Source organism: Curtobacterium sp. MMLR14_010 (assembly GCF_001865015.1).
Classification (GTDB): domain Bacteria; phylum Actinomycetota; class Actinomycetes; order Actinomycetales; family Microbacteriaceae; genus Curtobacterium.
In genome coordinates, this window is the sequence record NZ_MJGV01000101.1 from 25,971 (window position 1) to 79,928 (window position 53,958).

Consider the following 53,958-nt stretch of genomic DNA (forward strand, 5'->3'; position numbering starts at 1 on the left):
CGATTCCTGCTCCCTCGATGAGCCGGACGAACGGGACGAGGCCGGCACCGCCAGCCGCGGCGTCCTCGACGCCCACAGCACCCCGCCGACGACGACCACGCCCGCCACGACCTCGACCAGGTCGGGCACCTCGCCGAACGCCAGCCACGACGCCAGCACCCCGACCACGGGGACGAGCATCGAGAACGGCGCGACGGTGCTCGACGGGTAGCGCGACATGAGCCGCGTCCAGAGCCCGTACCCGACGAGCGACGCCACGAGCACGATGTAGAGCAGTCCGAGGTCGGCCGGCAGCGCCTCGAGCGTGAAGGCCGTCCCGAGCGCCTGCCCCATCCGCGCCGGCCCCTCGACGACGAACGACAGCACGGCCATCGGGATCGGCGGCACCACCGACCACCACAGCGTCAGGTGCAGCCCGTTCGGGGCGCCGGCCTTCCGCGTCGCCACGTTCCCGATCGCCCATCCGAGCGCCCCGCAGAGCGCCAGCACGACGGGCAGCAGCGCGGCCGTCTGCGACCGGTGCACGGCGATCGCCGCGAGGGCCAGGACCGCGATCGTGACGCCGACGACCTGCCGCCGGGTCAGCCGTTCGCGCAGGAAGACCCCCGCGAGCACGACGGTGAACGGCGCCGAGGCCTGCAACACGAGCGACGCCAGCCCGGACGGCATCCCCGACGCCATGCTGAGGTAGAGGAACGCGAACTGCAGCACCCCGAGCGTCGCCCCGACGAGCACGAGCATCCGGAACGGGATCGGCGGCCGCGGCACGAACAGCAGCGTCGGGACCGCCAGCAGCGTGAAGCGCACGGCGGCGAGCAGGAACGGCGGCCAGTGCTCGAGCGCGATGGCCGTCGCCGGGAAGTTCAGGCCCCAGACCACGGCGACGGTCAGGGCGAGGAGGCGGTCACGGAGCAGCACCCTCCGATGCTCCCGCAGCCCGGACAGTAGCACCAGCGAACACTTCGACACCGACGTTGTAGGGTCCCTGCATGGTCGGCTTCGACGTCACGCTGCTCCCCGTCCTCCGCGAGCTCGACGAGCGCGGGTCCGTCACGGCCGTCGCCGCGGCCACCCACCGGACCCCGAGCGCGGTGTCGCAGCAGCTGCAGACCCTCCAGCGCCAGGTCGGCGTCCCGCTCGTCGAACGCGTCGGCCGCGGGGTCCGGCTCACCGAGCACGGGCAGGTGCTCGCGGGGCTGGCCGGCGTGGTGGCCACCGCCGTCGCCACGGTCGACGCCGCGTGGCAGGAGCACCTCGGGGGCGCGTCCGGCGTCGTCGACCTGGCGATCTTCCCGTCCGCCGCCGAGCTGCTGCTGCCGGGTCTGCTCGACCGGATGCGGGAGCACCCCGCGATCGACCTGGTGCTCTCCGACGTCGACGTCAGCGAGGACGGCTTCGCCCCGCTCACCGCTGACCACGACGTGGTGGTGGGGCACCGCCCGGACGGCTCGTCCCCGCCGCACCGGCAGACCCTCGAGACCGTCGCCCTGCTCCGGGAACCGCTCGACGTCGCCCTGCCCGAGGGACACCGGCTCGCGGACCGGGCCCGTGTCGGCATCGACGACGTGGTCGACGAGACGTGGATCGGCGTGCCGCGCGACTACCCGATCGACCGCGTGCTGACCGCGATGGCCGCTGCCAGGGACACCCCGCCGTCGGTCGCGTTCCGCACGATCCACCTGCCCGTCATCGAGAACCTGGTGGCCGCGGGCCACGGGATCGCGCTCGTCCCCCGGTACACGTCGCGCACGCGGGCGCCGGGGCGCTTCCACCTCGCAGAGCTCGCGGACGTCCGCGCCGGCCGCCGCATCGAGGCGCTCGTCCGACCGGACCGTGCGGTCCGTCCCGTGGTCCGCACCGTCCTGGAGGCCCTGGTCGCCACCGCCCTGGACGTCACCACCTGAGCTGGTGACGTCCGCGCCGGGGCCGCCCCGAGCCTCCAGGCTGTGCGTTCCCGCGCCTGCCAGGTCGGATCGCGCGCGGCAAGTCGCCTCCCGCGTGGCAGGTCTGAACGCGCGTAGCGGGTCGAGGAAACCGACTCGCAACGCGCGTTCCCGCCTCCCATGCCGAGCGATGTGGGAAGGAACGCGCTGCCCACGGACCTCGGGGTGCGCGGGTCAGCGCACCTGGAACGGCGTGCCGAGCGGCAGGGTCTTCGCGAGGGTCGTGATGTCGTCGTTGTGCATCCGGATGCAGCCGTGGGACGCTGCCCGGCCGACGCTCGAGGCGTCCTCGGTGCCGTGCAGCCCGATCTGACCGGGGCCGCCGCCGAAGGAGTTCAGCACGTCGGAGAACGCCGTCGTGCCGTACGCGTACGGGCCGTAACCGCTGTTCGTGGGCGCCAGCAACTCGGTGAGCGCGAACCGGCCGGTCGGCGTGGGCGTGCCGCCAGTCCCGGTCGCGACGGGGTAGCTGTCGACGACCTCGCCGCCGCGGTACAGGTCGAGCGTGTTGTCGGACTCGGTGACGACGATCGCGTACGGCGTCGTCGACAGGCTCACGGCGGAGTCGGGCACCCAGCCGGTGCTGCCGTTCGGGCGCTGTGCGAGCTGCACCTGCACCCAGCCGTCGCGCTGGTCGACCACGCGGAACACCAGCGGCGCACCGGAGGCCTGCGGGTTCTCGAGCGTGGTGGTCGCGGCACCGCGGGGTTCGGCGCTCACGGCGACGTCGGCCCCGCGGACGGCGGCGATCGTCGTGTTCGCGGGGGCGTCGACCGCGTCCGGTGCTGTCGAAGGCGCAGTGGACGGTGTGCGGGTCGGCGTCGGGCTTGGGGCCGCGATCGCCGTCGTGCTGGGGGTGGGTGTCGGGGCCATCGTGCTCGTCACCACGACGGCGACGGCACCGGCGCACACGACCGCCACGGCGGCGGCGACCAGGGTCGCACGCCGCCGTGGGTCGGTCGGGATGAGCCGCAAGGTCAGCCCGTGAAGGTGGCCCGACCGGAGACCGGCGTCGCGACCGGCGCGACGGCCGGGTCGGCGGTGAGGGTCAGGGCGAAGTCGCCGGTCTGCGCGGAGGACTCACCGACCAGGCTCAGCAGGTAGTCGCTGGGCGTGAGGGGGAAGGCGGCGGGGACGATGACCGTGATGACCACGTTGCCGTCCTGGTCCGCGACGGAGGTGCTGCCGGGGATGAAGATGCCACGATCGCCCTGTGCGATGGAGGTCTTGACGGTCTCGAACGGTGCGAAGCCGTGGCCCAGGACGCGGATGCCGACCGTGGTGGCGGCGGTGATCGTGGCGGACGTACCCGACTCGAGCTCAGCGGAGGCGGTCGGACGCGGCGTGAAGTACGTCGTGGTGTCGTCCACCGCGAGGCTCGCGATGCCGGCCTCGGACGGGGTCACGGTTGCTGCGGAGCCGGCGACCTCCAGGGACGAGGCAGCGGTGCCGACGCGCTCGGACGGGAGCACGCGCTGCAGGAACGACGGCGCGCTCGGGGTGGCCGTGGGCGCGGGCGTCACGGTCGGGGCGGGCTCGGTGGTCGGCGTCGTGGGCGCGGCCGTCGGAGTCGCGGTGGGCGTCGCAGTGGGCGTCGCAGTGGGTGCGGCGGTCGGCGTCGCGGTGGGCTCAGCGGTGGGCTCGGCCGTCGGGGCCGGGGTCGGCTCCTCGGTCGGCGGGGTCGTGGGCTCGTCGGTGGACGGGTCCTCGATGCCGGTGGCGAAGTCGGACCCGACGAGGCTCACGAGGTAGCCGAACACGACCTCGTCGTTGTCCGCGAGGTCGGCGGCGAACGCGTCGGTCGACTCCTCGCCGGAGTCCTCGTAGGCCCACGTGGTGTCGGCGCCGTCGAGCCCGGACACGGCGAAGGCGGTGTTGGTGACGGTCGTCGGCTCGTCCTCGGATGCCAGCAGCAGCCCGACGACGGTGCTCTCACCCGCGTTGGCGGAGGCGTCGGCGATGACGGCGGGGAGCGCGTCCGGGGTGACGGTCTTCGTCAGTCCACGGACCAGGTACACGGCCGAGTCGTCCTTCGCGCTGATCCCGTCGGTGCCGAAGGAGGCGACCTGGTCGAGCGAGGTGGCGGTGTCGAGCTGGTCCCCCTCGATGCCGAACCAGGACCAGCCGGCCGGGATCACCGGGTTCTCGGCCTCGGCGTCGAGGGCGGTGAAGTCGTCTGCCCCGTCAGCCCAGCCGACGATCGGCGTCGCGGTGGTGGGAGCGGAGTCCGACGCTGCGGTCGAGACGGTGGGGACGAGCGCGGCACTGAGGCCGAGCACGGTGGCGCCGACGGCGGCCGCGGCGATGCGGGAACGAAGCACGTGTGGGGATCCATCCGGTGGGAGAGCACGGACGCATCTCCTGCGACGCCCCCGTCCTGAGCGGTGCTCAGCAGGACTGAACCTAGCAGTCCGCTCAGCCGACGCGCCAGGACCGTCCCGGAACGCGGGAAGCCCGGCGGGGGATCCCGCCGGGCTTCCTGCTGCTGGTGGTCTGCTCAGACCTCGAGGTGGTCGACCAGCTCGTCCGCCAGACCCGTGTAGGTCCCGGGCGTCAGGTTCGTCAGCCGGGCCTTCGCGCCGTCCGAGATGTCCAGGCCGTTGACGAACGCGACGAGGTCCTGCTGACTGACGCGCTTGCCCCGGGTGAGCTCCTTGAGCATCGCGTACGGGTCCTCGATGTCGGACTGCCCGGCGGTGACCTCGGCGCGGATGACCGTCTGGATCGCCTCGCCGAGCACCTCCCAGTTGCCGTCGAGGTCGGCGGCCAGGCGCTCGTGGTTCGCCGCGATCTCGCTGAGCCCGCGCCGCAGGTTGTCGAGCGCGAGCAGCGAGTGCCCGAACGCGACGCCGACGTTGCGCTGCGTGGTCGAGTCGGTCAGGTCGCGCTGCAGGCGGCTCGTGACGAGCGTCTCGGAGAGCGTGGAGAACAGGGCGGACGAGATCTCGAGGTTCGCCTCGGCGTTCTCGAAGCGGATCGGGTTGATCTTGTGCGGCATCGTCGACGACCCGGTGGCACCGGCGACCGGGATCTGCGTGAAGTACCCCATCGAGATGTAGGTCCACACGTCGGTCGCCAGGTTGTGCAGGATGCGGTTGGCGTGCCGGACGCGGTCGTAGAGCTCCGCCTGCCAGTCGTGCGACTCGATCTGCGTCGTGAGCGGGTTCCACGTCAGGCCGAGGCCCTCGACGAACTCCCGCGACAGCGTGGGCCAGTCGGCCTCGGGGTCGGCGGCGAGGTGCGCCGAGAAGGTGCCCGTCGCGCCGGAGAACTTGCCGAGGTACTCGCCGCCCTCGACCTGCGCCAACACGCGCTCGAGGCGGTACACGACCACCGCGAGCTCCTTGCCGAGCGTGGTCGGGGTCGCCGGCTGCCCGTGCGTGTGGGACAGCATGGGGACGGACCGCAGCTCGAGCGCCAGGTCCCGCAGGCGCGCGATCACGGCGCGGAAGCCCGGCAGCCAGACCTGGGCGACGGCGTCCTTGATCGTGAGTGCGTAGGAGAGGTTGTTGACGTCCTCGCTCGTGCACGCGAAGTGCGTCAGCTCGGCGATGGCGTCCAGGCCGAGCTCCGACAGGCGACGGCGCACGAAGTACTCGACCGCCTTGACGTCGTGCCGGGTCGTGGCCTCGATCTCGGCGAGTTCGGCGATCTCCGCCTGCCCGAAGTCGGTGACGACGGCGCGGAGGGCGGCCTTGTCGTCGACGCTGAGCGGCGACGTGGTGAACATCGCGTGGTCGGTGAGGAAGATCAACCACTCGACCTCGACGGAGACGCGCGCGCGGTTGAGGCCCGCCTCGGAGAGGTGCTCACCCACCGTGTGCACGACCGGGTAGTACCGCCCGTCGAGGGGGCTGATCGGCTGCGGGGGAAGGGGGGTCATGGTGCTCCCTGGCGGACGGCCGGTTCGATCTGGTGGAAGAGTGCGCGGCAGGCCCGTTCGACCGTGGACAGGACCCGGTCGAACTCGTGCCGGTCCGCGTAGTACGGGTCCGGCACGTCGGCCTGTTCCGGCCAGGAGTCGTCGTACCGCAGCAGGAGTGTCACCTTGGCGGCGTCGTCCATGGTCGGTGCCCACGACCGCAGGATGCGCTCGTGGGATCGGTCGAGTGCGACCACCAGGTCGAGGTCCGGGAACCGGTCCGGGTCGAACTGACGGGCGCGATGCCTGCTGCCATCGTATCCGCGCGCCGCGAGTGCTGCGATCGTCCGCTCGTCCGCCGGTTCGCCGACGTGCCAGTCGCCGGTGCCGGCGGACTGCACCTGGACGCGGTCGCTCAGACCGGCGTCCTCGACGATCCGGGCGAACACGATCTCCGCCATCGGGGACCGGCAGATGTTGCCGCTGCAGACGAACGAGACGCGGAAGGGCGACGGGGCGCCGGCGTCCGTGGTCATGTGCTCATCATGGCGCACGGCGTCCCGCCCCGCGCCCGTCAAGCGCGGGGGCGGCTCAGCACCGGGCGGGCGACCAGGCCGATGAGCCAGGCGAAGACGGCGAGCACGAAGGCGCCGACGATGCCCCAGCCGAACGACTCGACCTCGAGCCCGAAGCCGATGCTCGTCGAGATCCCGGCGACGATGAGCAGCAGGATCGCGTTCACCACGAAGGAGATGAGCCCGAGGGTCAGGATGTAGATCGGGAAGGCCACGATCCGGATGAGCGTGCCGATGACGGCGTTGACCAGACCGAAGACGAAGGCGACGAGCAGGAAGGTCAGCACGGTCTCGACGGTGCCGCCCTCGCCGAAGGGCGTGACGGTGACGCCGCTGACGATGAGCGTGGTGAGCCAGAGCGCGACGGCGTTGATGACGAGGCGGACGAGGAATCGCATGCGTCCATGATGCCTGGTGGCCGCTCGGTAGGCTGAGGTCGTGACCGATCAGCCCGTGCACATCCGTCCCGAGATCGCGGTGCTCCCCGCCTACAAGCAGGGACGCCAGGCGGCCGTCGACGCCTTCAAGCTGTCCAGCAACGAGAACCCGTTCCCGCCGCTGCCCGGCGTCGTCGAGGCCGTGCAGGCCCAGACCGCGTTCAACCGCTACCCGGACGCCTCGGCGCTCGCGCTCCGTGCCGTCCTCGCGAACCGGTTCGGCGTCACCGTGGACGAGGTCCACGTCGCACCCGGCAGCGTCGCAATCCTGCACGAGCTCGCGAAGGCGACCTCGGGCCCGGGCGACGAGATCGTGTACGCCTGGCGGTCCTTCGAGGCCTACCCCGGCGTCGTCACCGTCGCGGGTGCCACGAGCGTGCAGGTGCCGAACCGGGCCGACGGCGGGCACGACCTCGACGCCATGGCCGCAGCCGTCTCCGAGCGCACCCGCATGGTCATCGTGTGCACCCCGAACAACCCCACGGGCCCGATCGTCACCGCGGCCGAGTTCGACGCCTTCATGGCGCGGGTGCCGGCGACCGTCCTGGTGGTGCTCGACGAGGCCTACGCCGAGTTCGTCACCGACCCCGACGCCGTGCGCGGTGTCCCGCTGCTGGAGCGGTACCAGAACCTCGTCGTCCTCCGGACCTTCTCGAAGGCGTACGGCCTGGCCGGTCTGCGCGTCGGGTACGCGCTCGGACCGGCATACGTCCTCGACGCCGTGCGCGCGTGCGCGATCCCCTTGTCCGTCACCGCGCAGGGGCAGGCGGCCGCGCTGGCCAGTCTCGAGCGCGAGTCCGAGCTGCTGGAACGCGTCGTGCACCTGACCGAACGGCGCGACCGCATCGTCTCCGAGCTCCGCACGCAGGGCTGGGACGTGCCGGACGCCCAGGGCAACTTCGTGTGGCTGCCGACCGGGGACCACACCGCCCACGCCACGGAGCAGTTCGAGCACGCGGGCATCATCGTCCGCGCCTTCGGGAACGAGGGGCTCCGCATCTCGATCGGCGAGCACGAGGCTGTCGGGAAGCTCCTCGAAACGGCCCGTTCACTTGTCGGGGGACTCACAACGCCCGGCCTCGCACGGCCGCTACGCTGACCCGCATGTCCTTCCACGCCGCGGCCCCCGCGACGACCATCGTCCGGCTCCTCGACACCGAGGGCCGGTTCGTGGAGACCGACGAGAACGCCGAGTTCGCGGCGATCGCAACGGCCCTCCCCGACGAGACGCTGCTCGCCATGCACCGCCAGATGGTGCTCACCCGACGCTTCGACCACGCTGCCGGCAACCTGCAGCGCACCGGTCAGCTCGGCCTGTGGGCGCCGAGCCACGGACAAGAGGCCGCCCAGGTCGGTTCGGCCTTCGCGCTCCGCCCCCAGGACCACCTCTTCCCCTCCTACCGCGAGCACGCCGTGGTGCTGCAGCGCGGGGTCGAGCCGATGGAGATCATCTCGCTCTTCCGCGGCCAGGCCCACGGCAACTGGGACCCGGACGCCCGCGGCAACACGCACGTCTACACGCTCGTCATCGGTGCGCAGACCCTGCACGCCACGGGCTACGCCATCGGGCAGGCGCTCGACGGCGTCGTCGGCACCGGTGACCCGGACGTCGACGAGTGCTCGATCGTGTACTTCGGCGACGGTGCCACGAGCCAGGGCGACGTGAACGAGGCCTACGTCTTCGCCGCGTCCCACAAGGCGCCCGTCGTCTTCTTCCTGCAGAACAACCACTGGGCGATCTCGGTGCCGGTGTCGGTCCAGTCGCCGACCCCGCTCGTCGACCGCCCGCGCGGCTTCGGCATCCCGAGCGTCAAGGTCGACGGCAACGACGTCCTCGCCTCGTACGCGGTGAGCGCGGTCGCGACCGAGCACGCCCGCAGCGGCCAGGGCCCGGCGTTCATCGAGGCCGAGACCTACCGCATCGGCGCCCACACGAGCTCCGACGACCCCACCCGGTACCGCGGCGACGACGAGCTCGCCGGCTGGGTGGCCCGTGACCCGATCACCCGGTCCGAGGCCTACCTCCGCAGCCGCGGCGCCACCGACGCCCAGTTCGCCGAGTTCGAGGCCGAGGGCGAGCAGATCGCCGCCGACATCCGCACGAAGACGTCGGCACTGCAGGCACCCCCGATGGACGCCATGTTCGACAACGTCTACCGCGAGCAGCACCCGCGCATCGACGAGCAGCGCGCCTGGCTGCACGACTACGAGTCCGCCCAGGACGCAGGAGCCACCGCATGAGCACCACCGAACAGCTCGTCGACTACACGCTCCGGTCGCACCCCGGCGCCGGTGAGGCCCCGACGGACCCCACCCCCACCATCCCGATGGCCAAGGCACTGAACGCCGGGCTCGCCGCGGCGATGGCCGCCGACGACAAGGTCCTGCTCATGGGCGAGGACATCGGCCGGCTGGGCGGTGTCTTCCGCATCACCGAGGGCCTGCAGGAGCGCTTCGGCGCCGAGCGCGTGCGGGACACCCCGCTCGCCGAGTCGGGCATCGTGGGCACCGCGATCGGCATGGCCCTGCGCGGCTACCGCCCCGTGATCGAGATCCAGTTCGACGGCTTCGTCTGGCCCGCGTTCAACCAGATCACCTCGCAGCTCGCGAAGATGGCGAACCGGCTGCCGGCGCACATGTCGCTGCCGATCGTGATCCGCATCCCCTACGGCGGGCACATCGGTGCGATCGAGCACCACCAGGAGAGCCCGGAGGCCTACTTCGCGCACACCCCCGGTCTCCGCGTGGTCAGCCCGAGCACGCCGAACGACGCCTACTGGATGATCCAAGAGGCGATCTCGTCGAACGACCCGGTCATCTTCATGGAGCCGAAGTCGCGCTACTGGCCGAAGGGCCAGGTCGACATGGTCGACGGCCACGTGCCGATGCACACCACCCGCGTCGCCCGCACCGGCACCGAGGTCACCCTCGTCGGCCACGGCGCCATGGTCGCGACCCTGATGCAAGCCGCCGACATCGCCGAGGCCGAAGGCACCAGCTGCGAGGTCGTCGACCTCCGCTCGATCTCGCCGATCGACTGGGAGCCGCTGCTCGCCTCGGTGCGCAAGACCGGCCGCCTGGTCGTCGCACAAGAAGCGAGCGAGTTCGTCAGCGTCGGCAGCGAGATCGCCGCGACGGTCGCCGAGCGCGCCTTCTACACGCTGCAGGCACCGCCGCTGCGGGTGTCCGGGTTCGACATCCCGTTCCCGCAGTCGAAGCTCGAGCACCACCACCTCCCGGACGCCGACCGCGTCCTCGAGGCCGTGGACCGCGCGCTCGCCTACTGACCCGGTCCGTCCGGACCACCTCTCCACCGCACGACCGACCGCCGAAGGAGCCGACGTGGCCGTCGCCGAATTCCCCCTCCCCGACGTGGGTGAAGGCCTCAACGAGGCCGAGATCGTCCAGTGGCGCGTCGCGATCGGTGACGACGTCGCCGTCGACCAGGTCCTCGTGGAGATCGAGACCGCCAAGTCCCTCGTCGAGCTGCCGTCCCCGTTCGCGGGCACGGTGACCGGTCTGCTGGTGGCCGAGGGCGACACCGTCGAGGTCGGCCGCCCGATCATCCGGGTGGAGTCCGGCGCGTCCGTCGCCGCCACCACCGAGCAGCCGGGAGGCCCGGCCCCCGTCGCCGACGCCGCCCCCGTCTCGCCCGTGGTCGCGCCCAGTGCCCCGGTCGCCTCCGCCCCGCCCGTCGCGGTCCCCGCCCGCGTGACCGTTCCCGCTCCGGCAGCGGCGACGCCCGCCCGCGCCGCCGCACCGACGCCCGCGCCCGCCGCCACCCCCGCGCCGACCGCGTCCCGCATGCCCGCCTCGCTCCCCGCTGCCGAGGGCGCGTCCGTCGTCGGCACCGACGAGTCCTCCGGCGCCGTGCTGGTCGGCTACGGCTCCGCGACCAGCGCCCCCTCGCGTCGCAAGCCCGGCGCCCGCCGGGCCGCAGCCGCTGCTGCCCAGGCGAACCGAGCCTCCAGTCGGGAGACGGACCTGGTCGTGACCGACGAGGGCGAGGCGACCACCGCCGACGCCGTCGCCGCGCAGGGACAGCGTCCCGCGCGTCCGTCGATGCCCGCCGTCATGGCCAAGCCGCCGATCCGGAAGCTCGCGAAGGACCTCGACGTGGACCTCGCGATCGTGGTGCCGACCGGCCTGTCCGGTGAGGTCACCCGCGACGACGTCATCCGGCACGCCCAGCAGGCCAGCGTCTTCCGCAACATCGAGACGCCCGAGTGGGGCGACGTCCGCCAGGAGACCATCCCGGTCAAGGGCGTGCGCAAGGCCATCGCGACGGCGATGACCACGTCGGCCTTCACGGCGCCGCACGTGTCGCTGTTCGTCGACGTCGACGCCACCCGCACGATGGAGTTCGTCAAGCGGCTCAAGGCGTCGCCGACGTTCGCCGGCATCAAGGTCTCGCCGCTGCTCATCATGGCGAAGGCCGTGATCTGGGCCGTGCGCCGCAACCGCTCGGTGAACTCGTCGTGGACCGACCGCGAGATCATCGTGCACCACTTCGTCAACCTCGGCATCGCGGCGGCGACCCCGCGCGGGCTGATCGTGCCGAACATCAAGGACGCGCAGGACATGTCGCTGCTCGAGCTGGCCAAGGCCCTCGAGGAGATGACCATCACCGCCCGTGACGGCAAGACCAGCCCGGCGCAGATGGCTGACGGCACGATCACCGTCACGAACATCGGCGTCTTCGGGATGGACACCGGCACGCCGATCCTCAACCCGGGGCAGGTCGCGATCGTCGCCATGGGCACGATCAAGCCGAAGCCGTGGGTCGTCGACGGCGAGGTCCGGTCGCGCATGGTGACCACGATCGGTGCCTCGTTCGACCACCGCGTGGTGGACGGCGACGTGGCGTCGCGGTTCGTGCACGACGTGGCCTCGGTCATCGAGGAGCCCGCGCTCCTGCTCGACTAGCGTTCGTCGGTCGAGGCGGGCCGTCACGCGGGTCCTTTCGTGCGCAGCAAGTCGTTTCGCGCGTAGGGGGTCGTTCCTTCCGACCCGCAACGCGCGGAAGCGCTCCCCATCGCGCGCGGTGTGGGAAACACCGCGTGGTGTCCGCGCGCGCGTCGGCGGCGTCCTACGGGGTCGGGGGCACGTCACCGGTGAGGACCACCCGTTGCGCGGCGGTGTCCCACGTGTACGTCGCCCGCGTCGTGCCGCTCGGGGCCGCGTTCGGGTCCGTCGCGGTCGCGTACCGGTAGGTGACGTTTATCGCGGCGTCCGAGGAGCGCGCGACCTGCGGCTCGAACGGGTACTGGACCTTCGTGGCGGTCCCGAGGTACGTGCCCTGGTGGAAGAGCAGCACGGCGTACGGCGAGCTGGCCGTGCCCTCGGCGAGGGGGACGACGGCCCAGGACAGCGCGGCGCACGCGTCGAAGCCGCTGACGTCTGCGGCCGAGGCGTCCCACCGCGCATCGGGCAGCTCGGTCGGGGCCGCGAGGCGTGCGACGGCCGCTCCGACCACCGTGGCGCCGTCGGTGGGCCCGCAGGTCGGGGTGGGTGCCGTGTCCGTCGGCGCCGTGCTCGTGGGTCCCGCGGACGGCGCCGGCGTCGGGGCCGTCGTGTCGGTGGGGGCTGCGCTCGACGACGGCCGGTCGGGTGACGGCGAGGCGGTGGACCCGGTCGGACCCGCGGTGCAGCCGGTCACCGCCAGGGCCAGTGTCGCGGCGAGGAGGAGCCCGGGCGTCGTCGTGGAGCGCATGCCGACCACCATGCCCGGTGCGAGCGGGCCGGTGTTGACGGGATTGCCAGGTCGGAGGTCGTCGGCGATCGTCCGCGTGGTGTTCACGCGGATGTCGGCGGTCGGGGCGATGATCATGACATGGTCCACCAGCTCCTGATGCCCCCGCAGGAGATCCGAACGGGTCGCCTGGTGCTCACGCCGGTCGCGCCGTCCGATGTCGACGCCGTGCACGCGGTGTTCTCGGACGCACGCACGTGGACCCACCTTCCCGCCGGACGGCACACCAGCCGAGCGATGACGCAGGACCTCGTCCAGCGCAAGATCGGCGGTCGGGCGCGGCACGGGCTCGGGTCCTGGACCGCGCGGTCGATCGACACGGGCGACGTCGTCGGTGTCGGCGGGGTGGACATGACCGCCGGCGGTGTCTGGAACCTCGGCTACCGGCTCGCCCCCGAGTCCTGGGGTCGGGGCTACGCGACCGAGATCGCCCGGGCAGCCGTCACGGCCGCCGGCGACACGGCCCCTGGCGTCCCCGTCACGGGCCGGGTCCTGACGAACAACCCCGCGTCGGCCCGGGTGCTCGCGCGCGCCGGGCTCTCACTCGTGTGGCAGGGCACCACCGCTGCCCCGACCCCCGCGGGCGTCGAGCGCCAGGTGTGGTCCGACCGTGCGCTGTCAGCAGAACAGGACGCCTGGCTCGTCGCGAACGCCTGATCGGTCAGTCCGTCCGGCCGCCGGTCCGTGCGTGGCCGACGAGCACGGCGGCGACCACGCTGCTGAACACGAGCAGGAGCGCGGCGACCCAGCAGGCGTCCCCGTGCGCGACCGTCAGCAGGAGCGTCGTCACGAGGACCACTGCCCCCACGGTGCCGAGTCGGATCGCGGTCATGCGTCCATCGAAGCGGAGCGTCCGCCGTCGGGCATCGGCCGGACGGATGAACTCCGGGGTGCGGCATCGACGCACGGAGGGTGACTCGGTAGTCTGAGGGCAACTGGTCATGTCCGCCCATGACCAGTCACCGAACCACCGCGATGGAGCACGAGGAGCCGATGACGACCCGCATCACCGAGGGTGCCGAGCCGAAGCACCAGCAGCTCCGGCGCATCCTGCTCGAGCTCGCGACCGTCCGCCTGGCACCCGGTGCGGCCATCCCCTCGGAACGGCAGCTCATCGCCGAGTACGGCGTCTCGCGGATCACCGTGCGCGAGGCCCTCGGGCAGCTCGTCAACGAGGGCTACCTCGAACGGGTCCGCGGCAAGGGCACCTTCGTCGCGCACCGTCCGGTCCAGTCGACGCTGCACCTGGCCTCGTTCACCGAGGAGATGCGGGCGATGGGGCACGTCCCGACCACCGTGGTGCTCATCCGCGAGGAACGGGTCCCACCGAGCGACACCGCCGCGGCCCTGCGGCTGGGGGAGCACGACACGGCGTACCACCTGAAGCGCCTGCGCATGGCCGACGGCGCCCCGGTGTCCATCGACGACGCCTGGCTCGCGGCGGACGCGTTCCCCGGGCTGCTCGAGCACGACCTGTCCGGGTCGGTGTACTCGATCGTCGCGAACGAGTACGGGCTGCCCATCGACCGGGCGCAGCAGACCGTGGCCGCCAAGCCCGCGGCGGACGACGTCGCGACCCTGCTCGGGACGAAGACGGGCGCCCCCGTGCTGGAGTTCGACCGGGTGTCCTACGCGGGGGACCGCCCCGTCGAACATGCCCGCTCGTGGTACCGGTCCGACCGCTACCGCGTGCAGATGGAGGTCACGGCGACCCAGGTCGCCTGACGCCGGGGTGGCGGGGCCGCGCTGTCCGCGCTGCCGACCGCGCTTGTCCGTGCGCCCGTATGGAGCGACACCGCCGGTGCAGACGCGCGTCGCTTCCGTACCGAGCCTGTCGCCCGGCGCGCATGCGCCCGCATCGAGCCACACCGGCGGGGCAGAAGCGCCGCGCAGACGGACGTACGATGTCGCTTTCGCCGGACGGCCGGACGGCCGGACCGGCCGGACGCACGGACGACCGCCCGACGCCCGGCCGGCCGCCCGCGGCCGCTAGACCGTGAAGAGCGTGGCGCCCTCGGTGACGGTGCTGCCGACGGCGTCCTGCGCGACGGAGTCCGGCGCGGAGCCGAGCACGACGACCGGGCACACCGGCGAGTAGCCGGCAGCGGTGATCGTGGCGGGTGTGAAGCGGACGACGGGGTCCCCGGCGGCGACGGTGGCGCCCTCGGCGACCAGCAGCTCGAAGCCCTCACCGGCCATCTTCACGGTGTCGATGCCCACGTGCACGAGCAGGTCCGTGCCCGCCGAGCCCTGCATCGCGAACGCGTGCGGGTGCAGCTTCACGATGGTGCCGTCGACCGGTGCCACCGCGGTGACCGTGCCCTCGACGCCCGTCGGGTCGACTGCGACCCCGGCACCGACGAGCTGTCCGGCGAACACCGGGTCCGGCACGTCAGCGAGTGCGACGACCGGGCCGGCGAACGGGGTGCGGACAGCCGTCACAGCTCGTCCTGGATGTCCTGCGCGAGGTTGTCGGCGATCGGGCCGACGATGACCTGCCAGCCGGTGCCGCCGCCGACGACGGCCTGCGCGCCGGCGGTCTTGAGGGCGTCCTTGTCGACGAGGTCGCCGTCCTCCACCTCGACGCGGAGGCGCGTGATGCAGCCCTCGACCTCTTCGATGTTGTCGGCTCCGCCGAGTGCGGCGATGATGTCGGCTGCCTTGATGTCGGCCATCTGTTTCCTCCTGGTTACGGCTTCGCGATCAGGTTGACAGGCAGTACACAGGTCGTCGACACTACGTACTGGTCATGACCGGACAGGACCGGACCTCGCGACACTGCTGAGAGTACCGGCGCCGGCTGCACGACTCAACTCACCCCGACCAGTTCCACCCGATGACGAGAGGACCTCCGATGAGCACTGCTGCAACCACGGATGCGCCGGAGAAGAAGACGCCGAAGAAGCAGAGCAGGGTCTTCGCGAATGCGCAGCGACTCGGTCGGAGCCTGCTGCTCCCGATCGCGGTCATGCCCGCCGCTGGCATCCTGCTCCGCCTCGGCCAGTCGGACATGCTCGGCGCGATCCCGGGCTTCGCCCAGGGCGCGACGATCATCGCCGCGGCCGGCAACGGTGTCTTCACCTGGCTGCCCCTGCTCTTCGCCGTCGGCATCGCGATCGGGTGGGCGAAGAAGTCGGACGGCACCACGGCCCTCGCAGCGGTCGTCGGCTACATGGTCATGTACCAGGTGTTCGCGGCCATGTCGCCGATCGTCCTCGCCGGCGTGAAGGACTCGAACGGCGGCCAGGCCACGATCAACTTCGGTGTCCTCGGCGGCATCGTGATGGGCCTCGTCTCGGCGGTGCTGTGGCAGAAGTTCCACCGCACGAAGATGCCCGACTTCCTCGGGTTCTTCTCGGGTCGTCGTCTCGTCCCGATCCTCACGGCCGCCGCGGCGCTGGTCATCGCCGTGCTCATGTCCTTCGTGTACCGCTACTTCGACATCGCGCTGACCGCGGCCGGCCAGGCCGTCGCGGACAACGCCGTCATCGGTGGTGGCATCTTCGGGTTCGTCAACCGCATGCTCATCCCGATCGGGCTGCACCAGCTGCTCAACTTCTTCCCGTGGTTCCAGCTCGGCAGCTTCAGCACGGGTGGCGTGACCTACCACGGTGACATCCAGCGCTTCCTCGCCGGCGACCCGACCGCGGGCATCTTCCAGACCGGCTTCTTCCCGATCATGATGTTCGCGCTCCCCGCTGGCGCCCTGGCGATCTGGCGCAACGCCAAGCCGCACAACCGCAAGCTCGTCGGCGGCATCATGCTCTCGGCCGCGCTGACCTCGTTCGTCACCGGGATCACCGAGCCGCTCGAGTACTCGTTCATGTTCGTGGCGTTCCCGCTCTACGTCATCCACGCGCTCCTGACGGGCACGTCCCTGGCGCTGGTGAACGCGCTCGGCATCCGCGACGGGTTCTCGTTCTCTGCCGGTGCGATCGACTACGTCCTGAACTTCGGCAAGGCGGACGGTGCGATCTGGCTCATCCCGATCGGCCTCGGCTACGCGGTCGTCTACTACTTCCTGTTCAGTTTCGTGATCAAGAAGTGGAACCTCCGCACCCCCGGGCGCGAGGAGGACACCATCGCCGAGAACACCATCGAGGCGGCCACCAAGGCGTAGTCGCGACGCGACCCCTCGACGGACGGGAGGCTCGGTGCCAGCTGGCACCGAGCCTCCCGTCCGTCGTCCGGCACCATCCGCCGATCGGTCAGTTCTCGGGAACGCTGCCCACCCGGGTGGTCACCACCGACGCGGAGTCGACCACGGTCCCGGCAGGGATCCTGCCGGTGCGTCGGGTCTGCAGGGTCCGCTCACCGAGGTACTCGCCACCCGATCGGTCGATGATGACCTCCTGCCGCAGGTCGTCACCCTCCTCCGACAGGCCGATGGCGGTGCCGCGTCGACCGTCGAGCGAGGTCTGCTCCTCGGTGACGACGATGCCGGGCAGGTCAGCGAGCACCTCGAACATCGTGGCGCGCAGGTCCGCGGGGACGATGCCGGTCCGCAGGAACGTGCTCACCGTGTCGAAGACGTGCTCCTCGTCACTGGCACCCGTCGGCCTGGGGGCGTCCTCGATCCGTCGGACGAGTGCAGCCGGGTCCCGGGGGAGTCCTGGGATGTCGACCGCGGTCAGGGTGCCCGGTGCTGTTCCCCCGAGCTCCCCGTTCGTGAACGCTCCCGCGAGGGCGCGTTGGCGTGCGGGGTCGTCCCGGTGGGCGCTGGTCGCGAAGTCCGACCGGGCCGCCTCCCGGGCCGCAGCCCCGCCGTAGAACTCGGTGGCGGCGTCCGACCAGGACTCGCGGACCCACTGCCCGGCGACGGATCGCGGCACCCAGGTGACGGTCGTGGTCGGCGCGAGGTACCCCTCGTCGTAGTGCTCGCCGTCGCTCGTGGCGTACCCGAGCGCCAGTTCCGTCACCGTCACACGGGTGTACGCCGTGGGGGACGCGCTGTCGACGGCGGCTGCCGCACGTGCGGCGTCGTGCAGGGTCGCGGCTGCCGCGGACTCCGGGACGGCCAGGTGCGCGACTCCGACGACTGCGCCCGCCAGCGCGCCGACGGCGACGACCGCGGCGGACGCGAGCAGGACCGGTCGTCGTCGACGGCGCACGGGTGCGACGGGGGCAGCGGACATCCGGGCCCTGGCGCGGTGCAGGGCTGCGTCGACGACGGCGGGTGGCAGGTCGTCCACCTCGGAGCGGACGGCGCGGAGGGCGGTGAAGTCAGGCACGGAGTTCTCCGTTCAGGGTGGTCGGCAGGTCCGGCGTGGCGCGGAGGGCGACGCGGGCCCGATTGAGTCGGGAGCGGACGGTACCGACGGGCACGCCCGTGGCGGCGGCGATCTGCTCGTAGGTGAGCTCGGCCCAGGCGTGCAGGAGGACGGTGTCGCGGACGGCCGGGCGCATCCGGTCGAGCTCCCGCACGACGGCGCGGACGGCACGCTCGCGGTCGACACGGTCGCTCGGGTCGTCGTCGACCAGGTCGGGTTCGGCTGCTCGCGCCAGGGCACGGCGGGCGCGGGCCTCCGAGCGCCAGTGACGGCGGAGCAGGTTCGTGGCGATCCCGAACAGCCACGGCAGCGGGTCACCGCGGTCCGGGTCGCGGGCGTCCCACCGGGTGAGGGCGATGACGAAGGTCTCGCCGAGGACGTCCTCGGCGGTCTGCAGGTCGGTGCGACGGGCGAGGTAGAGCAGGATCCGTCGGCCGTGCTGGTCGAACAGCGCGCCGAGTTCGGCCGGGCCGTCGGGCGGTGGGTGTGTGGTGGTCACGATGGGTACTGCCCGGTCCTGCCGTCGGAGTTCCATCACCGTAGTCGTGGATGCGTCAGCCCAGCGGTATCGGTTTTGACAATCGTTCTCACCAAGCGCTAGCGTCGTCACCATGCACTCCCGCCTCCTCGCCCTGCCGCTCGTCGCCGGCGCCGCTGCGCTCGCCCTGACCGGGTGCGCGACGTCCTCCGCCTCCTCGGACGCGTCCGACGACGGCACCGTCCGGGTCGTCGCCTCCACCAACGTGTACGGCTCGATCGTCGAGTCGATCGGCGGTGACCACGTGCAGGTCACGAGCATCCTGAACGACCCGTCGCAGGACCCGCACTCGTTCGAGTCGAGCGCCAAGACCCAGCTCGCCGTGTCCAAGGCCGACCTGCTCATCGAGAACGGCGGCGGGTACGACGACTTCATGACCACGCTGGCGAAGTCGTCGAACACGACGGCCGACACCATCAACGTGGTGGAGCTCTCCGGGCTCGACTCGGGTGGCTCCGCGGAGTTCAACGAGCACGTGTTCTACAGCTACCCGACGATGGTGAAGCTCGTGGCGGACGTCGCGAAGCGCCTCGGCGAGCTCGACAGCGCGGACGAGGCCACCTTCACGGAGAACGCTGACGCGCTCACCACGAAGCTGCAGGACCTCGAGTCGCAGACGGCCGCCGTGGAGAAGACGGTCGACGGGGAGAAGGTGGCCTACACGGAGCCGGTGCCCGGGTACCTGTTCGACGCGATGGGGCTGGACAACGTCACCCCGCCGGACTTCTCCGAGGCGATCGAGGAGGGCGACGACGTCCCGCCGGCCGCGCTCAACGACACCATCAAGCTGTTCTCGGGCGGGGAGGCGAAGCTGCTCGCCTACAACGAGCAGACCTCCAGCCCGGAGACCGAACAGGTCGAGAAGGCAGCCAAGGACGCCGACGTCCCGGTGGTCGGTGTCACGGAGACGCTCCCGAAGGGGGAGGATTACGTCTCGTGGCAGCAGGCGAACATCGACGCGGTGCAGGCGGCACTGACGAAGTGACGACGGTCCAGGAACCGACGCGAGCCGCCACTGCCGAGCGCAGTGGCGGCTCCGCCGTGCTCGCGCTCCGGGACGCAGGGCTCTCGTACGGCACGCGGAAGCTGTGGAGCGGACTCGACCTCGACGTCGCGCCGGGGGAGTTCCTCGCCGTGCTCGGGCCGAACGGTGCCGGCAAGACCTCGCTGCTGCGCACGGTCCTCGGGCAGCAGCGGCTGACCAGCGGTTCGATGGCGTTCCTCGGGCAGCCCGTCCGGCGCGGGCACCGGCGCATCGGGTACATCCCGCAGCAGCGCCTGATGGAGTCCGGCACGCCGCTCCGCGCGCGGGACATGATCGCCCAGGGCGTGACCGGACACCGCTGGGGCGTGCGGCCCGAGCGGAAGGCCGAGCGCGAGCGCATCGACCGCATCGTGGACGAGGTGGGTGCGACGGCGTTCGCGGACGCCCCCGTGTCCGAGCTCTCCGGCGGCGAACAGCAGCGCACCCGCGTCGGGCAGGCCATCGCCGCTGACCCGGCACTGCTGCTGTGCGACGAGCCGCTCATCTCCCTCGACCTCCGGCACCAGCGCGGCGTCACCGAGCTCATCGACCGGCAGCGTCGACAGCAGGGCGCGGCCGTGCTCTTCGTCACGCACGACGTGAACCCGATCCTCGACGTGGTCGACCGGGTCCTCTACATCGCGGGCGGTCGGTTCCGCATCGGGTCGCCCGACGAGGTCCTGCGCGCCGACGTGCTCTCGGACCTGTACGGCACGCCCGTCGACGTCGTCCGGACCATGGGGCGCATCGTGATCGTCGGCGCGAACGACACCCACGACCACACCGGCGAACACCACCACCACGACGTCGACCCGAACGCCGCGGTACCGGACGAGGGGCGGATCTGATGGACGTCTGGTCGACGGTCTTCTCGTTCCAGGACTACGGCGAGCTCCTCGTGCTCGTGCAGAACTCGATCCTCGCGGGCGCGGTGCTCGGCATCGTCGGCGGGCTGATCGGTCCGTTCGTCGTCGCGCGGAACATGCCGTTCGCGGTGCACGGCATCAGCGAGCTGTCCTTCGCGGGCGCGAGCGCGTCCCTGCTGCTCGGAGTCAACGTCGTGACGGGGTCACTCGTCGGGTCGGTGGTCGCGGCGCTGCTGATCGGCCTGCTCGGCTCGCGGGCCCGGGACCGCAACTCGATCATCGCCGTGCTGATGCCGTTCGGCCTCGGTCTCGGCATCCTCTGCCTGGCGCTCTACAAGGGGCGCGCGGCGAACAAGTTCGGGCTGCTCACCGGGCAGATCGTCTCGGTCGACAACCCGCAGCTGACGTTCCTGATCGTCGTCAGCGCGATCGTCGTCGTCACGCTCATCGTCATCTGGCGCCCGCTGATGTTCGCGTCCGTCGACCCCGACGTGGCCGCGGCCGCCGGGGTCCCGGTCCGGACGCTGGCCCTCGTGTTCATGCTGACCCTCGGCCTGGCCACGGCCGTCTCCGTGCAGATCGTCGGCGCGCTCCTCGTGCTCTCGTTGCTCGTGACGCCCGCCGCCGCGGCCCTGCGCCTGACCGTGCACCCGCTGCTGGTCCCGCTGCTGTCGATGCTGTTCGCGGTCGTGTCGGTCGTCGGTGGCATCCTGCTGGCACTCGGGGGCGGGCTGCCGATCAGTCCGTACGTGACGTCGATCTCGTTCGCCATCTGGGTCGTGTGCCGCATCGTCGGCGCACGCAAGGAACGCCGCGGACGTGACCGGGTCGCGGTCCGCGACGAGCACGACCAGGGGGCCCCGAGCCTCCAGACCGGTACTGATGCACCACAGGAGGTCCGCGCATGAACGCCGTCCAGAACCCCGGCGTGACGCCGAAGCCGAAGCGCAACACGTGGCAGCGCGAAGCGGTGCGCGGCGCGCTCGACGGGTCAGAGGGCTTCGTCAGTGCCCAGGCGCTGCACGCCCACCTGCGTGAGGGCGGCTCCACCATCGGGCTCGCCACCGTCTACCGGGCGCTGGCCGACCTGGCGACCGACGGCGACGCCGACTCGTTGCAGCAGGACGGTGAGTCGCTGTACCGCGCGTGCACCACGGACAAGCACCACCACCACCTGATCTGCCGGAACTGCGGCAGGACCGTCGAGATCCAGGCGGACCCGGTCGAGCAGTGGGCGCAGCGCGTGGCGGCCGAGCACGGCTTCACGAACGCCAGCCACGTCGTCGACATCTTCGGCGAGTGCGCCTCCTGCACCGCCGCTCGCACGGGCGCGTAGGGTCCGGCGCATGCACGTCATCATGGTGCCGGGGTTCTGGCTCGAAGCGGACGCCTGGGACGAGGTCGTGCCGGTCCTGCGCGAGGCCGGCCACTCGGTCGAGGCCGTCACCCGCGACGGCGACACCCTCGACGAGCAGGTCGCGGCGTTGGTCGAGCGTCTCGACGACGTGGCGACGCCGGAGGAGCCCGTCGTGCTCGTCGGGCACTCCGGGGCCGGTCCCGTCGCGTACATGGCCGTCGACCGTCGGCCCTCACTCGTGCAGCACCTGGTGTACGTCGACACCTTCCCCGGCTCCGAGGGCGGCTGCGTGAACGACGAACTGCCGGTCGTGGACGGCGTCGTGCCGCTGCCGTCGTGGGACTTCTGGGAGCCGGCGACCGTCCGTGGCATGACGACGGAGCTGCGGACCGCGTTCGAGCACCGGGCGGTCCCCGAACCGGCCTCGGTGCCGAGCGACCCGTTCCACTACGAGGACGCCGCCCGCCACACCGTCCCCGCGACCGTCATCACGTGCGAGATCTCGCCGACCGACCTGGCGGCCATGGTCGCGGACCACCAGACCTGGGCGGCTGAGCTGGTGGCGACCGAGGAGCTCTCCATCGTCGGGCTCGACACCGGCCACTGGCCGATGTTCTCCGCACCGGTGGCCCTCGGCGAGCTGATCGTGCGCGCGCTCGCCCCGAAGCCGACCGAGGGGCCGTAGCGCCGCTCGTGGCAGAGGTTGCGACACGCCCGGTGCTCGCGTAGTGTTGGCGGCTGGTCCGCGTTCGCGCGGTCCCGTTGTTCAGCCCTCCGACCGTCGCGAACGCCGCGGTCGCGTGGTTCCGGCCCTCGCGGTCGGACTGGGCGGCACACACAACCCCCTCGTGACGTCACCTCCAGGTGGCCTGCGCGTGTGTGTGTCAGGCAAGTGACCTTGGGTGCGTCCGATCGGACGCACGGTATGCATCAGGAGGAAACCATGGCAGCAGTGTGCCAGGTGACCGGCGCCGTTCCCGGCTTCGGACACAACATCTCGCACTCGCACCGTCGGACGAAGCGTCGCTTCGACCCGAACGTGCAGAAGAAGACGTACTACGTTCCGTCGCTCCGACGGAAGGTCACCCTCACGCTCAGCGCGAAGGGCATCAAGGTCATTGACGCACGCGGCATCGAGTCCGTCGTCAAGGACGTCCTCGCACGCGGGGAGAAGATCTGATGGCCAAGAAGGGTCAGGACGTTCGTCCGATCATCAAGCTCCGCTCGACGGCGGGCACCGGTTTCACCTACGTGACCAAGAAGAACCGTCGCAACAACCCGGACCGTCTCGTGCTGAAGAAGTACGACCCGGTGGTCCGCAAGCACGTCGACTTCCGTGAGGAGCGCTAAGCATGGCGAAGAAGAGCATGATCGCGAAGAACAACCAGCGTGCAGTCATCATCGCGCGCTACGCCGAGCGTCGTCTCGAGCTGAAGAAGGCCCTCGTGGACCCGAACGGCACCGACGAGTCGCGTGAGGCCGCTCGCGTGGGGCTGCAGAAGCTCCCCCGCGACGCCTCGCCGGTCCGCTACCGCAACCGCGACGCCATCGATGGCCGCCCCCGCGGTCACCTGACGCAGTTCGGCATCAGCCGTGTCCGCTTCCGCGACATGGCACACCGTGGCGAGCTGCCGGGCATCACGAAGAGCTCCTGGTAAGCACGCACTCCCCGAACGCCTCGTCACCCGCACCGGTGGCGGGGCGTTCGCTGCGTTCGTGTTCGTTGCATTCGGGGGACAAGGTCGTCACATTGGCCACATCTGTCGCTCCAGACGCCTGACAAGCCCGGAAATCCGGGCGAGTCGGCAGGATTCGTTGCACCCGGCTGGTAGGTTCAACTCCGGTTCCGCCGGGCCCTCGGCCCGCTGGTCCGAAGCCCCGGGGCAACCGCCAAGGGCACCGGGCGCCACGTGCGTCCGACCGATACGCAAGAAGTCCGAGGAGGACACCCAATGGCTGACAAGTCACTGAACCGCACCGAGCTCGTCGCTGCTGTCGCCGCCGAGTCCGGCCAGAGCCAGGCCACCGTCAACGGCGTCGTCGACGCGCTCTTCAGCGTCGTCTCGGGCTCCGTCGCGGACGGCACGAAGGTCACGATCCCGGGCTGGATCGCCTTCGAGAAGACGCACCGTGCCGCCCGCACCGGCCGCAACCCGCAGACGGGTGACGCCATCGAGATCGCCGCGAGCGACTCGGTCAAGGTCAGCGCCGGCTCGAAGCTCAAGGCCGCGGTCAAGTAGGACTGCTCTGACGCACGACGGGGACGGCTTCGGCCGTCCCCGTCGTCGTTGGTGGGGACGGCTTCGGTCGTCCCCGTCGTCGCTGGTGGGGGCCGTGTCCACAGGTCCGCGTTCGCCGGTGCTGCCCGGGGCGGGCACCGCCTAGGCTTGACGGGTGAACCGGATCGCGCGCATCAGCGGCCCAGCCGTGCTGGTGCTCGTCGCGTTCGTGTCCGTCCTGGTCGCCCTCGTCATCGGCGGGGGAGCGAACCCCGCACTCATCGCGGACCCGGGCCCCGTCGTCCGGTTCGGACTCCCCATCGCGCGGGTCGTCGTCGACCTGGCGGCAGCGGCGGCCATCGGCGGTCTCGCACTCGCGACGGTCGGGCTGTCGCGCACCGCGCCCGAGTGGAACCGGGCGATCGACGTCGCAGCCGCGTCCGCCGGCGTGTGGACGGTCGCCTCGGCCGTCACGACCTTCCTCACGTTCCTCAGCGTCGCCGGGTCCCGGGTCAGCCTCGACGACCAGTTCGGCCAGTCGATGGGGGTGTTCCTCACCGGAACGGACCTCGGCCTCGCGTGGCTCGTCACCGTGCTCGTCGCGGCCGCCGTCACGGTCCTCTGCTTCGCCGTGCGCTCCCGCGGCATGGTCGCGTTGACGGCGGGGATCGCGATGATCGGGCTGGTGCCGCTCGCGCAGCAGGGCCACGCAGCGGGGACCGCCAGCCACGACGCCGCCGTCACGGCGCTCGGTCTGCACCTCGTCGGCGCGGCGCTCTGGGTGGGCGGGATCGTCATGCTGGTGTTGGTCCGCGGCGTCGTGTCCGAGGGCCGACTGGCCGCCGTCGTCGGGCGGTACTCGAGCATCGCGCTCGGGTGCTTCGTGCTCGTCGCCGTCTCCGGTGTGGCCTCGGCGCAGATCCGCGTCGGTGCCCTGTCGAACCTGTTCAGCCCGTACGGCGCCCTGGTCCTGGTGAAGATCGGGGCGATCGTGGCACTCGGGGTGCTCGGCGCCGTGCAACGTCGTCGTACCGTGGTCGCCCTCGCCGCCACACCCGCACGGCACCGTCCGTTCTGGACGCTGATCGTGCTCGAGCTCGCGGTGATGGGTGTCGCCTCCGGGTTCGCCGCCGCGCTCGGCCGGACGGCGCCGCCGGTCTCGCAGATCGCCCCGAGCAAGACGACGGACCCCTCGCCCGCCGAGCTCCTCACCGACGACCCGCTGCCGCACGCACCCGGTGCCTGGGGGTGGCTCACCCACTGGAACGTGGACCTGTTCTGGCTCATGACCGCCGTGCTCATCGCAGCCACGTACGCCGCCGGGGTCGTCCGCCTCCGACGCCGTGGGGTGTCCTGGCCGGTGCGTCGCACCGTCGCCGCGGTGATCGCCGTCGTCAGCCTGGTCGTCGCGACCTCCGGGTCCCTCCACGAGTACGACCGCTTCCTCGTCTCGGCGAACGTCGGCGCGCACCTGCTGCTCGGCTTGGTCGTGCCGGCGCTCGTGTGGGCGGCTGCGCCCGTGCAGCTCATCCGCGCCGCGGTCCTGCCCCGTGATGACGACAGCACCGGTGTCCGCGAGTGGACCGGCGTGCTCGTCGACAACGCCGCCGTGCGCTACCTCGTGCAGCCCTTCCCGGCGTTCGTGCTCCTGGCCGCCGTCTGGTGGGCGTTCTACGGCACCCAGGCGGTGCGGTGGTCCACCGGCGACCCGATCGGCCGGACGGTCATCGACGTCGTCTTCCTGCTCGTCGGGCTGTTCGCCTTGCCGACGCTGTTCACCCCGGTGGCCGCCGGGGCTCGTCGGGCGTCGATGCCGGCGTTCCTGGTGCGGGTCGTCGGCGCCGTGGTGGTCGCCGCGGGCACGGTGTCGCTCGGTGTCGCGATGCAGGGGCCGCTCGGGCTGCTGCAGGCGTCGTGGTTCGGCGCGATGGGGCGCACGTGGGGGCCGGACCCGCTGGTCGACCAGGCCCGCGCGGGCGTGGTGCTAGTCGTGGCCGGCGTGCTGCTGGTCGTCGCCGTGGTCGTCGTCGGACTCGTGCAGCTCCGGCGCGACACGACGCGCGCGGCCGATGCCGGAGCAGGGCCCGCGGCTGACGTGCCCGCTGCCCACCCCGACCCGGTCACCGACCCGGTCGCCGTCCCCGCCGTCTCCGCTGATGACCTCGACGACGGGACGGCCCCCCGGTGAGCGTGGAACTCAGCGCCGAACAGCGCGCCGTTTTCGAGTACATCGAGTCCACCCGCGACCACGTCTTCATCACCGGGCGCGCGGGGACGGGCAAGTCGACGCTGCTCAACCACCTGGCGTGGAACACCGACAAGCAGGTCGTCATCTGCGCCCCGACGGGCGTGGCCGCGCTCAACGTCGGCGGCCAGACGATCCACTCGCTCTTCCGGCTGCCGATCGGCCTCATCGCGGACGCCGACCTCCGCCAGGGCCCGGAGACCCGCAAGCTCCTGAACACCATGGACACCCTGGTGATCGACGAGGTCTCGATGGTCAACGCGGACCTGCTCGACGCCATCGACCGTTCGCTGCGCAAGGCCCGCGGCCGCCAGTTCGAGGCCTTCGGCGGCGTCCAGGTCGTCATGTTCGGCGATCCGTACCAGCTGCCCCCGGTGCCGGGCGATGCCGATGAGCGCGCCTACTTCACCGACCACTACCGGTCGCTGTGGTTCTTCGACGCCCGCGTCTGGCTCGAGGCCGAGCTCCACATCATCGAGCTCGCCACCGTGCACCGCCAGCGCGACGACGCCTTCGCCGCGATGCTCACCGCGGTCCGCCACGGTCGGGTCACCGCTGACATCGCGAACCGCCTGAACGAGGCCGGCGCACGGCCAGCCCCCGACGACGCCATCACCCTGGCGACGCGGAACGACACCGTCGCGAAGATCAACAAGGCGGCGCTCGAGCGGCTCCCCGGCAAGACGAAGACCGCCAAGGCCGACGTCAACGGCGACTTCGGCGGCCGGAACTTCCCCGCGGACGAGGCTCTCGAGCTCAAGCCCGGTGCCCACGTGATGTTCCTCCGCAACGACCCGGACCAGCGCTGGGTGAACGGCACGCTCGGCGTCGTCCAGACCATCCGCGACACCGTGTGGGTCGACGTCGACGGGGAGTCCTTCGAGGTCCAGCCCTCGGTCTGGGAGAAGTTCAAGTACTCCTACGACGCCGACAAGAAGGAACTCAAGAAGGACACCGTCGGGGAGTTCCAGCAGTTCCCCCTGCGCCTGGCCTGGGCCGTGACGATCCACAAGTCGCAGGGCAGCACCTACGACCGGGCGATGATCGACCTCGGCAACCGGGTGTTCAGCGCCGGCCAGACCTACGTCGCGCTGTCCCGGCTGACCTCGCTCGACGGGCTCTTCCTGTCGCGGCCGTTGCGGCCGTCGGACATCATCGTGGACCTCGACGTCCGGCGCTTCATGTCCGAGGCACCCCGCATCGTCGCCACCGAGCTCGAGGCCCCGAAGCCCGACGCCTGACCCCGCACGCTGCGGTGGTCAGGACCACCCACCGGCCTGGAGGCTCGTGGCGGCCTAGCACCGAGCCTCCCGTCCGGTGGGTGGCTGGGTCCAGGGCCCGCAGCCTGCGTCCGCATCGCGCGACGTGGCACGTGTCGTTCGACGTCCGTCGTGTCGGATCATGTCGACGGATGCAGTGCGTGCGCATGGGTCGACGCGGCACGAGTCGTTCGACGCGTGCGGTGTCGACGCGTGCGTGCGCATGGCGCGACAACGTCGAGGTCGTACGACAGCGGTGTTGTCGTTCGGAGTCGGCCGGGGCGGGGGCTGGCGGGGTGCCGCGGCCCGTGCGACAAACCCGAGGTCGTACGACAGCGGTGTTGTCGTTCTGGGTCGGGACGAGTCGGTCAGTCGGGACGGACCCGCGCCGCCCGCCCCCACCCCACACACGACGACGCCCGCCTGCCGGACGGCAGACGGGCGTCGGACGCAGTGCGACTCAGGCCTGAGCGGCCCGCAGCGCGCTGATGTTCTGCTTGTCGGCGCCGAGTGCGGTGAGCACCAGGACCACGCCGACGATCGCGTTGAAGACGTTGTCCGGGGTGTTCAGCGCGAAGACGTTGGCCGAGGTGCCGGAGAGCACGAAGCCGTAGACCGCCAGGACCACGAGGACGATGCCCACGACCAGGTTCACGTTGCGCGAACCGATCGTGTTGCCGAGCCCGACGATGAAGAGCGCGAACGCCAGCAGGGTCCACACCGCGCCGAGCGCCGGGTTCACCTGGAAGGCGTTCCAGAGCAGGCCGCCGACGTCGCCGAAGAAGGCGTGACCGCGCTCGTGGGCGAAGAAGAAGCCGAGGATGCCCCAGACGGCCAGGACGGTGCCGGCCGTCAGCGCGAGCGCACGGTTCGGCGAAGCGATGATGCTCGGTTCCTTGATGGCCACGTCGGTCTCCTCGTCTGGTGCCACGATGGTCGTCGTGGCGGCTGCCGCCCGTGCAGGAGCGTCACCCTGCCGGGGCGTCCGCGCAGGAGCGTCAGCCTGGCGGATCATGCCGAGCGGACCCTGGTTCCCAGGGTTCGACCGGCCCTCCAACGGTATCGTGTCGGACCCCGGGCGACCGAATCGGATCACGCCGAGCAGGCGTGCGACGACACCCGCGACGACCACCCCGAGGAGGATGATCCCCGTGATCCGGACACCCGCGCGCGACGTGCCGGGTTCGCGCGACGCTCGGGGGCCGAGTGTGTCGCGACGGCTCCGGTGGGGTGTGCTCGCGGCTCTGGGGTTCGTGATCGTGCCTCTCGTCTACGCGGTCGCCGTGCTGACGCCGCTCGGGCAGCGGGTGGAGGACTCGGCGCTCGGCGGTGTTCGCGAGACCGACCTGTTCGGGTCGGACACCGCGCTCAACGTGATCTCGGTCCCGGTGATCCTGCTGCTCGTGGTCGTGATCGCCGCCGTCGCGTTCGCACGGAGGCGGCTCGCCGTCGGTCTGGCGGCGGGGGTCGTCGTGCTCGCCTCGGCGGGGACGTCGACCGTGTTCAAGAGTATCGCCGTGCGCCCGGAGATCGCCCAGTCGACGACGCCGAACTCGTTCCCGTCCGGGCACGCGACCATCGCGATGGCGGCGCTGTTCGCGGTGCTGATGGTCACACCCCGGCGCTTCCGCCCGCTCGTGCTCGTCGTGGGCACCGTCTACGCCGTGTTCGTCGCCAACCAGACCGTCGTCTACGGGTGGCACCGGGTGAGCGACATCATCGGTGCGTGCGCGGTGGCGCTGTTCTGGCTCGGGCTGGTCCGCTGGCTCGGGCCGCGGGTCGACCTGGGGGTCCGTGGCGACCGTGACGGACGCCGAGGGCCCCGCAAGGTCGTCACGGCGCTGCTGCTCATCGCGACGGGCGTGACGCTCGCGGTCGGTGCGACGGCGCTCGTGGTGGCGCTGACGGACCCATCGGGCGACCGCGACGCGATGCTCGTCGCCGGGCGGATGGCCTCCTCGGCGAGCGTGCTGCTCACCGTCACCGTGGTGTGGCTGACGGACGGGCTGCACCACGCGGCACCGACGACCGACCCGACGGCCGCCCCCGCGACCCGCTGAGCAGGCCCGGGAAAAGACGCACACACCCGGCCCGCCGGCCGCGCCCCCGACCCGACGGCCGCGCCCGCGCCCCGCTGCGCGAGCCCCAGCCGACACGACCCCAGCGGGAATGTCTCCGCATGCGCTACGTTGTACCCAGCAGTTCGATGCAAACGCATCGACCTCGTGGAAGGCAGGCACAGCATGCAGTTCGGCATCTTCACGGTCAGTGACGTCACCCCCGACCCCACCACCGGCACCACACCCGACGACACGCAGCGCGTCCGGGACATCATGACGATCGCCGAGCACGCCGACCAGGCCGGCCTCGACGTCTTCGCCACCGGGGAGCACCACAACCCGCCGTTCGTGGCCTCGAGCCCGACGACGATGCTCGGCTACCTCGCCGGACGCACGAAGCAGATCACGCTCTCCACGAGCACGACCCTCATCACGACGAACGACCCGGTGCGCATCGCCGAGGAGTACGCGATGCTCCAGGTCATCTCCGACGGCCGCATGGACCTGATGATGGGTCGCGGCAACACCGGCCCGGTCTACCCGTGGTTCGGGCAGGACATCCGCCAGGGCCTCAACCTGGCGGTCGAGAACTACGCGCTCGTCCGCCAGCTGTGGGAGAACGACGTCGTGAACTGGCAGGGCCGGTTCCGCACGCCGCTGCAGGGCTTCACCTCGACCCCGCGTCCGCTCGACGGTGTCGCGCCGTTCGTCTGGCACGGCTCCATCCGCACGCCCGAGATCGCCGAGCAGGCCGCCTACTACGGCGACGGCTTCTTCCACAACAACATCTTCTGGCCGATCCAGCACACCGAGCAGATGGTCGGGCTGTACCGCCAGCGCTTCGAGCACCACGGCCACGGCAGCGCCGACCAGGCGATCGTCGGGCTCGGCGGCCAGTTCTTCGCACGGAAGAACTCGCAGGACGCGAAGAACGAGTTCCGCCCGTACTTCGACAACGCCCCGGTCTACGGCCACGGCCCCTCGATGGAGGACTTCACCGAGCAGACCCCGCTCACGGTGGGCTCGCCGCAGGAGGTCATCGACCGGTACGCCGCCATGAAGGACCACGTCGGGCACTACCAGCGCCAGCTCTTCCTCATCGACCACGCCGGCCTGCCGCTCAAGACCGTGCTCGAGCAGATCGACGTCCTGGCCGAGGACATCGTCCCCGCGCTCCGGAAGATCAACGACGAGGGCCGCCCCGCCCACGTCCCGAGCAACCCACCGAGCCACGCCGAGCGCGTCGCGGCCGCCCGCCTCGCGGGCGTCGTCGGGAGCGACCACGTCGCCGCGGTCGACGAGTTCACCGGAGCGTCGGTCTGATCGTCACCCCGTGACGGCCTGGAGGCTCGGTGCCAGCTGGCACCGGGCCTCCCGTCCGTCAAGTGGGTCGTTCCGCGCGTAGCGGGTCGGAAGATTCGACCGCCTACGCGCAATTCGACCTCCTACGCGCGGAACGCCCTCCCACGCGCGCACCATCCGCGCCACGTCCGTCGCCTATCCTGTCCCGGTGACGACGCCCACCACGCCGCCGCGGCAGCGGGCCCGGACGCTCACCGGCCCCGGCCTGGTGCTGCTGGCGGTCGTGGTCCTCGTGGGCATCCGCCTGGTCACGCCGAGCATCGGCTCCGCGGGCCTGCCCGACGTGGTGCAGGACTTCCTCACCCTGGCGATCAGCGTCGTCGTGGAGTCCCTGCCGTTCGTGGTGCTCGGCATCGTGCTCTCGATCGTCGTCGAGGTCTGGGTGCCGCAGGGTGCCCTCGAGCGCATCCTGCCGAGCCGCCCGATGCCGCGCCGCGCCGTGATCTCCCTCATCGGCATGCTGTTCCCCGTGTGTGAGTGCGGCAACGTCCCGCTCGCCCGCGGCCTGATGCTCCGCGGCTTCACCCCCGCCGAGGCGGTCACGTTCCTGGTCGCGGCCCCGATCCTCAACCCCCTCGTGATCATCAGCACCGCGCAGGCGTTCGGCTGGTCCGGGTGGATCCTGCCCGTGCGCATCGTCGGCGGGTTCGTCGTGGCGAACCTGGTCGGGTGGATCGTCGCCGCGCACCGTCGTCCCGCGGACCTGCTGCTCCCGGCGTTCGAGGCCCGCTGCCGCGCCGCCGTCGGCAGCGCCGCCCCGACGAACCGCTGGCGGGAGAGCGCCGCCCAGTTCGGCGGCGAGACCGCGACGATGATGCCGGCGCTGTTCGTCGGCGCCGGGCTCGCCGCGGCGATCCAGGTCGCGGTGCCCCGGTCCATGCTCGTGGCGATCGGGTCGAACCCGGTGCTGTCCGTCCTGGCGATGATGCTGCTCGCGATGACGGTGTCGCTGTGCTCGAACGTGGACGCCTTCTTCGCGCTGTCCTTCGCCTCGACGTTCCTGCCCGGGTCGATCACGGCATTCCTCATCATCGGGCCGATCATCGACGTGAAGATGCTCGCCCTGCTCCGGACGACGTTCCGCGTGCGCTTCCTCGTGCTGCTCGCCGTCGTCTGTGTCCTGTTCGCCGCTGCCGTGGGGTTGGTGATGAATGTCCTCGTCTGAGCACACCACGCACGAGACCGCGCACGAGCCAGCCCACGAGACCGCGCACGGCGGTGGTCGTCGGCGCGCGCTGGTCGGCCTCGGCTCGGTGCTCGCCGTCGCCCTGTGCACGCTGTGGCTCGCCGTGGTCGGCCACCTCGACCTGTACATCAACCCGCGCTACTCGGTCTTCACGGTCGTGCTCGCGGCCGTCGCCGTGCCGGCGTCGATCGCGGGCCTGGTCGTCGTCGCGCGGGGAGCGGGACACACGCACGACCACGCGGGGCCTGACGACGACGTGGTCGCCTCCGGCCGGTCTGGAGGCCCGACTCGCCTCCTCGGGACCGTCCTCGGTGGCGTCGCGGCGGCGGTCACGATCGGGCTCACGCTGGCGATGCTGGTCCTGCCCCCGACGACGCTGTCGGCCAGGACCGCGCAGCAGCGGAGCGTCGACAGTGCGACGCTCTCGGACGCCACGGGGTCGAGCGGGAACGTGACGCTCCTCGGCAGCGGTTCCGTCGACACCGCGGGCTACGGCGTGAAGGACTGGGCAGCGCTCATCCGGCAGACGACCGACACGAGCTCGCTCGTCGGCAAGCGCGTGCGGCTCACGGGCTTCGTCGTGCCCGGCGCGGACGGCACCTTCACCCTGACGCGGTTCGTGATCAGCTGCTGCGCCGTCGACGCCCAGCCCGTCGGCCTCGTCGTGACCACCGACGGTGCCGTCCCGGACGGGGACCAGTGGGTCACCGTCACCGGGGCGCTCGCCGCGAACCCGGACCAGGCCTCCGACGCCCGCACGGTCGTCAAGGCGCAGACGGTCAAGCGCGTGCAGCAGCCCGAGGACCCCTATGAGTACTGAGACGCGGCGGCCGGTGGCGGAGCGCTTCCGACGGCGCTTCGTGGCCGTCGTGCTGGTGCTCGTCGTCGTGGCGGGGCTCGCGGCCGTCGTCGGCTCCCAACAGGGCCCGCGGCTGCGGTCGGTGGCGTACGACGCGAGCGGCATCGTTTCCCGCCCGGCACAGCGGGTCATCATCACGGCGAACCAGGCGCTGCAGCGCGTGACGGCGTCGGACGTGCGGGTCAGCCCGGCGGCGGCACACACCGTGACGTCGAGCGGCAACACGGTGGCGGTCGAGTTCGCCGGGCCGCTCGAGTACGACCGCAGCTACACGGTCACCGTGGCGGGTGCGCGGGCGCCGGGGCAGCGGGCGACCTCGGACCTCCGGGCGACGATCCGCACGGGCAGCACCGACGTGCTCGCCCTGGTGCGAGGGGCCGGCGCGGCGGAGGACCGCATCGTGCGGCGGTCGCTCGACGCCTCGGGCGCGACGACCGTGTACGAGGGCCCGGACATCGCCGAGTACGTCCGGCTCGGCCGGTTCCTCGTGGTGCTCAGCGACACCGCGGTGGGGGAGTCCAGCATCGACGTCGTCTCGCTGGCCGACGGGGTGGAGGACCAGGACGCGCCCGTCGAGCACCTGACGCTGCCGACCCCCGCCGGGCACGCGTCCGCGCTGCACGCGGCGGACGACGGGGCCTCGTTCGGGTTCCAGTACGCCGACACGTCGTCGGGGGAGTCGAAGGACGTCGGGCTGTACGTCGTCGACATGACCGGCACCCACATGCCCGAGGCGATCGCGGCCGACGGCAGACCCACGATCGGCGCCGTGCCGATGACGGTCAGCCAGTGGGCCTACGTCCCGCGGACCGAGAGCGCCCTGGTCCGCACGGGCACCGACGAGCTGTTCCTCGTCGACATGAGCGGACGGGCCGAGGTCGTGCGGCTCGGCTCGGCCACCTACCTGCACGGCTTCGTCGGGTCCGGCACCACCGCGGTCGTCGAGTCCGGCACGGGCATCCAGCGCGTCGACCTGACGAGCGGGAAGCGGGCGCCGATCACCGCTCCCGCGCTGAGCACCGACGCGCCGTACCTCGGGCGCATCGCGCAGCTGACGGACCGGACGTACCTGCGCACGGTGGGCGACGTCCGCGATGACGGGACGATCGCCAGCCGCATCGTGCGCGTCGACGGCACCAGAGCCTCCCGGCTGCCCGTGACCATCCCGACGGACGCGACCCTGAACGCGGTGTGTCCCTCGCCGAACGGGCAGTTCGTCGCGCTCGCGACCCGGACCCGGGACGGCGCGCTCGTCAGCATCGTCGACGCGACCACGGGTGCGCTCGAGGCGAGCACCGCCGGCGAGCAGGTCGACTGGTGCAGGGCGCTGCCGAGCGGCGATGAGGTCGGGTAGGCACACCCCGCGGACGAGGACGAGGGAGCAGGAGACGCCCGGTCGGACGTCCGCTGCTCCCTCGTCGGGGATGGTGCGCCTGGACTACGCCAGCGTCGCCGTGTCGATCACGAAGCGGTAGCGGACGTCCGAGGACAGCACGCGCTCGTAGGCCTCGTTGATCTGGTCGGCGCTGATGAGCTCGGTCTCCGGCAGGATCCCGTGCTCGGCACAGAAGTCCAGCATCTCCTGCGTCTCCTTGATGCCGCCGATGGCCGAACCGGCCCAGCTGAGGCGGCGCGGGATCAGGGCGAACGCGGGGACCTCGAGCGGCTCCGACGGGGCGCCGACGTTGACGAGCGTGCCGTCGACCTTGAGCAGGCCGAGGTACGCGCCCATCGGGATCTTCGCCGAGACGGTGTTGATGATGAGCTCGAACGAGTTCGCGAGCTTCTCGAACGTCTCCGGGTCCTTCGTCGCGAAGTGGGCCTTCGCGCCGTAGCGGAGCGAGTCCTCCTGCTTCGACGTGGTCTGCGACAGGACCGTGACCTCGGCGCCGAGCGCGACGGCGATCTTCACGGCCATGTGGCCGAGGCCACCCATGCCGATGACGGCGACCTTCGTGCCGGGGCCGGCCTTCCAGTGGTGCAGCGGCGAGTAGGTCGTGATGCCGGCGCAGAGGAGCGGGGCGACCTTCTCGATGTCGAGCGACTCGGGGACACGGAGGACGAAGTCCTGGTCGACGACGATCGCCTGGGAGTAACCGCCCTGGGTGATCGTGCCGTCGGCCGGGTCGACGCTCGTGTAGGTGCCGGTGTTGCCCTTGAGGCAGTACTGCTCCTGGCCGGCGAGGCACTGCTCGCACTCGCCGCAGGAGTTCACCATGCAGCCGACGCCGACACGGTCGCCGACCTGGTGCTTCGTGACGTTCTCGCCGACGGCGCGGACGTGGCCGACGATCTCGTGGCCGACGACCTGGGGGTACTGGATGTCGCCCCACTCGCCGCGGACGGTGTGGATGTCGGAGTGGCAGATGCCGGCGTAGGCGATGTCGATCTCGACGTCGTCGGGGCCGACGTCGCGGCGCTCGATGGTGGTCTTGACGAGTGGTTCGGTGGCGGACGGTGCCGCGTACGCGTTGACGGTGCGCATTGGTCTCCTCGTGGGGTTCCGGGGGACGAGCCGGTGGGCTCGCAGCGTGCGTGCCGGTGGGCTCGCACGGGGCGGACCGGTGGGGTCCGCGGGTGCGGACCGGTGGGGTCCGCGGGTGCGGACGGTGGGGTCCGCGATGGTGGACCGCTTCCGGCCCGTCGTCCATGGTGCCCGGTGGAGCGCTCCTGAGGGAGGCACGGACAGGGCACCCCGCGCCGCTGACCAGTTCACGCACCCGGCTTCGACAGCGGGACCCCCGGCCCTTACGGTGGAGGAACCGAGATGGTACCGATTCCGTCGTCACGATGTCACCCGCGTCCTGCGGATCCCTGACACAGCGGAACACCTCGGCAGCACGGGCCTTCACCGCCCACGAGAGGGCTGGTCGCATGACCGCCGCAACTGCTTCCCTGCCCACCCACGAATGGCACCGCCGCGGACTCCGTTCCCCCGCCGAGATCGCCGCCCTGGTCGAGGCCCGCCTCGTCCACTTCACCGACCTGCACGAACCGACCTACGCGGACTTCCTCGGCGAACAGGTCGCCTGAGCGCTGCGCCAGCACACCGCCTGACCGCTGACCGCTGCCCGTCCTGACCGCTGCCCCCGTCAGGCGCCGGTGTCCTCGTGGCTCGCCCCGACGGGCTTCGACTCGGACGACCCGCGAGCACGGAGCACGATGCCCAGCACGGCCATGCTCCCGACGGCGAGGAACTCCGACTGCCAGTTCTGCAGCGTGCGGTTCCAGAAGTCCGCGCTGTGGACGTACTCGACCCAGGTGACCGGGGCCTCCAGTGCGGTGAGCTGTTCCTCGTCGTACGCGACCACCCCGGCCACGGACTGCGCCAGCCACGACAGCAGGAAGATGCCGCCCATCACGATGAGCAGTGAGTGTGCGAACAGGACCTGCCGCAGACCACCGGCACGGGCCCACGCCGGGGAGTCCGGTCGTGCGAAGCGGCCGACCCGCTGCTCCTGGTCCGAACCCGGGCCCGCCTGGTCCACGTCCTTGGACTCCGACGAGCCGCGCTGCACGAACCAGATCGTCGCCCAGATGTAGAGCAGGAACTGCAGGTACTCCGACTGCCAGTTCTCGGCCACGTCGGCGGCGAAGCTCGACGAGGTGACGTACTCGACCCACCCGACGGACACGAGTCCCTCGGAGGTCTGCGTCTCGTTGAACGACGCCCACCCCGCGAAGGACTGCCCGACGAGCGCGGCCACGAACAGCACGCCGAAGAACAGGCTGAGCGAGTTCTGCTTCAGGAACCGCACCGCGGTCACCGCCCCAGCAGCCCGAGGGTCAGGAAGTACCCGAGCCCCACGGCGATCACCACGACGTAGCCCCAGACGACGCGGCGCACGTCAGCTCCCGTCCACGGTGCAGTCGTACGGGGCGTCGGTCTCCGGCGTGCACCCCGCGGCACGGACGAGCCAGGTCGATCCGGAGCGGGCGAGGAACAGTGCTGACCCATCCCGGTCGACCATCGCCGCACGGCCGTGGACCCGGGTGTCGTCAGGAGCAACGGCGGACGGCACCGCGAGCCGGAGTCGGCCGATCCCGGTCGCGCACGCCACCCCGCTCACCGTCTCGACGTCCTCACGCGCATCCCGCGTGAGGAGCGCGCACGCTCCGGCGCCGTGGCCAGCCGAGACCGCCCGCGCGAACTGCTCGGCGGTGGTCTCGGCCCCGGTCCGTGCCGATCCGCCGGCACTGCACCCGGTCACGACGACCAGGACGAGCGCTGCCGTGCCGACGGCGGTCGACATGCGTCCGACCACAGTCGAGGGTCGCGGTCGCGGTGCTCGTGCTGGCCCGTCCATGGCCCCGGAGTACCCCTGGGTGGCTGGACCGACTCCGAGCTGGACCGACTCCGAGCTGGGACGACTCCCCGCGGGACCGACTCCTAGCTGCGCGGCGTCCGGGCGAAGAAGAGCGCCAGCGCCCCGAGCACACCTGCGCCGATGATCAGGACCCAGGCGACGGCTCCGACGGCACCGTCCCACGGAGCGATCAGGAGCCCGATCCCCACGAGCAGCAGCACCAGGGCTGCGACGAGGGTCAGGACGTGCGGTCTGCGGGTCCAGGAGCCTGCCATGTGTCCACCGTACGCAGGACGGCTGTGCCGCCCGTGCTCGCGCGGTCGGTCGCGCGGAGCCCGCGGCCGCCCGCACGCCAGCCTGCACTCACGCCCGCGCGGCCAACCGCTGCCCCGCGATCCGGGCGAAGCGCAGCGGATCAGCCATGGCGTCGGACGGCTCGCCCGTCGTCTGTGTCGCGATCACCGTGAGCGAGGCCGCCGCGTCGAAGTCGTCCACCGGCGCGTCGATCGCCCCCGCGACGAGCATCCGCCGGCGACCCTCTGCCATCGTGCACACGACCGACGCGACCTTGCCCGCGGCGGACTGCCCGTCGAAGCGTCCCTCGCCCGTGACCACGACGTCAGCGGCCGCGACCACGTCGGGCAGCCCGAGCACCGCAGCCACCGCACCGGCTCCCCGCGCCAGCGTCGCGCCCCACACCAGCAGCCCGAACCCGGCCCCGCCCGCGGCACCGGCCCCGGGCGTCGTCGGGTCGACGTCAGGGAAGCGCGCGGCCCAGGCGGCCAGCCGGGCCTCGTGCACGGCGACCCGGTCGGGCGTGACGCCCTTCTGCGGTCCGAACACCGCCGCGGCACCGGTCGGGCCGAGGAGCGGTGACGTCACGTCGGTCAGCACGGTGACGCCGAGTGGCGGCAGGGGGCGGAGCGTCGACGTCGTCAGCTCCCCGAGACTGTCCAGCAGCGAGACCGAGCCCGTCCCGACCGGCGGGACGTCTGTCCCGACCGGCGGGACGTCGCCCGTCCCGACGCCGCCGAGCCCCAGCGCACCGAGCAGCCCCGCCCCGCCGTCCGTCGACGCGCTCCCGCCGATCCCGAGCACCAGCCCCGTCGCCCCGGCATCGAGCGCGGCGGCGACGGCCTCACCGAACCCGGTCGTCTGCGCGGCGTCGGGCTCGAGCGTCGACAGCAGCGGGAGCCCGCTCGTCGCCGCGAGCTCGACCACCGCGCGGCCGTCGGGCAGCGCGAGCCACTCGGTGTCCACGGCCGCACCGGCCGGCCCGGTCACCGTGACCGGCATGCGACGGGACCCGGGGACCGCGGCCGCGAACGCGTCGAGGGTGCCCTCACCGCCGTCGGCCATCGGCATCAGCGTCACGGTGTCGTCCGGACGGGTGGCCAGCCAGCCGTCCCGAATGGCGGCGGCGACGGCGGCAGCGGTGGCCGTCCCCTTGAACGAGTCCGGCGCGACGACGACATGCACGCAGCAACGCTAGCGGTCAGTCGCGTCAGCCGGTCAGCGCGAACCGCGGGTGCGGCGCCCCACCGGTCGCCAGGTCCGCGATCATCTCCCCGAGCAGCGGCGCGAACTTGAACCCGTGTCCCGAGAACCCCGTCGCGACCGTGACCGGTCCGCGTCGGTCGATGACGAAGTCGTCAGCGGGGGAGTTGTCGTACAGGCAGCTGATCGGTTCGGGCCGGCTCGCGTCGACTCCCGGCACGAAGCGCGCGACGTAGGCCTGCAGCCGCTCGAGCTCCTCGGGCACGGGCGTGCGGTCACGCTGGTCCGGGTCGACGACGGGGCCGGTCCCGTGGAACCCGACCTTGACGCCCTCGCCGGGGGTGAGCAGCCCGTAGACGTCGGCGCCGTCCTCCGGCCAGTGCACGAAGCTCGGCCAGGCGGCGTCCGGCAGGTGGCTGGGGAAGTGGGCCGGCTGCTCCTGGGTGACGCGGATGGCCGGGAGGCTCGCCCCGCGTCCCCGGAACATCTCGCCGACCAGCGTGGGGGCCCATGACCCGACCGCCGCCACGATGCTCGGTGCCGTCACCGCCGTGGTGCCGTCCGGGCCGTCGAGCGTCAGCGTCACGGTCTGCCCGTGGTCGTCGACGCCGGTGACCCGCGTGTCGAAGCGGAGTTCGGCGCCGTCCGACGCTGCCAGGTCGAGGAGCACCTCGACGGTGTCGGCCGAGCGGATCCGGCCGGCCGAGGCGTGGGTGAGGACGTGTCCCTCGAAGGTCAGGCCCGGCCACCGCGCTGCGGCCTGCTCGGGGGTGAGGCGTTCGTGGTCGATCCCGGCCGCGGCGAGCTCCCGGGCGATGGCGTCGACCTGCTCCGGTCGGCCGTGGTCGACGGCGCCGGTGCGGTCGAGCAGCGGACGGCCGCTGGCGGTCTCGAGGGCGACCCATGCCTCGAGGGCCCGCTGGCAGAGCGCGACGTACTCGGCGTCGGCGTAGCCCATCCGGAAGATGCGGCTGGCCCCGTGCGAGGAGCCGTGGTCGTGTCCGCGACCGTGCTGTTCGACGAGCAGGACCTGCTCACCCCGAGCGGCCAGCGAGCGTGCGGTGGCGGCACCGACGACCCCGCCCCCGATGACCACGTGGTCGAACGCAGCATGCATCCCGCGATCCTACGGCGGCGGTCGTGCCCGGCCTAGGCGTCGTCGGTCAGGCGGACGGTGGCCGCGCGCGCTGCGGCCAGGACGTCGGCGTCCGACGCGGTGGTGCCCTGCGCGGCGAACAGCGCGGCGCTGACGCTGTCGAACGCCATCTGCGCCCGGAGCCGCTCGGGCACGCTCGTCGATCCGGGCAGGACCCGGTCGATGACGGCGCCGAACAGGGACCGCCGATCCGTGCCGTCCGCCGCGAGCCGTTGCATGACGGGCCCGTTGGCGTGGGCGAAGCGCATCCCCTGCAGCCGTTCCTCGCCGGTGGAGTCGACCCATCGCAAGGCCGTCCGGCGGAGCAGGTCGGGCGTCCGGGGCTGGTCGTCGACCCAGGCGAGCAGGTCGTCGACCTCGGTGCGCCGGTTCTCCATGAGGGCGGCGAGGATCGCGTCCTTGCTCGCGAAGTGGTAGTAGAGCGACGACTTCGCCCTTCGACGGGAACGGCGTCAACCTCGCACTCCTCGACGGGGCCGAGCTCGCCCGCGCGGTCGTTGGGGCGCTCCGCGCAGGCACGGACCTCGCCGTCGCCGTCCGCGGGTACGAGGCGGTCATGACCGCCCGCGGCGCCGCGATGGGCAGGGCAGCGAACGACGCCATCGTCGAGCACTACGCCGTCGGTGGCCCAGACCTCGACAGCATCCCCGACTTCGACGACGAAGCCGAGCGCTGGCGGTCGAACGCCGCCGCCTACCGAGCCGACCAACCTTGACGCAGAGTGAAGGAGCGGGGAGTGGTTGGCTCCCCGCCCCTCTTCTCGACCGTCCCTGAACGACCGGATCGAGGCCCCTCCATGATCGGGCAGGCCGCTCGTCGAACCGGACCGTTCGTCCTCTGCTGCGCTGCTGGGCCGTGGATCCTGCGCCGGGTGTCTCCCCGGTGCGCTCTGCGTCCACGGCGACGCCGGCTGGAGGGCGACGTGCTCACCGCTCGAGCGTCTGCCGGGGTGACTCCTCGTACGCCTGGCGGTACGCCGTGCTGAAGCGGCCCAGGTTGGTGAACCCCCACACGCGTGCCACCTCGGTGACGGTCGTCTCCGCCGGCGTCGACGTCGCCAGGTGTTCAGGGGCGTGACGCAGACGGGCCTCGCGCAGGTACTCCGTCGGCGTCGTGTCGAGCGCCCGCCGGAACGCCAGCTGCACACCCCGGACGCTCATCCGCGCGGCCTGGGCGATCTCGACGATGCCGATCGGGGCGGCAGCGTTGTCCTCGATGAACTGCGCCGCACGGCGGACAGCGCTGGGCATGGCGGCGTCACCGGCAGGGGACCCGACCTGCTCGACCGTCATCCCGAACGCGTCCACCGCCGAGGCGAGGACGAGGTCGGTGGTGGCCTTGTGGATGAGCGCGTAGCTGCTGAGTGCCGAGGTGGAGAACACGCTCGCAGCGTGGCGGGCGACGTGGCACCAGTAGCTCGCTGCCGCGTCGGTGAGCGGTGCCGAGGACGCCGTCCGGAGGCGGCCACCCTGGTCGTCGGCTCCGACGTGTCGGGCGAGTGCGCCGACGCCGAGGTTGACCACCATCAGGTGGTGGTCCGACGACCATGAGCGGGCGATCCCCGGACGGAGCAGGAAGGGCCTCGCCGTGTCGAGGGGGTCGTCGTTGCTCGTGGCGCGGTAGTCCCCGCCGGACGCCATCCCGATGCCGATGACCTCGTCGAAGCGGACGGCGAGCTCGGACCGCGAACTCACCTCGAACCGCGCGATGCTGACCGCGTCCCCGTCGCCGACGACCCGCTGCTTGTACGTGAAGGGCGCCACACACTCACGGAAGGCGCTGCCGGGGTAGACCCGCTGGACGAGTTCCTGTGCCTCGTCGCGGTCGTGCGTCGTGAACCTCGCGTCGCCGAGCATGCCCTGCCTCCTCCTGGGGGAGTGTTCCTGATCCGAGCATCGGCTGGTGGGGCCGGCCCAGGTCAGGTCAGCGTACCGAGGAGACCCGGCGCAGGTGTTCGGCGGACACGCACACCGCCCGACTACGGCCGTTCGTCCACGAGGGCGACGAACCGGCTGCCCACGCCGTCGACCTCACGCCGGACGAGCCCAGCGGTCGGGTCCGGTGCCTGGTAGGGCGCGTGGTAGTCGCACATCAGGTGGTCCCAGTCCGGCCACCACTTCTTGGGCCGCGCCTCTTCGGAGTAGCCACAGACCGAGCACTCGAGGTGGACCCAGACCTTCTTGGTGCCGGTGCGGTTCGCCCGGGACTGCACGAGCCAGGCGGGCGGATCCTGCTCGATCGCCTCGAGTTCGGCTTCACTGAGGCGCGACGGGATCCCGTGATGGGTCGCCATCTCGATCGGGATGTCGAGGCGGACGGCGGCATCGCGTCGGGAGAGCATCCCCCCAGGTTAGGTTCTGTCGCTGCTCGCCGCGTCGACGCGCTGGGGGACGATCTGCCGTCGGGTGATCCGCCAGCCCGCCCGCTCCCGACGGAGCACGTCGTGGTGCACGACCGCGGTGAGTGTCTGGTCCGCCATGAGCATGAGGCCCTTGGAGTCCACGGCCACCGCGTCGTCGACCTGGTCCCCGATGACCACGTTGCTCACGTAGTGGGCGACCGGGCCGTGCGGGCCCATCCGCTCCGCCAGTTCCCGCGCGTCGTCGATGCCGGTGAGCACCGGCATCCCCACCGCGCTCATGTCGTAGACGACGTCCGCACTGAAGACGGTGTCGATCTCGTCGAACCGGCCGTCGTCGAAGACGTGGCCCACCCGACTCAGCGTCTCCGTGATCGCCCAGCGGTCCTCGATGTCCATGGTTCGTCCTCTCGGTCGGGTCGGCCATCGGCGGTCGACCCTGTTGATGGTACTCAGTACCAGCCGGAACGCAATACCGATCAAGACCGCGACCCGGACTCCGCGCGGGGTCGGTACAGTCGTCGCATGACCTCGGCTCCGTCGCTCATCGAGCGCAAGCAGCAGGCGGCCAGGGACCGCATCGTGCGCGCGGCGGCGGACCTGTTCGACCAACGCGGCTTCGACAGCGTCTCGGTGTCCGACATCGCGGAGCGCGCAGAGGTCGGTCGGACCACCTTCTTCCGTCACTTCGGCGACAAGCAGGAGGTCGTGTTCGCTCGTGAGGACGCACTCCTCGGTGCGTTGACGGCCGAGGGGCTCGACCTGGTCCCGTCCGACGACCGTTCGACGCGAGCAGCCGTGCAGGCCGTGCAGCCCCTCGTCCTGCAGCTGTCCGAGCGCATCACCGAGGACCCCGAGGACTACCGCCGACACGAGCGGCTGGTCGAGGGCAGCATCGAGCTCCGAGGACGCAGTGCCGCGAAGGCCCAGGTCATCGCTCGGCGACTCGGAGACCTCCTGGTGGACGCCGGGTGGGACGAGGGCACCGCGCGGCTCGCCGGGCAGATCGCACTGGCCTGTGCAGCGACGGCTCGTGCGACGTCGGACCAGCCCGGAGCACTCGTGCGCGACACCCGAGCGGCGTTCGCCCAGGTGCTGGACCTCGGCGCCGAGCGACCCTGACGCAGCGGGGCACGTGACCGGTCGTCAGCGGGTCAACGTGTCGACGTGAGTGCGACCTGGTCGTGCTGCTCGACGCCGAAGTGGAGCCCCGGGTAGCGCAGGCCGGAGAAGTACATGTTGGTGTGCGCGATGACCTGCCGGGCACTGATCGCCACGCCCTCGTGCTCGGCGTCGACGGTCGTATGTGCGTCACCGACCAGCGTGACGTCGAACCCCCGGACTGCCGCCGACTGCGTGGTGGTGCGGATGCAGTAGTCGGTCTGTGCGCCGGCGATCACGAGGTGCGTCGCGTTCGCCTCGGCGAGCACTGCGGCGAGTTCGGTGCCGACGAACGAGTCACGGCGGGTCTTCCGGACGAGGGGTTCACCCTGCCGCTGCGCCAGCGGAGGCGCGAGGTCCCATGCCGGGGTCCCCTCGGGGAAGTCGTCGTGGTCCTGGACCCAGACCACCGGGACGCCGGCCGCACGGGCACGCTCCACGAGCGTCGCGGTGCGGCGGGTCACCCCGTCGGCGTCGAAGCACCCGTCGAGGACGCCGACCTGCATGTCGATCACGATGACGGCAGTCGATCCTCGCATCGTCTCATCCTGGCAGTGACGCATCGGCCCCGGGCGAGGTGATCTCGGGGATCCGCCCGAGCAGCTGTTCCAGGACGGCCACGTGTTCGGCGCCCTCGCTGGTCTCGAGGCGCTCGAGGATCCGCTCGAACGCCGCTGCTCCGAGTGCCGTCCAGTCCCGGCCGCGTTCCGTGACCTGGAGCGGCCGTCGGCGAGCGTCCCCCTCGTCGACTCCACGGTCGACGTAGCCGAGGTCCTCGAGGGACCGGATCGTCTTCGCGGCAGCCTGCCGTGAGATGCCGAGGGCTCGTCCGAGCGCCGAGGCGTCGGACGCGCCGTGCTCGATCGCCTCCATCGCGAAGTGCAGCGCGGGGGTCGCGCCGGGGTGGCCTCGGCCGGCCAGGTCGTCGGTGACCTCGGCCGACATCGCGGTGAAAGCCCGGAGCAGCTGACTGGCCAGTCGCGCTCCTCGTGACGTCTCCATGCTCCGACGCTACCGGCACCACGGATTGACAACCCGGTTGTCGTACGCACTAGAATGACAACATGGTTACCAATCTGGAACACGACGAGCAGCGTCCATCCACCCTCGACGGCGTCGAGCACCACGTCGAGCAGGTCGACGGTCGGCCCGTGCACTGGGTGTCCGCAGGATCGGGTGGTTCCCCGGTCCTCCTGGTCCACGGGTTCCCTGAGACGTGGTGGGTCTTCCGACGGCTGATCCCGCTCCTCGCAGCCGAGCACCGGGTGATCGCGGTCGACCTCCCGGGGTTCGGCGGCTCCGTCCTCCAGGACGGCGACCGACCCGCGGACCACAGCAGTGCCGCAGCAGCCGCGACCCTGCACGCGCTCCTCGCCCGGCTCGGCGTCGGTCCGGTGCACCTCCTCGGCCAGGACATCGCCGGCAACACCGTCTTCCGACTCGCCGCCGAGCACCCGGAGGACGTGCGCAGCCTCATCGCCGTCGAGACACTCGTGTCCGGCTTCGGGCTGGAACAACTCGCGGACGTCGGCAACGGTGGCGCATGGCACATCGGGGCGATCGCGACACCGGGCGTCGCCGAGTTCGTCTTCACCGGGCGGGTGCGTGAGTTCCTCACCCGGATGTGGTTCCCGTTCCTCACCACCGTCACGGACGCGGTGACCCCGGCGGACGTCAACGAGCTCGAGCGTGCCTACTCGCAACCCGGTGCCTGGGCTGGCCCGCAGGGGCTGTACGCCTCAGCGCTCGCCGACGGAGACGAGCTCCGCGCGCTCGCCGCTTCCGCCGGCCTCCAGGTCCCGGTGCTCGCGGTCGACGGGATGGGCATGTCGTCCACGGCCGACGGCATGCGGTCCATCACCGACCGGGTCGAGGCAGTCCTGCTCGACGGCATCGGCCACCACGTCGCGATGGAGGCGCCCGACCGGCTCGCCGATGCGATGCGGTCCTTCATGGACCGGACCGACCATGAGCGCTGACGGGCCGATGCGCTGAGGCACTCGACGATCCGCCGACCGATGAAGCTCGTCCCACCCAGCACCAACACCTTCATGGGCCGATGGTTCCACAGCGGATGACTCGTCGCCGCCCACCCCCGGCGTCACTGGGCAGTCCTGACGTCGACGTGCCGGGGACCACGTGCCACGATCGCCGTGTGGCCACACTCGTGAGCGGGAACCCCGGGTCGGGGAAGTCGACCTTGACCGCGCTCCTGCGGAGCCGAGGTGTCCGGGCGCTCGATGCTGACGAGGTGCCCGGCCTGGCCGCGTGGACGAACTCGTCGGGAGACGTCGTCGGAGACGGTTCCCTCGAACCCACACCCGAGCTGCTGGAGACGTGCTCCTGGGGGTGGAACGGTCCGCGGGTCGAGCAGGTCGTCGACGAACTGGGCGAGGACGGGGTGCTCCTCGGGATCGCGGTGAACCAGTGGGACTTCGTCGACCTGTTCGACGGCCTGGTGCTGCTCGAGCTCGACGCGTCGACGCAACGTGATCGCGTCGCTTCCCGTGACCCGCTCTTCCGGGAGCAGATCGCCGCTGGTCTCCCGGTGATGCAGGCGCAGATGCTCGCTCATGGGGCGCAGGTGATCGATGCGACACGGGACCTGGAACACGTTGCTCGAGAACTGGTGACGCTCCTCCACAGCGGTCGATGACCTGGGTCATCCGCGTCGGTCGTCCGCCTCGCCGTCGAAGTGGTGCCGGTTGTCGGTGATCGCGTGCTGGTGTTCGCGCACCCAGTCGGCCAGGGCGAGTGCCACGTGCTGGAGCGACCGTCCGAGGTCGGTGAGTTCGTACTCGACCCGCGGCGGCACCTCGGCGTGGACGGTCCGCGAGACGAGTCCGTCGCGCTCCAGTGCGCGCAGCGTCACGGTCAGCATCCGGCGGGAGACACCGGGGATGATCTCGGCCAGCTTGGTGAACCGCTGCCGTTCGTCGCCGAGGACCCCGATCACCAGCAGCGTCCACTTGTCGCCCATGCGTGCCAGGAGCGACCGGAAGAGCTCCGGGTCCTCGCTCGTGCACAGCTCGACCATCGTGGGCATGGACTGGCCGAGCCTGGTCTGCAGCGCGTCCAGTGCTGGCTGCTCCGTCATGGCGTCTCCAGTGGTCACTGCCGGGTAACAGGGGCTCAGTTGCGGTAACGGGAGCCCGGCGGGCAGGGTTACCGATCGTAACTGTAACCCGGGTCACCGGCCCGGGAACGATCGAAGGAGTGTCATGACCCTGTTCCGCCTGGACGCCAGCATCCGCACCGACGGCTCCACCAGCCGAGCGCTCGGCGACATCGTCGAAGCCGAGTGGAGTGCCGTGCACGCGGGCTCCGCGGTGACCCGCCGTCACGTCGGTACCGAGCCCGTTCCCGCAGGCGCCTGGGGTGACGCCGTCGCAGCGTCGGCGACGTCCGAGTCCGAGCGCACGCACGACCAGGCCGCCGCGATCGCCCTGGCGAGCGAACTGACCGACGAGCTCGCCGGTGCCGACGCGCTGCTGTTCGCCGTCCCGCTCTACAACTGGGGCGTCTCGCAGCACTTCAAGTCGTACGCCGACCTCGTGCTGACCGACCCGCGCATGACACCTGACGTCGTCCCGGTCACCGTGGGCAAGCCGGCCGTCCTGGTCACCGTGCAGGGTGGCAACTACTCCGCTGGTACGCCACGGGAGGGCTGGGACCACGCCACGGCCTGGATGCGGCGCATCCTCGAGGACGTCTGGCAGCTCGAACTCGAGGTGGTGACGCGCGAGTTCACGCTCGTGGGGGTGAACCCGGCCCTGGACCAGTTCACGGAGCTGGCCGACCAGCTGCGGGTCCGAGCCGAGGAGGAGGCGGTCCGGCACGGTCGCGCGTTCGCGAACCGACCGAGAGCCGCGTGAGCAATCACGAGCTGCGATGGGAGTCGCGCGGAGATCCTGGAGCGAGTGACGGGAATCGAACCCGCGCTACCAGCTTGGGAAGCTGGAGTTCTACCATTGAACTACACTCGCGCGCCCGCTCAGCGGGACTCGACAACCATACCGGATTCCGCCCTGGACGCCAGCCGACTGCGCGCCGTGCGCCGATCCGCCGGGGCCGAGCCGAGCCTCCCGGCCGCCGTCGGACGCGACCATGCGTGATGGCCGTGTCTCCCCTGTGAGGGCGCCCCGCTGACGGACAGGTGTCGGGGCCGTGTGTAGCGTCCAGGGAGTTGATCGACCCCGACCACGAGGAGGCCCGGATGGTCAGGCATCCCCTCATCGACGACGTGATCGGTTCCGCGATCGTGGTCGAGTCCGACTCCCAGGTCGTGTGGCTGACGGACGCGCTGGCCTCCCTGCTGCAGCGTGCCTCGGCCGCTGACCGTGTCGTCGTGCTGCGGACGCGGCCCGAGGCGGCCATCACGCCCGCGCTGCGCCACGCACTCGGTGCGCACGGAGCGGCCTGGGCCGTGACGGCGGCGGACGGCAGCCTGCGCGACGGCCGGACCGGGGTCGAGGCCGCGGGCGTCGAGGACTTCGTCACGCACGGACCGGAGCTGCTCGGGGTGCCGTCGCCGGCGCACCCGGTTGCCGAGGGCTCCGTCCGCCAGATCAGCATCGACCTGACCCTCCGTCACCACGCCGAGCGTGCGGTCGACATGGGCTCCGCGATCGAGGCCCTGTGTCACACCGTCGGAACCTGTCCGACGCGCTGGGGCACCTCCGAGCCGCTCGCCGTGCCGTGGGACCGCTGGGTCATCACGCAGTACGCCAAGCACGAGTCACCGGGCATCAGCACGTCCTACGCGGTGGGCGACGGCTTCTCGGCGACGATGACCGCGCACCTCACCGACGGCGTCGTCATCGAGACGATGTCCGCCGTCCTGACCGTGCCGGACGAGGGCAGCGACCCGGCGCTCGCCGAGCGCATGTTCAACGCCGTGCAACGGGTCGCCGGCCAGGTCATGCCCGTGTTCGGGGTCGTCATGCAGCGTCGCGGTGACGTCGACCACCTGGTCCGTCCCGTGTCGCACGGCGAGCCGGCGCCGCTCGCGGTCGTCGTCGGACCCGAGGCCACCGGACTGCTGGACCGCGGGGACGTCTGGCCGCCGCCGCACACCTCGACGTCGACCTTCGTCGGCGGGCCCGGTTCCGGCGACGGTGGTTCCGCCGGCGCGGGGCTCATCGTCCGGCTCGAGGACGGGTGGACGGCGCTCGAGGCCTTCCTCGACCGCATCGACGAGGACCGCTTCCTGCAGCTCGTCGGCGGCGCCCCGCTCGACCCCTCGCACGACGAGGGCTCCCTCGACGGCCACGTCAGCGCCGGTGGCGTGCACGGAGCGCACGGTGCCGCGTGACGTGACCCTGCTCTGCCGGGGACCGGTGGAGGTGCGGGAGGTCGCTGAGGCACTGCTCCTGCACGACGACACCTGGGGCGTCCGGGCGCTCGACGACGGTCCCGTGATGCAGGTCTGCCGTGACCAGGACCACCCCGTCGTGACCGTCCTCGGAGTCCGGCGCGTGGACGTCCTCGACGAGGTCGAGCGGATCCTGCCGGACGCTCCGCCCATGACGATCCCCGTGTGGTGGGTCGACACGGTGATGCCCGCCGGCCCGGACGGCGAGTCCGGGATCAGTGCAGCGCTCGAGGCCGCGATGGACCTCGACGCGGTGTGCATCGTGCACGGCGACTGAGCCGACAGACCCGCGCACGCGCGCGTCCGCGGGTGACCGGCGCCGAGGCGCCGGGCCGCTGCCGTGGCGTCAGTCGCGCTGGCGCATCGCGGTCAGGCGCTCGTTGTACGCCTTGAGCTCCGCGTCCCCGTCCCGTTCTGCCTGGCGGTCGAGGCGCTTCGCGTCGCGCTTGTCCGACTTCACCCAGTTGCGGACGACGAGCAGCGCGACGAACACCATCGGCAGCTCGGACGCGCCCCATGCGATGCCGCCGCCGGTGTGCTGGTCGGCGAGCAGCCCGACGTCGTTCGTCTGCCCGAGGGCGTGGAACCAGTCAGCGGCGTACACGGCCTGCGACGTCATCACCGCGACGCCGAAGAACGCGTGGAAGGCCAGGGTGGCCAGCAGCGCGATGATGAGGATCGGGTACTGCGGGCGCTGGGGACCCGGGTCGATGCCGATGAACACCCAGAAGAACAGGTAGCCGCTGAGCACGAAGTGGATGACCATCGCCACGTGCCACTCGTGTGACTGCATCGCGAACTGGAACGCCGGTGTGAAGTAGAACACCACGAGGGACCCGGCGAAGATCACCCCGGCGACGGCCGGCTTCGCCATGAACTGCATGTACCGGGAGTGCACGAACAGCATCAGCCACTCGCGGGCTCCGCGGGAGCCGTCGTTGCGCACCGGCAGGGTCCGCAGGGCCAGCAGCACCGGGCCGCCGAGCACGAGCGGCAGCGGCACGAACATCATCAGCAGCATGTGCTGGATCATGTGGGACGAGAAGTGGATCATGCCGTAGACCGACGGTCCGGCCGACGTGGTCCAGATGAAGACGGCACACCCGAGCAACCACGCGATCGTGCGGCCGACGGGCCACTTGTCCCCGCGCTTGCGGAGCTTGCGGACCGCGGACAGGTACCAGCCTGCTCCCACGACGGCGAGCGCGAGCCACACCCAGTCGATGTGCCACTGTGTCAGGAACGTGTGGAGCGTCTGCGTCGGGGGGTACGGGTAGCCGATGAGCCCGGAGCGGGTGTCCTGACCGGTCTCGGGCGTCTGCGGGATCGGCGGCTGGCTGCGCGACACCGCGACCGAGACGCCGATGGCGACGGCCATGAAGACGACCTCGGCCAGGGCGAACCGGGTGAAGGATCGGCGGTCGAGCGGGGAGCGCAGCAGGGCGGGGACGAGCTTGCGGCGCTGGACGATGCCGGCCAGCCCGAGCAGCACGAGGATCACGGCCTTGACGGTGATGAGCCAGCCGTAGGTCGTCGTGACGAGGTCGAGCGGCCCGGTCAGGCGGAGTGACGCGTTGACGATGCCCGAGAACGCGACGGCCGCGAACGACCAGCCGGCGAGGGTCGAGTACCGCGCGACGACCCGGCCGGTGGCGCCCTTCGTGCCGGTGCGGAGCAGGAGCACGGCGACGAGGCCGCCGGCCCAGACGCAGACCCCGATGAGGTGGATCGCGAGGGAGTTCACCGCGTTGGCGTGCTCGAGCGCCCCGGCGGCGTGGCCGGAGAGGGCGAGGGGCAGCAGCGCGAACAGGCCGGCGACCGTGGCCACCGCGAGCGTCGTGACGCGGGTGGCGAAGGCCGCGAGCACCGTCGCGATGAGGATCGCGACGGCCGACACCACGAGCGACTGCCCGATCTCGACCTGGAACGCGAAGACCATGAAGTTGCGGGCGAACAGCGGCGACGTGATCGAGGACCCGAGGGTGTTCGCGCCGGTGAAGACGATGCCGACGACGGCGGAGAGGAACCACACGGCCCCGGTCGTCGCCGCCCAGCGGACCGCCCGGTGCTGCACGCTCGAGATGGCCCGGTGGTCGGCCTTCTGCGCGGGGAGCGCGAACGCCGCGACGATGAGCAGGCCGATCGTCAGCGCGGCCATGGTGTCGTGCACGGCCCGCGCGACGGGGAGGCCGTACTGCACGAGGTCGCCGGCGCTGACGAGCTGCTGGTTCGCGGTGAAGGCCCCGGTCACGGTCATGCCGAGGATCGAGCACGCGACGGCGAGCGGAACGGCGACGGCGAGCACGGTCGCGACGGTGGACGTGCGAGCGGTGACGGGCGCCGCTTCCGGCGTCGGGCCTCCAGCGGTGGTTGCGGTGGTGGTGACGGACATCGACCTGTTCCGGGGACGCTTGCGCCCGCGAGACCGCGGACCCTCCATCGTAGGCGCGCGGGCCTGGATCCCGGCCGTCCGTCTGCTCAGGAGCTCGCGGTGGCCTGCATGTCCCGCAGGCGGCCCTGCTCGTCGAACTCGATGGTGATCGTGCCGCCGGAGAGGGTCAGGGTGCGGCCGTCCCACGGCGCACCGCGGAGCGAGGCCCAGCTCGCGACGGCCCGGCGGTGGTCCTGGACGTCGATCGACCGGATGCCCTCGCCGAACACGCGGAGCATGCGGGGGACCGTCGGGGCGTCGAAGAGCAGGCCCTCGAGCAGCAGCCAGACCCGGGTGCCCCCGCCGACGTCGGCGTTGTAGCCGAACCAGGTGCCGCTCGCCAGCCGTGCCGCGATCGACAGGCCCCAGCCGAGCTGGTACCCGGTGCGGACGGCGTCGTCGTCTGCAGCGCCGTCGAACGGCACCTCACCCTGAACGAGTTCGGGTACGTCGTACCGTTCGCCGAGTGCCCGCGTCGCCGCTGCTGCGGTGAGCACCTGCTCCGGGTGCTGGCCCGGGTTCGCCCAGCCCCACAGCCAGCTGCGCGGGCCCGGGGCAGCGGTGCCGAGGAACTGCACCGGGAAGGTGGCGGGGTCGGAGCCTGAGAAGTGGAACTGCCCCGCGGCCAGGTCCACGTTCCACTGCTCGTGGTCCTCGAAGCGGTCGGCCAGTGCCAGCTGGGCCTCGTAGGCCAGGAAGACCCCGTCGTCGATGAGTGCCTGCATCCCCCGAGAGCGCGTCATGCGGCCGACCCTACCCGGCGCCCCCGGCGCCACCGGCACCTCCGCCACCCCCGGCGCCCACCCGGCGCTCCCAGATCCCCTCGCTGCCGACACCGACGAACCCGACGGCCTCGTTGACGTCGAGCATCGGGCGGTTCTCCTCGGCGTTGAACGTGATGATCGACGGGTGCCCGGGGTGGTCCCGTTCGACGGTCTCGATGCCCACGACCTTGAGCAGCCACCCGAGCCGGTGCCCGCGGTGCTCGCGCAGCACGAGCGTGTCCCACTGGAAGACGGGCTCGGTTGTCTCGTCCGGCACCGCCAGCTGGGTGAACCCGGCCAGGACCCCGCTCGGGACGTGCTCGACGGCGACGGTCAGCATCGTGCGCGGTGACCGGTCGAGCAGCGCGTCGTGCTCCTGCAGACGCTCGACCGTCCAGACGTCCTCGGGTTCCTCCATGTCGCCGTCCGGGGCGTCGGTGCTCATCCGGGTCTCGAGCAGGGCGATGCCCTCCTGCCACCGCGGGGGCGTCGGTCCGGACCACGCGTGTACCCGGAAGTCGGTCCCGGCGGCGGTCGCGGCACGGTCGTGCAGCGCCTGGACCACCGCACGATCGGTGGGCAGCGCGAGTCGACTGATCCGGTTCACCTGGCCGAACCGCCACCCACGCCCGGTCAGGAAGCGGACGCCCGCCTCGTCCTCCGGCACGGCGCCGAACCCGGTGGGGGCCTGCAGGTACCCGGGGCCCGTCGCCGGTCCGACCTGCCGCGAGACGGCGTATGTCTTCCACTGCGTGCGGCCCTCGGCCTGCGCGATGCCCTCCAGGTGGTCGGCGAGCAGCGTCCCGACACCACGACGGCGGTGCTCGGGGTCGACGCCGACGGAGAGCCAGCAGTTCGGCGTCCCGGGGGCGGTCTTCGAGTCGTAGGAGCCGGCAGCGACGACGACGTCGTGGTCGTCCCGCACGACGAACAGCCGACTCGGTGCCTCCGGGTCGTGCATCATCGCCAGCTGGGCCTCGGCGGTCCAGACGAGTTCGGCCAGCCCGTGGACGGCCACCTCGGAGCGGGCCGAGACCGCCACCCACTCGCGGAACGCCGCGACCGCCGCCGGGTCGTCGTCCATGGTCCTCGGCACGTCGAGCTCGATGACGCGGTACACGGTGGTCCCCTCCCGCCACCGTGCACGGCGCAGGGCAGCCGGCCAGCCTACCGGCGCGCCGATCCCGGCCGCTAGGCTTCAGTACCGTGCTGCTCTCCGACCGCGACATCACCGCCCAGCTCGCCGCCGGACGGATCGGCCTCGACCCCCACGACGCCTCACTCGTCCAGCCCTCGAGCATCGACGTCCGTCTGGACAAGTACTTCCGGCTGTTCGACAACCACAAGTACCCGCACATCGACCCGGCGGTCGACCAGCCCGACCTCACCCGACTGGTCGAGACCGACCCGGACGAGGCCTTCGTGCTGCACCCCGGCGAGTTCGTCCTCGGCTCGACGTACGAAGTCGTCACCCTGCCCGACGACATCGCGGCCCGGCTCGAGGGCAAGAGCTCACTCGGCCGCCTCGGCCTGCTGACGCACTCCACCGCCGGGTTCATCGACCCGGGCTTCTCGGGCCACGTCACGCTCGAGCTCTCGAACGTGGCCACCCTGCCGATCAAGCTCTGGCCGGGCATGAAGATCGGGCAGCTCTGCTTCTTCCAGCTGTCGAGCCCGGCGGACAAGCCCTACGGCTCGGCCGAGTACCAGTCGCGGTACCAGGGCCAGCGCGGCCCGACGGCGTCCCGCTCGGCGCTCAACTTCCACCGCGCGGACGTGTCCGAGCGGGACTGACACGATCCGGGTACGAAATACAGAATGGTGTGTATCGTTGCACCATGACCGGAGTTCCGACACGGACACCGCAGCCCGTCTCCGCCGCTGACCTCATCCGCGACGCCCGCGACCGCGCCGCGCTCACCCAGGTGCAGCTCGCCCGTCGCGCCGGGGTCACGCAGAGCGTCATCAGCACGTACGAGAACGGTCGCCGCGAACCCTCGCTCGCCGCACTGCAGCGGCTGCTCCACGCCGCCGGGTTCCTGACCGTGATCGACCTCGAGCCGGTCGCCACCGCGAAGTCGCTCCGCGAGCGTGT

General features: G+C 71.6%; 63 protein-coding genes and 1 tRNA gene (1 of these 64 cut by a window edge). 34 read left to right on the forward strand and 30 right to left on the reverse strand.

The features are described 5' to 3' along the window. The coding region (locus tag BIU98_RS17635; RefSeq protein WP_083393376.1) for an EamA family transporter at positions 1–918 on the reverse strand (918 nt) is incomplete at its 3' end. 71 nt (positions 919–989) lie between these two features. On the opposite strand from BIU98_RS17635, the gene BIU98_RS17640 reads away from it, so the two are divergent. Beyond that, positions 990–1,904, forward strand: a complete 915-nt coding sequence (locus BIU98_RS17640) for a LysR family transcriptional regulator (protein WP_071279506.1) — start codon at positions 990–992, stop codon at positions 1,902–1,904. Positions 1,905–2,117: 213 nt separating this feature from the next. Here BIU98_RS17640 and BIU98_RS17645 read toward each other — a convergent pair whose 3' ends face one another. The 5 genes from BIU98_RS17645 to BIU98_RS17665 form a co-directional block, all read right to left on the reverse strand. Beyond that, positions 2,118–2,918, reverse strand: a complete 801-nt coding sequence (locus BIU98_RS17645) for a L,D-transpeptidase family protein (RefSeq protein WP_254788016.1) — start codon at positions 2,916–2,918, stop codon at positions 2,118–2,120. Positions 2,919–2,920: 2 nt separating this feature from the next. Further along, positions 2,921–4,264, reverse strand: coding sequence for a hypothetical protein (locus BIU98_RS19635; protein WP_071279508.1), 1,344 nt, complete (start codon positions 4,262–4,264; stop codon positions 2,921–2,923). Positions 4,265–4,440: 176 nt separating this feature from the next. Next, positions 4,441–5,826 (reverse strand): adenylosuccinate lyase, encoded by a 1,386-nt coding sequence (purB, locus tag BIU98_RS17655; protein WP_071279510.1) that lies wholly within the window; start codon positions 5,824–5,826, stop codon positions 4,441–4,443. After that, positions 5,823–6,341, reverse strand: a complete 519-nt coding sequence (locus BIU98_RS17660) for a low molecular weight protein-tyrosine-phosphatase (RefSeq protein WP_071279512.1) — start codon at positions 6,339–6,341, stop codon at positions 5,823–5,825. Before BIU98_RS17660 ends, purB begins: the two co-directional genes overlap by 4 nt. A gap of 38 nt (positions 6,342–6,379) precedes the next feature. Further along, positions 6,380–6,778: a phage holin family protein gene (locus BIU98_RS17665; protein WP_071279515.1), complete on the reverse strand. Its 399-nt coding sequence runs from the start codon at positions 6,776–6,778 to the stop codon at positions 6,380–6,382. Positions 6,779–6,818: 40 nt separating this feature from the next. On the opposite strand from BIU98_RS17665, the gene BIU98_RS17670 reads away from it, so the two are divergent. The 4 genes from BIU98_RS17670 (at position 6,819) to BIU98_RS17685 (ending at position 11,743) form a co-directional block, all read left to right on the forward strand. Further along, positions 6,819–7,916, forward strand: a complete 1,098-nt coding sequence (locus BIU98_RS17670) for a histidinol-phosphate transaminase (protein ID WP_071279519.1) — start codon at positions 6,819–6,821, stop codon at positions 7,914–7,916. A gap of 5 nt (positions 7,917–7,921) precedes the next feature. Beyond that, a complete protein-coding gene (locus tag BIU98_RS17675; RefSeq protein WP_071279522.1) occupies positions 7,922–9,058 on the forward strand; it encodes a thiamine pyrophosphate-dependent dehydrogenase E1 component subunit alpha in 1,137 nt (378 codons plus the stop codon). Between the two features lie 86 nt (positions 9,059–9,144). Continuing rightward, complete coding sequence (locus BIU98_RS17680) at positions 9,145–10,104, forward strand: alpha-ketoacid dehydrogenase subunit beta (RefSeq protein WP_071279746.1); 960 nt, start codon at positions 9,145–9,147, stop codon at positions 10,102–10,104. Positions 10,105–10,159: 55 nt separating this feature from the next. Beyond that, positions 10,160–11,743: a dihydrolipoamide acetyltransferase family protein gene (locus BIU98_RS17685; RefSeq protein WP_071279526.1), complete on the forward strand. Its 1,584-nt coding sequence runs from the start codon at positions 10,160–10,162 to the stop codon at positions 11,741–11,743. A 163-nt stretch (positions 11,744–11,906) separates the two neighbouring features. On the opposite strand, the gene BIU98_RS17690 is transcribed toward BIU98_RS17685, so the two are convergent. Next, positions 11,907–12,647 carry an LppP/LprE family lipoprotein gene (locus tag BIU98_RS17690; RefSeq protein ID WP_071279528.1) on the reverse strand — a complete coding sequence of 247 codons (741 nt, stop codon included), beginning with the start codon at positions 12,645–12,647 and terminating at the stop codon, positions 11,907–11,909. Positions 12,648–12,650: 3 nt separating this feature from the next. Here BIU98_RS17690 and BIU98_RS17695 point away from each other — a divergent pair, with 3 nt between their 5' ends. Then, a complete protein-coding gene (locus tag BIU98_RS17695; protein WP_083393377.1) occupies positions 12,651–13,226 on the forward strand; it encodes a GNAT family N-acetyltransferase in 576 nt (191 codons plus the stop codon). A gap of 4 nt (positions 13,227–13,230) precedes the next feature. On the opposite strand, the gene BIU98_RS19640 is transcribed toward BIU98_RS17695, so the two are convergent. Next, the gene (locus BIU98_RS19640; RefSeq protein WP_175481415.1) at positions 13,231–13,401 is read right to left on the reverse strand and encodes a hypothetical protein; all 171 of its coding nucleotides are present in this window, start codon (positions 13,399–13,401) and stop codon (positions 13,231–13,233) included. A 119-nt stretch (positions 13,402–13,520) separates the two neighbouring features. Here BIU98_RS19640 and BIU98_RS17700 point away from each other — a divergent pair, with 119 nt between their 5' ends. Next, complete coding sequence (locus BIU98_RS17700; RefSeq protein WP_228504449.1) at positions 13,521–14,294, forward strand: GntR family transcriptional regulator; 774 nt, start codon at positions 13,521–13,523, stop codon at positions 14,292–14,294. 264 nt (positions 14,295–14,558) lie between these two features. On the opposite strand, the gene BIU98_RS17705 is transcribed toward BIU98_RS17700, so the two are convergent. Together BIU98_RS17705 and BIU98_RS17710 are read right to left on the reverse strand one after the other, a co-directional pair. Then, complete coding sequence (locus BIU98_RS17705) at positions 14,559–15,011, reverse strand: PTS glucose transporter subunit IIA (RefSeq protein ID WP_071279531.1); 453 nt, start codon at positions 15,009–15,011, stop codon at positions 14,559–14,561. Next, the gene (locus BIU98_RS17710) at positions 15,008–15,244 is read right to left on the reverse strand and encodes a PTS transporter subunit EIIB (protein WP_071279534.1); all 237 of its coding nucleotides are present in this window, start codon (positions 15,242–15,244) and stop codon (positions 15,008–15,010) included. The genes BIU98_RS17705 and BIU98_RS17710 overlap by 4 nt, the downstream gene beginning before the upstream one ends. A 179-nt stretch (positions 15,245–15,423) precedes the next feature. Between BIU98_RS17710 and BIU98_RS17715 the strand changes: the two genes are divergently transcribed. After that, the gene (locus BIU98_RS17715; protein ID WP_071279537.1) at positions 15,424–16,689 is read left to right on the forward strand and encodes a PTS transporter subunit EIIC; all 1,266 of its coding nucleotides are present in this window, start codon (positions 15,424–15,426) and stop codon (positions 16,687–16,689) included. Between the two features lie 88 nt (positions 16,690–16,777). On the opposite strand, the gene BIU98_RS17720 is transcribed toward BIU98_RS17715, so the two are convergent. Both BIU98_RS17720 and BIU98_RS17725 read right to left on the reverse strand, forming a co-directional pair. Further along, positions 16,778–17,800, reverse strand: a complete 1,023-nt coding sequence (locus BIU98_RS17720) for a CU044_5270 family protein (protein ID WP_071279540.1) — start codon at positions 17,798–17,800, stop codon at positions 16,778–16,780. Further along, entirely contained in the window at positions 17,793–18,338 is a 546-nt protein-coding gene (locus tag BIU98_RS17725; RefSeq protein WP_175481416.1) for an RNA polymerase sigma factor, read from the reverse strand. Before BIU98_RS17725 ends, BIU98_RS17720 begins: the two co-directional genes overlap by 8 nt. A gap of 112 nt (positions 18,339–18,450) precedes the next feature. Between BIU98_RS17725 and BIU98_RS17730 the strand changes: the two genes are divergently transcribed. From BIU98_RS17730 to BIU98_RS17780, 11 genes are all read left to right on the forward strand, one after another. Beyond that, a complete protein-coding gene (locus BIU98_RS17730; protein ID WP_071279543.1) occupies positions 18,451–19,362 on the forward strand; it encodes a metal ABC transporter solute-binding protein, Zn/Mn family in 912 nt (303 codons plus the stop codon). Next, complete coding sequence (locus tag BIU98_RS17735) at positions 19,359–20,249, forward strand: metal ABC transporter ATP-binding protein (protein ID WP_071279546.1); 891 nt, start codon at positions 19,359–19,361, stop codon at positions 20,247–20,249. Before BIU98_RS17730 ends, BIU98_RS17735 begins: the two co-directional genes overlap by 4 nt. Beyond that, positions 20,249–21,175 (forward strand): metal ABC transporter permease, encoded by a 927-nt coding sequence (locus BIU98_RS17740; protein ID WP_083393381.1) that lies wholly within the window; start codon positions 20,249–20,251, stop codon positions 21,173–21,175. Before BIU98_RS17735 ends, BIU98_RS17740 begins: the two co-directional genes overlap by 1 nt. Further along, the gene (locus BIU98_RS17745; RefSeq protein ID WP_071279549.1) at positions 21,172–21,603 is read left to right on the forward strand and encodes a Fur family transcriptional regulator; all 432 of its coding nucleotides are present in this window, start codon (positions 21,172–21,174) and stop codon (positions 21,601–21,603) included. Before BIU98_RS17740 ends, BIU98_RS17745 begins: the two co-directional genes overlap by 4 nt. 10 nt (positions 21,604–21,613) lie before the next feature. Beyond that, positions 21,614–22,309: an alpha/beta fold hydrolase gene (locus BIU98_RS17750; protein WP_071279551.1), complete on the forward strand. Its 696-nt coding sequence runs from the start codon at positions 21,614–21,616 to the stop codon at positions 22,307–22,309. Between the two features lie 258 nt (positions 22,310–22,567). After that, a complete protein-coding gene (rpmB, locus tag BIU98_RS17755; protein ID WP_071279553.1) occupies positions 22,568–22,804 on the forward strand; it encodes a 50S ribosomal protein L28 in 237 nt (78 codons plus the stop codon). Then, positions 22,804–22,974, forward strand: coding sequence for a 50S ribosomal protein L33 (gene rpmG, locus BIU98_RS17760; RefSeq protein ID WP_056123557.1), 171 nt, complete (start codon positions 22,804–22,806; stop codon positions 22,972–22,974). The genes rpmB and rpmG overlap by 1 nt, the downstream gene beginning before the upstream one ends. A 2-nt stretch (positions 22,975–22,976) precedes the next feature. Continuing rightward, on the forward strand, positions 22,977–23,282 hold the full coding sequence (rpsN, locus tag BIU98_RS17765; protein ID WP_071279555.1) for a 30S ribosomal protein S14: 306 nt from the start codon (positions 22,977–22,979) through the stop codon (positions 23,280–23,282). A 294-nt stretch (positions 23,283–23,576) separates the two neighbouring features. Then, positions 23,577–23,864, forward strand: coding sequence for an HU family DNA-binding protein (locus BIU98_RS17770; protein WP_056123550.1), 288 nt, complete (start codon positions 23,577–23,579; stop codon positions 23,862–23,864). 154 nt (positions 23,865–24,018) lie between these two features. After that, on the forward strand, positions 24,019–26,031 hold the full coding sequence (locus tag BIU98_RS17775; protein ID WP_071279557.1) for a cytochrome c oxidase assembly protein: 2,013 nt from the start codon (positions 24,019–24,021) through the stop codon (positions 26,029–26,031). After that, positions 26,028–27,329, forward strand: a complete 1,302-nt coding sequence (locus tag BIU98_RS17780) for an ATP-dependent RecD-like DNA helicase (RefSeq protein ID WP_071279559.1) — start codon at positions 26,028–26,030, stop codon at positions 27,327–27,329. Before BIU98_RS17775 ends, BIU98_RS17780 begins: the two co-directional genes overlap by 4 nt. Positions 27,330–27,807: 478 nt before the next feature. Here BIU98_RS17780 and BIU98_RS17785 read toward each other — a convergent pair whose 3' ends face one another. Next, on the reverse strand, positions 27,808–28,362 hold the full coding sequence (locus BIU98_RS17785; RefSeq protein WP_083393382.1) for a DUF4383 domain-containing protein: 555 nt from the start codon (positions 28,360–28,362) through the stop codon (positions 27,808–27,810). 244 nt (positions 28,363–28,606) lie between these two features. Here BIU98_RS17785 and BIU98_RS19160 point away from each other — a divergent pair, with 244 nt between their 5' ends. The 5 genes from BIU98_RS19160 to BIU98_RS17810 all read left to right on the forward strand — a co-directional run bounded on the left by BIU98_RS19160 (position 28,607) and on the right by BIU98_RS17810 (position 34,168). Then, positions 28,607–29,407 (forward strand): phosphatase PAP2 family protein, encoded by an 801-nt coding sequence (locus BIU98_RS19160; RefSeq protein WP_139200823.1) that lies wholly within the window; start codon positions 28,607–28,609, stop codon positions 29,405–29,407. Between the two features lie 183 nt (positions 29,408–29,590). Next, positions 29,591–30,730, forward strand: coding sequence for a CE1758 family FMN-dependent luciferase-like monooxygenase (locus tag BIU98_RS17795; protein ID WP_071279563.1), 1,140 nt, complete (start codon positions 29,591–29,593; stop codon positions 30,728–30,730). A gap of 187 nt (positions 30,731–30,917) precedes the next feature. Further along, positions 30,918–31,934, forward strand: coding sequence for a permease (locus BIU98_RS17800; protein WP_071279565.1), 1,017 nt, complete (start codon positions 30,918–30,920; stop codon positions 31,932–31,934). Continuing rightward, the gene (locus tag BIU98_RS17805) at positions 31,921–32,775 is read left to right on the forward strand and encodes a TIGR03943 family protein (RefSeq protein WP_083393384.1); all 855 of its coding nucleotides are present in this window, start codon (positions 31,921–31,923) and stop codon (positions 32,773–32,775) included. Before BIU98_RS17800 ends, BIU98_RS17805 begins: the two co-directional genes overlap by 14 nt. Then, entirely contained in the window at positions 32,765–34,168 is a 1,404-nt protein-coding gene (locus BIU98_RS17810) for a hypothetical protein (protein ID WP_139200824.1), read from the forward strand. The genes BIU98_RS17805 and BIU98_RS17810 overlap by 11 nt, the downstream gene beginning before the upstream one ends. An 84-nt stretch (positions 34,169–34,252) precedes the next feature. Here BIU98_RS17810 and BIU98_RS17815 read toward each other — a convergent pair whose 3' ends face one another. Continuing rightward, positions 34,253–35,299, reverse strand: coding sequence for an NAD(P)-dependent alcohol dehydrogenase (locus BIU98_RS17815; RefSeq protein WP_071279569.1), 1,047 nt, complete (start codon positions 35,297–35,299; stop codon positions 34,253–34,255). A gap of 389 nt (positions 35,300–35,688) precedes the next feature. Between BIU98_RS17815 and BIU98_RS19645 the strand changes: the two genes are divergently transcribed. Next, complete coding sequence (locus BIU98_RS19645; RefSeq protein WP_175481417.1) at positions 35,689–35,847, forward strand: hypothetical protein; 159 nt, start codon at positions 35,689–35,691, stop codon at positions 35,845–35,847. A gap of 59 nt (positions 35,848–35,906) precedes the next feature. Here BIU98_RS19645 and BIU98_RS17820 read toward each other — a convergent pair whose 3' ends face one another. The 6 genes from BIU98_RS17820 to BIU98_RS17845 form a co-directional block, all read right to left on the reverse strand. Next, positions 35,907–36,581, reverse strand: coding sequence for a DUF6766 family protein (locus tag BIU98_RS17820; protein ID WP_071279571.1), 675 nt, complete (start codon positions 36,579–36,581; stop codon positions 35,907–35,909). A gap of 81 nt (positions 36,582–36,662) precedes the next feature. Beyond that, on the reverse strand, positions 36,663–37,067 hold the full coding sequence (locus tag BIU98_RS17825; protein WP_071279758.1) for a hypothetical protein: 405 nt from the start codon (positions 37,065–37,067) through the stop codon (positions 36,663–36,665). Positions 37,068–37,204: 137 nt separating this feature from the next. After that, on the reverse strand, positions 37,205–37,396 hold the full coding sequence (locus BIU98_RS17830; RefSeq protein WP_071279573.1) for a hypothetical protein: 192 nt from the start codon (positions 37,394–37,396) through the stop codon (positions 37,205–37,207). A gap of 88 nt (positions 37,397–37,484) precedes the next feature. Then, positions 37,485–38,600 carry a glycerate kinase gene (locus BIU98_RS17835; RefSeq protein ID WP_071279575.1) on the reverse strand — a complete coding sequence of 372 codons (1,116 nt, stop codon included), beginning with the start codon at positions 38,598–38,600 and terminating at the stop codon, positions 37,485–37,487. A 25-nt stretch (positions 38,601–38,625) separates the two neighbouring features. Next, complete coding sequence (locus BIU98_RS17840) at positions 38,626–39,735, reverse strand: FAD-dependent oxidoreductase (protein WP_071279577.1); 1,110 nt, start codon at positions 39,733–39,735, stop codon at positions 38,626–38,628. 32 nt (positions 39,736–39,767) lie between these two features. Continuing rightward, the gene (locus BIU98_RS17845; protein ID WP_071279579.1) at positions 39,768–40,151 is read right to left on the reverse strand and encodes a hypothetical protein; all 384 of its coding nucleotides are present in this window, start codon (positions 40,149–40,151) and stop codon (positions 39,768–39,770) included. 179 nt (positions 40,152–40,330) lie between these two features. Between BIU98_RS17845 and BIU98_RS19650 the strand changes: the two genes are divergently transcribed. Beyond that, positions 40,331–40,489 (forward strand): hypothetical protein, encoded by a 159-nt coding sequence (locus tag BIU98_RS19650; protein ID WP_175481418.1) that lies wholly within the window; start codon positions 40,331–40,333, stop codon positions 40,487–40,489. 211 nt (positions 40,490–40,700) lie between these two features. Here BIU98_RS19650 and BIU98_RS17850 read toward each other — a convergent pair whose 3' ends face one another. The 3 genes from BIU98_RS17850 to BIU98_RS17860 all read right to left on the reverse strand — a co-directional run bounded on the left by BIU98_RS17850 (position 40,701) and on the right by BIU98_RS17860 (position 42,532). Continuing rightward, on the reverse strand, positions 40,701–41,630 hold the full coding sequence (locus BIU98_RS17850) for a helix-turn-helix transcriptional regulator (protein WP_071279581.1): 930 nt from the start codon (positions 41,628–41,630) through the stop codon (positions 40,701–40,703). Between the two features lie 122 nt (positions 41,631–41,752). Continuing rightward, the gene (locus tag BIU98_RS17855; RefSeq protein WP_071279583.1) at positions 41,753–42,115 is read right to left on the reverse strand and encodes a hypothetical protein; all 363 of its coding nucleotides are present in this window, start codon (positions 42,113–42,115) and stop codon (positions 41,753–41,755) included. A 9-nt stretch (positions 42,116–42,124) separates the two neighbouring features. Beyond that, the gene (locus tag BIU98_RS17860) at positions 42,125–42,532 is read right to left on the reverse strand and encodes a nuclear transport factor 2 family protein (protein WP_071279586.1); all 408 of its coding nucleotides are present in this window, start codon (positions 42,530–42,532) and stop codon (positions 42,125–42,127) included. A 126-nt stretch (positions 42,533–42,658) separates the two neighbouring features. Between BIU98_RS17860 and BIU98_RS17865 the strand changes: the two genes are divergently transcribed. Continuing rightward, positions 42,659–43,255 carry a TetR/AcrR family transcriptional regulator gene (locus BIU98_RS17865; protein WP_071279588.1) on the forward strand — a complete coding sequence of 199 codons (597 nt, stop codon included), beginning with the start codon at positions 42,659–42,661 and terminating at the stop codon, positions 43,253–43,255. 32 nt (positions 43,256–43,287) lie between these two features. Here BIU98_RS17865 and BIU98_RS17870 read toward each other — a convergent pair whose 3' ends face one another. Together BIU98_RS17870 and BIU98_RS17875 are read right to left on the reverse strand one after the other, a co-directional pair. Next, on the reverse strand, positions 43,288–43,833 hold the full coding sequence (locus BIU98_RS17870; protein ID WP_071279590.1) for a cysteine hydrolase family protein: 546 nt from the start codon (positions 43,831–43,833) through the stop codon (positions 43,288–43,290). Between the two features lie 4 nt (positions 43,834–43,837). Next, a complete protein-coding gene (locus tag BIU98_RS17875) occupies positions 43,838–44,296 on the reverse strand; it encodes a MarR family winged helix-turn-helix transcriptional regulator (protein ID WP_071279592.1) in 459 nt (152 codons plus the stop codon). A gap of 62 nt (positions 44,297–44,358) precedes the next feature. Here BIU98_RS17875 and BIU98_RS17880 point away from each other — a divergent pair, with 62 nt between their 5' ends. Together BIU98_RS17880 and BIU98_RS17885 are read left to right on the forward strand one after the other, a co-directional pair. Continuing rightward, a complete protein-coding gene (locus BIU98_RS17880) occupies positions 44,359–45,273 on the forward strand; it encodes an alpha/beta fold hydrolase (RefSeq protein WP_071279594.1) in 915 nt (304 codons plus the stop codon). 176 nt (positions 45,274–45,449) lie between these two features. Further along, positions 45,450–45,950, forward strand: a complete 501-nt coding sequence (locus tag BIU98_RS17885; RefSeq protein WP_071279596.1) for a hypothetical protein — start codon at positions 45,450–45,452, stop codon at positions 45,948–45,950. Positions 45,951–45,956: 6 nt separating this feature from the next. Here the strand turns inward: BIU98_RS17885 and BIU98_RS17890 are convergent, their stop codons facing one another. Next, entirely contained in the window at positions 45,957–46,340 is a 384-nt protein-coding gene (locus BIU98_RS17890) for a helix-turn-helix domain-containing protein (RefSeq protein WP_071279760.1), read from the reverse strand. Between the two features lie 175 nt (positions 46,341–46,515). Here BIU98_RS17890 and BIU98_RS17895 point away from each other — a divergent pair, with 175 nt between their 5' ends. Continuing rightward, positions 46,516–47,169 carry an NAD(P)H-dependent oxidoreductase gene (locus BIU98_RS17895; RefSeq protein ID WP_071279597.1) on the forward strand — a complete coding sequence of 218 codons (654 nt, stop codon included), beginning with the start codon at positions 46,516–46,518 and terminating at the stop codon, positions 47,167–47,169. A 37-nt stretch (positions 47,170–47,206) separates the two neighbouring features. On the opposite strand, the gene BIU98_RS17900 is transcribed toward BIU98_RS17895, so the two are convergent. Next, a tRNA-Gly gene (locus BIU98_RS17900) sits at positions 47,207–47,280 on the reverse strand. A 230-nt stretch (positions 47,281–47,510) separates the two neighbouring features. On the opposite strand from BIU98_RS17900, the gene BIU98_RS17905 reads away from it, so the two are divergent. Both BIU98_RS17905 and BIU98_RS17910 read left to right on the forward strand, forming a co-directional pair. After that, on the forward strand, positions 47,511–48,608 hold the full coding sequence (locus BIU98_RS17905; RefSeq protein WP_139200825.1) for a DUF6177 family protein: 1,098 nt from the start codon (positions 47,511–47,513) through the stop codon (positions 48,606–48,608). After that, positions 48,598–48,945, forward strand: a complete 348-nt coding sequence (locus BIU98_RS17910; protein ID WP_139200826.1) for a hypothetical protein — start codon at positions 48,598–48,600, stop codon at positions 48,943–48,945. The genes BIU98_RS17905 and BIU98_RS17910 overlap by 11 nt, the downstream gene beginning before the upstream one ends. 69 nt (positions 48,946–49,014) lie before the next feature. Here the strand turns inward: BIU98_RS17910 and BIU98_RS17915 are convergent, their stop codons facing one another. The 3 genes from BIU98_RS17915 to BIU98_RS20020 all read right to left on the reverse strand — a co-directional run bounded on the left by BIU98_RS17915 (position 49,015) and on the right by BIU98_RS20020 (position 52,983). Beyond that, complete coding sequence (locus BIU98_RS17915; protein WP_071279608.1) at positions 49,015–51,060, reverse strand: cytochrome c oxidase assembly protein; 2,046 nt, start codon at positions 51,058–51,060, stop codon at positions 49,015–49,017. 86 nt (positions 51,061–51,146) lie between these two features. Further along, positions 51,147–51,842 (reverse strand): DUF6882 domain-containing protein, encoded by a 696-nt coding sequence (locus BIU98_RS17920; RefSeq protein WP_139200827.1) that lies wholly within the window; start codon positions 51,840–51,842, stop codon positions 51,147–51,149. A 10-nt stretch (positions 51,843–51,852) separates the two neighbouring features. Then, entirely contained in the window at positions 51,853–52,983 is a 1,131-nt protein-coding gene (locus BIU98_RS20020; protein ID WP_071279612.1) for a GNAT family N-acetyltransferase, read from the reverse strand. Positions 52,984–53,069: 86 nt separating this feature from the next. On the opposite strand from BIU98_RS20020, the gene dcd reads away from it, so the two are divergent. Continuing rightward, complete coding sequence (gene dcd / locus BIU98_RS17930) at positions 53,070–53,657, forward strand: dCTP deaminase (RefSeq protein ID WP_071279613.1); 588 nt, start codon at positions 53,070–53,072, stop codon at positions 53,655–53,657. 44 nt (positions 53,658–53,701) lie between these two features. Then, positions 53,702–53,958 carry the 5' portion of a helix-turn-helix domain-containing protein gene (locus BIU98_RS17935; RefSeq protein ID WP_083393386.1) on the forward strand. Its footprint extends 259 nt past the window's final position, so 257 of the gene's 516 nt are visible here — the first part of the coding sequence; its start codon is at positions 53,702–53,704; the stop codon falls past the right edge of the window.

Bases quoted from the DNA above. Each gene is read 5' to 3' on its own strand.
- BIU98_RS17825 (WP_071279758.1), bottom strand. From the start codon at position 37,067: ATGTCGACCGCCGTCGGCACGGCAGCGCTCGTCCTGGTCGTCGTGACC.
- BIU98_RS17710 (WP_071279534.1), bottom strand. From the start codon at position 15,244: ATGGCCGACATCAAGGCAGCCGACATCATCGCCGCACTCGGCGGAGCC.
- BIU98_RS17745 (WP_071279549.1), top strand. From the start codon at position 21,172: ATGAACGCCGTCCAGAACCCCGGCGTGACGCCGAAGCCGAAGCGCAAC.
- BIU98_RS17750 (WP_071279551.1), top strand. From the start codon at position 21,614: ATGCACGTCATCATGGTGCCGGGGTTCTGGCTCGAAGCGGACGCCTGG.
- BIU98_RS17880 (WP_071279594.1), top strand. From the start codon at position 44,359: ATGGTTACCAATCTGGAACACGACGAGCAGCGTCCATCCACCCTCGAC.
- BIU98_RS17920 (WP_139200827.1), bottom strand. From the start codon at position 51,842: ATGACGCGCTCTCGGGGGATGCAGGCACTCATCGACGACGGGGTCTTC.
- BIU98_RS17740 (WP_083393381.1), top strand. From the start codon at position 20,249: ATGGACGTCTGGTCGACGGTCTTCTCGTTCCAGGACTACGGCGAGCTC.
- BIU98_RS17830 (WP_071279573.1), bottom strand. From the start codon at position 37,396: ATGGCAGGCTCCTGGACCCGCAGACCGCACGTCCTGACCCTCGTCGCA.
- BIU98_RS17855 (WP_071279583.1), bottom strand. From the start codon at position 42,115: ATGCTCTCCCGACGCGATGCCGCCGTCCGCCTCGACATCCCGATCGAG.
- BIU98_RS17875 (WP_071279592.1), bottom strand. From the start codon at position 44,296: ATGGAGACGTCACGAGGAGCGCGACTGGCCAGTCAGCTGCTCCGGGCT.
- BIU98_RS17770 (WP_056123550.1), top strand. From the start codon at position 23,577: ATGGCTGACAAGTCACTGAACCGCACCGAGCTCGTCGCTGCTGTCGCC.
- BIU98_RS17865 (WP_071279588.1), top strand. From the start codon at position 42,659: ATGACCTCGGCTCCGTCGCTCATCGAGCGCAAGCAGCAGGCGGCCAGG.
- BIU98_RS17660 (WP_071279512.1), bottom strand. From the start codon at position 6,341: ATGACCACGGACGCCGGCGCCCCGTCGCCCTTCCGCGTCTCGTTCGTC.
- BIU98_RS17905 (WP_139200825.1), top strand. From the start codon at position 47,511: ATGGTCAGGCATCCCCTCATCGACGACGTGATCGGTTCCGCGATCGTG.
- rpsN (WP_071279555.1), top strand. From the start codon at position 22,977: ATGGCGAAGAAGAGCATGATCGCGAAGAACAACCAGCGTGCAGTCATC.
- rpmG (WP_056123557.1), top strand. From the start codon at position 22,804: ATGGCCAAGAAGGGTCAGGACGTTCGTCCGATCATCAAGCTCCGCTCG.
- BIU98_RS17730 (WP_071279543.1), top strand. From the start codon at position 18,451: ATGCACTCCCGCCTCCTCGCCCTGCCGCTCGTCGCCGGCGCCGCTGCG.
- BIU98_RS17795 (WP_071279563.1), top strand. From the start codon at position 29,591: ATGCAGTTCGGCATCTTCACGGTCAGTGACGTCACCCCCGACCCCACC.
- BIU98_RS17915 (WP_071279608.1), bottom strand. From the start codon at position 51,060: ATGTCCGTCACCACCACCGCAACCACCGCTGGAGGCCCGACGCCGGAA.
- BIU98_RS19650 (WP_175481418.1), top strand. From the start codon at position 40,331: ATGACCGCCCGCGGCGCCGCGATGGGCAGGGCAGCGAACGACGCCATC.
- BIU98_RS17700 (WP_228504449.1), top strand. From the start codon at position 13,521: ATGACCAGTCACCGAACCACCGCGATGGAGCACGAGGAGCCGATGACG.
- BIU98_RS17810 (WP_139200824.1), top strand. From the start codon at position 32,765: ATGAGTACTGAGACGCGGCGGCCGGTGGCGGAGCGCTTCCGACGGCGC.
- purB (WP_071279510.1), bottom strand. From the start codon at position 5,826: ATGACCCCCCTTCCCCCGCAGCCGATCAGCCCCCTCGACGGGCGGTAC.
- BIU98_RS17665 (WP_071279515.1), bottom strand. From the start codon at position 6,778: ATGCGATTCCTCGTCCGCCTCGTCATCAACGCCGTCGCGCTCTGGCTC.
- BIU98_RS17840 (WP_071279577.1), bottom strand. From the start codon at position 39,735: ATGCATGCTGCGTTCGACCACGTGGTCATCGGGGGCGGGGTCGTCGGT.
- BIU98_RS17715 (WP_071279537.1), top strand. From the start codon at position 15,424: ATGAGCACTGCTGCAACCACGGATGCGCCGGAGAAGAAGACGCCGAAG.
- BIU98_RS17895 (WP_071279597.1), top strand. From the start codon at position 46,516: ATGACCCTGTTCCGCCTGGACGCCAGCATCCGCACCGACGGCTCCACC.
- BIU98_RS17805 (WP_083393384.1), top strand. From the start codon at position 31,921: ATGTCCTCGTCTGAGCACACCACGCACGAGACCGCGCACGAGCCAGCC.
- rpmB (WP_071279553.1), top strand. From the start codon at position 22,568: ATGGCAGCAGTGTGCCAGGTGACCGGCGCCGTTCCCGGCTTCGGACAC.
- BIU98_RS17815 (WP_071279569.1), bottom strand. From the start codon at position 35,299: ATGCGCACCGTCAACGCGTACGCGGCACCGTCCGCCACCGAACCACTC.
- BIU98_RS17680 (WP_071279746.1), top strand. From the start codon at position 9,145: ATGGCCAAGGCACTGAACGCCGGGCTCGCCGCGGCGATGGCCGCCGAC.
- BIU98_RS17870 (WP_071279590.1), bottom strand. From the start codon at position 43,833: ATGCGAGGATCGACTGCCGTCATCGTGATCGACATGCAGGTCGGCGTC.
- BIU98_RS17785 (WP_083393382.1), bottom strand. From the start codon at position 28,362: ATGATCCGCCAGGCTGACGCTCCTGCGCGGACGCCCCGGCAGGGTGAC.
- BIU98_RS19640 (WP_175481415.1), bottom strand. From the start codon at position 13,401: ATGACCGCGATCCGACTCGGCACCGTGGGGGCAGTGGTCCTCGTGACG.
- BIU98_RS17850 (WP_071279581.1), bottom strand. From the start codon at position 41,630: ATGCTCGGCGACGCGAGGTTCACGACGCACGACCGCGACGAGGCACAG.
- BIU98_RS17695 (WP_083393377.1), top strand. From the start codon at position 12,651: ATGGTCCACCAGCTCCTGATGCCCCCGCAGGAGATCCGAACGGGTCGC.
- BIU98_RS19645 (WP_175481417.1), top strand. From the start codon at position 35,689: ATGACCGCCGCAACTGCTTCCCTGCCCACCCACGAATGGCACCGCCGC.
- BIU98_RS17690 (WP_071279528.1), bottom strand. From the start codon at position 12,647: ATGATCATCGCCCCGACCGCCGACATCCGCGTGAACACCACGCGGACG.
- BIU98_RS17675 (WP_071279522.1), top strand. From the start codon at position 7,922: ATGTCCTTCCACGCCGCGGCCCCCGCGACGACCATCGTCCGGCTCCTC.
- BIU98_RS17890 (WP_071279760.1), bottom strand. From the start codon at position 46,340: ATGCCCACGATGGTCGAGCTGTGCACGAGCGAGGACCCGGAGCTCTTC.
- BIU98_RS17845 (WP_071279579.1), bottom strand. From the start codon at position 40,151: ATGGAGAACCGGCGCACCGAGGTCGACGACCTGCTCGCCTGGGTCGAC.
- BIU98_RS17640 (WP_071279506.1), top strand. From the start codon at position 990: ATGGTCGGCTTCGACGTCACGCTGCTCCCCGTCCTCCGCGAGCTCGAC.
- BIU98_RS17860 (WP_071279586.1), bottom strand. From the start codon at position 42,532: ATGGACATCGAGGACCGCTGGGCGATCACGGAGACGCTGAGTCGGGTG.